The sequence below is a fragment of the Parasphingorhabdus sp. genome (genome assembly GCF_039939955.1).
Classification (GTDB): Bacteria; Pseudomonadota; Alphaproteobacteria; order Sphingomonadales; family Sphingomonadaceae; genus Parasphingorhabdus.
In genome coordinates, this window is sequence record NZ_JBDVHS010000005.1 from 574307 (window position 1) to 631262 (window position 56956).

The 56956-nt window shown below is 55.0% G+C and carries 57 protein-coding genes (2 of these 57 cut by a window edge); 31 read left to right on the forward strand and 26 right to left on the reverse strand.

Annotated elements, in window-relative coordinates:
* Positions 1–56: the start of a chorismate mutase gene (locus ABJG22_RS08035; RefSeq protein WP_348019718.1), read on the reverse strand. The gene continues 256 nt to the left of window position 1, outside the view; the window shows 56 of its 312 coding nt (coding positions 1–56); the start codon lies at positions 54–56; its stop codon lies off the left edge, out of view.
* Between the two features lie 570 nt (positions 57–626).
* On the opposite strand from ABJG22_RS08035, the gene rpsD reads away from it, so the two are divergent.
* The 6 genes from rpsD to aguB all read left to right on the forward strand — a co-directional run bounded on the left by rpsD (position 627) and on the right by aguB (position 7513).
* Entirely contained in the window at positions 627–1241 is a 615-nt protein-coding gene (gene rpsD, locus ABJG22_RS08040; RefSeq protein ID WP_348019719.1) for a 30S ribosomal protein S4, read from the forward strand.
* Between the two features lie 189 nt (positions 1242–1430).
* Positions 1431–3101 (forward strand): M28 family metallopeptidase, encoded by a 1671-nt coding sequence (locus tag ABJG22_RS08045; RefSeq protein WP_348019720.1) that lies wholly within the window; start codon positions 1431–1433, stop codon positions 3099–3101.
* 21 nt (positions 3102–3122) lie between these two features.
* A complete protein-coding gene (locus ABJG22_RS08050; RefSeq protein ID WP_348019721.1) occupies positions 3123–4103 on the forward strand; it encodes an agmatine deiminase family protein in 981 nt (326 codons plus the stop codon).
* Positions 4104–4181: 78 nt separating this feature from the next.
* Positions 4182–5699, forward strand: coding sequence for an FMN-binding glutamate synthase family protein (locus tag ABJG22_RS08055; protein WP_348019722.1), 1518 nt, complete (start codon positions 4182–4184; stop codon positions 5697–5699).
* Between the two features lie 83 nt (positions 5700–5782).
* Entirely contained in the window at positions 5783–6634 is an 852-nt protein-coding gene (locus ABJG22_RS08060) for a methyltransferase (protein WP_348019723.1), read from the forward strand.
* 18 nt (positions 6635–6652) lie between these two features.
* Positions 6653–7513 carry an N-carbamoylputrescine amidase gene (aguB, locus tag ABJG22_RS08065; protein ID WP_348019724.1) on the forward strand — a complete coding sequence of 287 codons (861 nt, stop codon included), beginning with the start codon at positions 6653–6655 and terminating at the stop codon, positions 7511–7513.
* On the opposite strand, the gene ABJG22_RS08070 is transcribed toward aguB, so the two are convergent.
* Positions 7486–8166, reverse strand: coding sequence for a uracil-DNA glycosylase (locus ABJG22_RS08070; RefSeq protein ID WP_348019725.1), 681 nt, complete (start codon positions 8164–8166; stop codon positions 7486–7488). The two genes, aguB and ABJG22_RS08070, sit on opposite strands and share 28 nt — an antisense overlap.
* 41 nt (positions 8167–8207) lie before the next feature.
* Positions 8208–8564 (reverse strand): DUF3597 domain-containing protein, encoded by a 357-nt coding sequence (locus ABJG22_RS08075; RefSeq protein ID WP_348019726.1) that lies wholly within the window; start codon positions 8562–8564, stop codon positions 8208–8210.
* A gap of 255 nt (positions 8565–8819) precedes the next feature.
* Between ABJG22_RS08075 and ABJG22_RS08080 the strand changes: the two genes are divergently transcribed.
* A complete protein-coding gene (locus ABJG22_RS08080; RefSeq protein WP_348019727.1) occupies positions 8820–9401 on the forward strand; it encodes a DUF937 domain-containing protein in 582 nt (193 codons plus the stop codon).
* 27 nt (positions 9402–9428) lie between these two features.
* Positions 9429–9809 (forward strand): hypothetical protein, encoded by a 381-nt coding sequence (locus tag ABJG22_RS08085; protein WP_348019728.1) that lies wholly within the window; start codon positions 9429–9431, stop codon positions 9807–9809.
* Between the two features lie 13 nt (positions 9810–9822).
* Here ABJG22_RS08085 and ABJG22_RS08090 read toward each other — a convergent pair whose 3' ends face one another.
* Both ABJG22_RS08090 and ABJG22_RS08095 read right to left on the reverse strand, forming a co-directional pair.
* A complete protein-coding gene (locus ABJG22_RS08090; protein WP_348019729.1) occupies positions 9823–10278 on the reverse strand; it encodes an NfeD family protein in 456 nt (151 codons plus the stop codon).
* A gap of 27 nt (positions 10279–10305) precedes the next feature.
* Positions 10306–11271, reverse strand: coding sequence for an SPFH domain-containing protein (locus ABJG22_RS08095; RefSeq protein WP_348019730.1), 966 nt, complete (start codon positions 11269–11271; stop codon positions 10306–10308).
* Positions 11272–11371: 100 nt separating this feature from the next.
* Between ABJG22_RS08095 and ABJG22_RS08100 the strand changes: the two genes are divergently transcribed.
* The 5 genes from ABJG22_RS08100 to ABJG22_RS08120 all read left to right on the forward strand — a co-directional run bounded on the left by ABJG22_RS08100 (position 11372) and on the right by ABJG22_RS08120 (position 16406).
* Positions 11372–12874 carry a M20/M25/M40 family metallo-hydrolase gene (locus ABJG22_RS08100; RefSeq protein ID WP_348019731.1) on the forward strand — a complete coding sequence of 501 codons (1503 nt, stop codon included), beginning with the start codon at positions 11372–11374 and terminating at the stop codon, positions 12872–12874.
* A gap of 50 nt (positions 12875–12924) precedes the next feature.
* Positions 12925–14403 carry an IMP dehydrogenase gene (guaB, locus tag ABJG22_RS08105; RefSeq protein ID WP_348019732.1) on the forward strand — a complete coding sequence of 493 codons (1479 nt, stop codon included), beginning with the start codon at positions 12925–12927 and terminating at the stop codon, positions 14401–14403.
* Positions 14404–14421: 18 nt separating this feature from the next.
* Positions 14422–14631, forward strand: a complete 210-nt coding sequence (locus ABJG22_RS08110; RefSeq protein WP_348019733.1) for a hypothetical protein — start codon at positions 14422–14424, stop codon at positions 14629–14631.
* The gene (locus tag ABJG22_RS08115; RefSeq protein ID WP_348019734.1) at positions 14628–15806 is read left to right on the forward strand and encodes an RsmB/NOP family class I SAM-dependent RNA methyltransferase; all 1179 of its coding nucleotides are present in this window, start codon (positions 14628–14630) and stop codon (positions 15804–15806) included. The genes ABJG22_RS08110 and ABJG22_RS08115 overlap by 4 nt, the downstream gene beginning before the upstream one ends.
* A 69-nt stretch (positions 15807–15875) precedes the next feature.
* Positions 15876–16406, forward strand: coding sequence for a tetratricopeptide repeat protein (locus ABJG22_RS08120; protein WP_348019735.1), 531 nt, complete (start codon positions 15876–15878; stop codon positions 16404–16406).
* Between the two features lie 20 nt (positions 16407–16426).
* Here the strand turns inward: ABJG22_RS08120 and ABJG22_RS08125 are convergent, their stop codons facing one another.
* From ABJG22_RS08125 to ABJG22_RS08135, 3 genes are read right to left on the reverse strand one after another with little or no spacing between them, the layout of a single operon-like run.
* Entirely contained in the window at positions 16427–17335 is a 909-nt protein-coding gene (locus ABJG22_RS08125; protein ID WP_348019736.1) for a DUF481 domain-containing protein, read from the reverse strand.
* A 24-nt stretch (positions 17336–17359) separates the two neighbouring features.
* Positions 17360–17848, reverse strand: a complete 489-nt coding sequence (locus ABJG22_RS08130) for an RNA pyrophosphohydrolase (RefSeq protein ID WP_348019737.1) — start codon at positions 17846–17848, stop codon at positions 17360–17362.
* Complete coding sequence (locus tag ABJG22_RS08135; RefSeq protein ID WP_348019738.1) at positions 17845–18789, reverse strand: alpha/beta hydrolase; 945 nt, start codon at positions 18787–18789, stop codon at positions 17845–17847. The genes ABJG22_RS08130 and ABJG22_RS08135 overlap by 4 nt, the downstream gene beginning before the upstream one ends.
* Positions 18790–18972: 183 nt before the next feature.
* On the opposite strand from ABJG22_RS08135, the gene ABJG22_RS08140 reads away from it, so the two are divergent.
* The 7 genes from ABJG22_RS08140 (at position 18973) to ABJG22_RS08170 (ending at position 27825) form a co-directional block, all read left to right on the forward strand.
* The gene (locus ABJG22_RS08140) at positions 18973–20862 is read left to right on the forward strand and encodes a 2-oxoacid:acceptor oxidoreductase subunit alpha (protein WP_348019739.1); all 1890 of its coding nucleotides are present in this window, start codon (positions 18973–18975) and stop codon (positions 20860–20862) included.
* Positions 20859–21890, forward strand: a complete 1032-nt coding sequence (locus ABJG22_RS08145) for a 2-oxoacid:ferredoxin oxidoreductase subunit beta (RefSeq protein ID WP_348019740.1) — start codon at positions 20859–20861, stop codon at positions 21888–21890. The genes ABJG22_RS08140 and ABJG22_RS08145 overlap by 4 nt, the downstream gene beginning before the upstream one ends.
* A gap of 36 nt (positions 21891–21926) precedes the next feature.
* Positions 21927–22931: a metal-dependent hydrolase gene (locus ABJG22_RS08150; protein ID WP_348019741.1), complete on the forward strand. Its 1005-nt coding sequence runs from the start codon at positions 21927–21929 to the stop codon at positions 22929–22931.
* A 13-nt stretch (positions 22932–22944) separates the two neighbouring features.
* Entirely contained in the window at positions 22945–24333 is a 1389-nt protein-coding gene (locus tag ABJG22_RS08155; protein WP_348019742.1) for a deoxyribodipyrimidine photo-lyase, read from the forward strand.
* A gap of 159 nt (positions 24334–24492) precedes the next feature.
* A complete protein-coding gene (locus ABJG22_RS08160; RefSeq protein ID WP_348019743.1) occupies positions 24493–25275 on the forward strand; it encodes an SDR family oxidoreductase in 783 nt (260 codons plus the stop codon).
* A gap of 68 nt (positions 25276–25343) precedes the next feature.
* On the forward strand, positions 25344–26591 hold the full coding sequence (locus ABJG22_RS08165; RefSeq protein ID WP_348019744.1) for a cyclopropane-fatty-acyl-phospholipid synthase family protein: 1248 nt from the start codon (positions 25344–25346) through the stop codon (positions 26589–26591).
* 19 nt (positions 26592–26610) lie between these two features.
* Positions 26611–27825 carry a serine hydrolase gene (locus ABJG22_RS08170; protein WP_348019745.1) on the forward strand — a complete coding sequence of 405 codons (1215 nt, stop codon included), beginning with the start codon at positions 26611–26613 and terminating at the stop codon, positions 27823–27825.
* Positions 27826–27831: 6 nt separating this feature from the next.
* Here the strand turns inward: ABJG22_RS08170 and ABJG22_RS08175 are convergent, their stop codons facing one another.
* Positions 27832–28533 carry an SDR family NAD(P)-dependent oxidoreductase gene (locus ABJG22_RS08175; RefSeq protein ID WP_348019746.1) on the reverse strand — a complete coding sequence of 234 codons (702 nt, stop codon included), beginning with the start codon at positions 28531–28533 and terminating at the stop codon, positions 27832–27834.
* A gap of 2 nt (positions 28534–28535) precedes the next feature.
* Entirely contained in the window at positions 28536–30059 is a 1524-nt protein-coding gene (gene purF, locus ABJG22_RS08180; RefSeq protein ID WP_348019747.1) for an amidophosphoribosyltransferase, read from the reverse strand.
* A 177-nt stretch (positions 30060–30236) separates the two neighbouring features.
* On the opposite strand from purF, the gene hisI reads away from it, so the two are divergent.
* The 5 genes from hisI to ABJG22_RS08205 all read left to right on the forward strand — a co-directional run bounded on the left by hisI (position 30237) and on the right by ABJG22_RS08205 (position 33999).
* On the forward strand, positions 30237–30608 hold the full coding sequence (gene hisI / locus ABJG22_RS08185) for a phosphoribosyl-AMP cyclohydrolase (RefSeq protein ID WP_348020331.1): 372 nt from the start codon (positions 30237–30239) through the stop codon (positions 30606–30608).
* The gene (locus tag ABJG22_RS08190) at positions 30605–31129 is read left to right on the forward strand and encodes a hypothetical protein (protein ID WP_348019748.1); all 525 of its coding nucleotides are present in this window, start codon (positions 30605–30607) and stop codon (positions 31127–31129) included. Before hisI ends, ABJG22_RS08190 begins: the two co-directional genes overlap by 4 nt.
* Before the next feature lie 37 nt (positions 31130–31166).
* Positions 31167–31604 carry a MerR family DNA-binding transcriptional regulator gene (locus ABJG22_RS08195; protein ID WP_348019749.1) on the forward strand — a complete coding sequence of 146 codons (438 nt, stop codon included), beginning with the start codon at positions 31167–31169 and terminating at the stop codon, positions 31602–31604.
* A gap of 53 nt (positions 31605–31657) precedes the next feature.
* A complete protein-coding gene (locus ABJG22_RS08200; RefSeq protein WP_348019750.1) occupies positions 31658–33457 on the forward strand; it encodes an acyl-CoA dehydrogenase C-terminal domain-containing protein in 1800 nt (599 codons plus the stop codon).
* A gap of 269 nt (positions 33458–33726) precedes the next feature.
* The gene (locus ABJG22_RS08205) at positions 33727–33999 is read left to right on the forward strand and encodes a hypothetical protein (protein ID WP_348019751.1); all 273 of its coding nucleotides are present in this window, start codon (positions 33727–33729) and stop codon (positions 33997–33999) included.
* 30 nt (positions 34000–34029) lie between these two features.
* On the opposite strand, the gene ABJG22_RS08210 is transcribed toward ABJG22_RS08205, so the two are convergent.
* From ABJG22_RS08210 to ABJG22_RS08220, 3 genes are read right to left on the reverse strand one after another with little or no spacing between them, the layout of a single operon-like run.
* The gene (locus ABJG22_RS08210) at positions 34030–34770 is read right to left on the reverse strand and encodes a dienelactone hydrolase family protein (protein ID WP_348019752.1); all 741 of its coding nucleotides are present in this window, start codon (positions 34768–34770) and stop codon (positions 34030–34032) included.
* The gene (gene cysK / locus ABJG22_RS08215; RefSeq protein ID WP_348019753.1) at positions 34767–35687 is read right to left on the reverse strand and encodes a cysteine synthase A; all 921 of its coding nucleotides are present in this window, start codon (positions 35685–35687) and stop codon (positions 34767–34769) included. Before cysK ends, ABJG22_RS08210 begins: the two co-directional genes overlap by 4 nt.
* Before the next feature lie 24 nt (positions 35688–35711).
* On the reverse strand, positions 35712–36983 hold the full coding sequence (locus ABJG22_RS08220) for an MFS transporter (protein ID WP_348019754.1): 1272 nt from the start codon (positions 36981–36983) through the stop codon (positions 35712–35714).
* Positions 36984–37172: 189 nt separating this feature from the next.
* On the opposite strand from ABJG22_RS08220, the gene ABJG22_RS08225 reads away from it, so the two are divergent.
* Entirely contained in the window at positions 37173–37889 is a 717-nt protein-coding gene (locus ABJG22_RS08225; protein ID WP_348019755.1) for a L,D-transpeptidase family protein, read from the forward strand.
* A 37-nt stretch (positions 37890–37926) separates the two neighbouring features.
* Here ABJG22_RS08225 and ABJG22_RS08230 read toward each other — a convergent pair whose 3' ends face one another.
* Positions 37927–40245, reverse strand: a complete 2319-nt coding sequence (locus ABJG22_RS08230; RefSeq protein WP_348019756.1) for a UvrD-helicase domain-containing protein — start codon at positions 40243–40245, stop codon at positions 37927–37929.
* 121 nt (positions 40246–40366) lie between these two features.
* On the opposite strand from ABJG22_RS08230, the gene ABJG22_RS08235 reads away from it, so the two are divergent.
* Positions 40367–40492 (forward strand): hypothetical protein, encoded by a 126-nt coding sequence (locus ABJG22_RS08235; protein WP_348019757.1) that lies wholly within the window; start codon positions 40367–40369, stop codon positions 40490–40492.
* Here the strand turns inward: ABJG22_RS08235 and rsmD are convergent.
* Together rsmD and ABJG22_RS08245 are read right to left on the reverse strand one after the other, a co-directional pair.
* Positions 40489–41046: a 16S rRNA (guanine(966)-N(2))-methyltransferase RsmD gene (gene rsmD / locus ABJG22_RS08240; RefSeq protein ID WP_348019758.1), complete on the reverse strand. Its 558-nt coding sequence runs from the start codon at positions 41044–41046 to the stop codon at positions 40489–40491. The genes ABJG22_RS08235 and rsmD overlap by 4 nt on opposite strands.
* 26 nt (positions 41047–41072) lie before the next feature.
* Entirely contained in the window at positions 41073–41882 is an 810-nt protein-coding gene (locus ABJG22_RS08245; RefSeq protein ID WP_348019759.1) for a pseudouridine synthase, read from the reverse strand.
* A 95-nt stretch (positions 41883–41977) separates the two neighbouring features.
* Between ABJG22_RS08245 and ABJG22_RS08250 the strand changes: the two genes are divergently transcribed.
* On the forward strand, positions 41978–42748 hold the full coding sequence (locus tag ABJG22_RS08250) for a DUF1223 domain-containing protein (protein ID WP_348019760.1): 771 nt from the start codon (positions 41978–41980) through the stop codon (positions 42746–42748).
* A 71-nt stretch (positions 42749–42819) separates the two neighbouring features.
* Complete coding sequence (locus tag ABJG22_RS08255; protein ID WP_348019761.1) at positions 42820–44154, forward strand: MFS transporter; 1335 nt, start codon at positions 42820–42822, stop codon at positions 44152–44154.
* Here ABJG22_RS08255 and ABJG22_RS08260 read toward each other — a convergent pair.
* The 9 genes from ABJG22_RS08260 to purB form a co-directional block, all read right to left on the reverse strand.
* On the reverse strand, positions 44151–45473 hold the full coding sequence (locus ABJG22_RS08260; protein ID WP_348019762.1) for a bifunctional folylpolyglutamate synthase/dihydrofolate synthase: 1323 nt from the start codon (positions 45471–45473) through the stop codon (positions 44151–44153). The genes ABJG22_RS08255 and ABJG22_RS08260 overlap by 4 nt on opposite strands.
* Before the next feature lie 13 nt (positions 45474–45486).
* Positions 45487–46341 carry an acetyl-CoA carboxylase, carboxyltransferase subunit beta gene (gene accD, locus ABJG22_RS08265; protein WP_348019763.1) on the reverse strand — a complete coding sequence of 285 codons (855 nt, stop codon included), beginning with the start codon at positions 46339–46341 and terminating at the stop codon, positions 45487–45489.
* Between the two features lie 18 nt (positions 46342–46359).
* Complete coding sequence (gene trpA, locus ABJG22_RS08270; RefSeq protein WP_348019764.1) at positions 46360–47148, reverse strand: tryptophan synthase subunit alpha; 789 nt, start codon at positions 47146–47148, stop codon at positions 46360–46362.
* A complete protein-coding gene (locus ABJG22_RS08275) occupies positions 47145–47669 on the reverse strand; it encodes a hypothetical protein (protein WP_348019765.1) in 525 nt (174 codons plus the stop codon). Before ABJG22_RS08275 ends, trpA begins: the two co-directional genes overlap by 4 nt.
* The gene (trpB, locus tag ABJG22_RS08280; protein WP_348019766.1) at positions 47666–48916 is read right to left on the reverse strand and encodes a tryptophan synthase subunit beta; all 1251 of its coding nucleotides are present in this window, start codon (positions 48914–48916) and stop codon (positions 47666–47668) included. The genes ABJG22_RS08275 and trpB overlap by 4 nt, the downstream gene beginning before the upstream one ends.
* An 87-nt stretch (positions 48917–49003) precedes the next feature.
* Positions 49004–49684, reverse strand: coding sequence for a phosphoribosylanthranilate isomerase (locus tag ABJG22_RS08285; RefSeq protein ID WP_348019767.1), 681 nt, complete (start codon positions 49682–49684; stop codon positions 49004–49006).
* 110 nt (positions 49685–49794) lie between these two features.
* Entirely contained in the window at positions 49795–50469 is a 675-nt protein-coding gene (pyrF, locus tag ABJG22_RS08290) for an orotidine-5'-phosphate decarboxylase (protein ID WP_348019768.1), read from the reverse strand.
* Positions 50466–50810 carry a LapA family protein gene (locus ABJG22_RS08295; protein ID WP_348019769.1) on the reverse strand — a complete coding sequence of 115 codons (345 nt, stop codon included), beginning with the start codon at positions 50808–50810 and terminating at the stop codon, positions 50466–50468. Before ABJG22_RS08295 ends, pyrF begins: the two co-directional genes overlap by 4 nt.
* Before the next feature lie 86 nt (positions 50811–50896).
* Positions 50897–52198 (reverse strand): adenylosuccinate lyase, encoded by a 1302-nt coding sequence (purB, locus tag ABJG22_RS08300; RefSeq protein WP_348019770.1) that lies wholly within the window; start codon positions 52196–52198, stop codon positions 50897–50899.
* Between the two features lie 113 nt (positions 52199–52311).
* Here purB and ABJG22_RS08305 point away from each other — a divergent pair, with 113 nt between their 5' ends.
* A complete protein-coding gene (locus tag ABJG22_RS08305) occupies positions 52312–53412 on the forward strand; it encodes an ATP-dependent 6-phosphofructokinase (RefSeq protein ID WP_348019771.1) in 1101 nt (366 codons plus the stop codon).
* Positions 53413–53427: 15 nt separating this feature from the next.
* Here ABJG22_RS08305 and radC read toward each other — a convergent pair whose 3' ends face one another.
* On the reverse strand, positions 53428–54132 hold the full coding sequence (radC, locus tag ABJG22_RS08310; RefSeq protein WP_348019772.1) for a DNA repair protein RadC: 705 nt from the start codon (positions 54130–54132) through the stop codon (positions 53428–53430).
* 148 nt (positions 54133–54280) lie between these two features.
* On the opposite strand from radC, the gene ABJG22_RS08315 reads away from it, so the two are divergent.
* Positions 54281–56956, forward strand: the 5' portion of a protein-coding gene (locus tag ABJG22_RS08315) for a YdbH domain-containing protein (protein WP_348019773.1). Its footprint extends 468 nt past the window's final position; only the first 2676 of its 3144 coding nucleotides appear in the window; it begins with the start codon at positions 54281–54283; its stop codon lies beyond the right edge, outside the window.

A 56956-nucleotide genomic window follows, 5' to 3' on the forward strand; every position in this document is an offset into this window, starting at 1 on the left:
TTCCGCAAATGCTTCATATCGTGAATTTGATCGATGGATTCTGTGGTTACGGTCATGGCAGCGCCGATAATTTACTATAAGGAAAATGTCGAGCAAGAAGGCTGTTTTGTGGTGGATGTTACGATGAAAGGACGATATACTGCATGTAACATTTAATTTCGTTCGGAGTAACCATGATTACACTACTTTTATCATTAGCAATGGTTGGCGATGCACCGTCAACCATAGACGAGTCGCAATCCGCGGAAGACAACAAGCGCGTGTGTCGGTCTACTCTGGCGCTGGGATCGAAAATTCCTAAACGGGTTTGCCGTACCCAGAAAGAATGGGCGCAGTTGGACGCGACAAACTCAAGCCTAAGCTCAGAGGCGATGAGAGATCGGCAAAGTTATAGTCGGGGCACTCAAAATAGTAACTAAGTTATGTATTAGCTTTTGCTTTTGCCTGAATTCTTCAAAACTTTTCATTTATCAGTCGCCTTGACAGGTTGAAAGAAATCTGTTCAAGGCCCCTTTGCAATTGGCCCCGTACCCCGGTGAAGCGGTGGCCGCGTCTAGGCATGGGTTTCCCTGTCTTGATGGTGCGCTCCGGGAAGACGTATAAACAGCAAATTAGGAGTCATTGATATGACCAAACGTACAAGTTCTAAATATAAGCTCGATCGCCGTATGGGCGAGAATATTTGGGGTCGCCCCAAATCACCCGTCAATCGTCGTGACTATGGCCCAGGCCAGCACGGTCAGCGCCGCAAGGGCAAGCTTTCCGATTTCGGTATTCAGTTGCGCGCTAAGCAGAAGCTTAAAGGCTATTATGGCGATGTGACGGAAAAACAGTTTCGCCGCGCTTATAAAGAAGCCGCTGCCATGAAGGGCGATACCAGCCAGAACCTGATCGGTTTGCTTGAGCAACGTCTCGACATGGTTGTCTATCGCGCCAAGTTCACGCCTACCATCTTCTCTGCTCGTCAGTTGGTGAGCCACGGTCACATTCGTGTGAACGGTGTTAAATGTAATGTTGCATCGCGTAAGGTTGTACCTGGTGACGTTGTTTCGCTGAGCGACAAGGCAAAAGAAATGTTGCTGGTTATCGAAGCACAGAGCTTGCCAGAGCGTGAAATTCCAGAATATGTAACGCCCGACGGCACGGACAAAGTAACCTATGTCCGCATCCCGACGTTGGATGAAGTGCCATATCCGGTGACAATGGAACCCAATCTGGTTGTCGAATTCTATTCGCGCTGATTGCTTTCAAAGAGATTTAAAAGGGGCGGCTTTCACAGCCGCCTTTTTTTTGTTCCATGTTCTTTCCGGTTTTCATGACTGGTGCGGTAAGCCCTTTTGCCAACTGCAACGCTTCTTGCCTTGCCGAAAAGCCTCTGCCATTGAACAGGCAACGTTTTTCGGAACAGAAAAATCTAGAAGGATAGGGTTATGTTGAAACGGTCACTTTTGGTACTACTCGTGCCATCGCTGGCACTGGCTGGTTGTAAAAAAATCGAGGAGGAGCCGCTGGTTCTTCCGGAGATCGCAGCACCGGAACTGTCGGTTGAAACGATGAAAGCGGTAACCGAAGAGCTTTCGTCGGATGCTTTTGAAGGGCGCGCTCCCGGAACACCCGGTGAAGAAAAGACGCTTGCGTTGCTCACCGCGAAATTTGAAGCCGCTGGCATTGAGCCCGGCAATGGCGAGAGCTGGTTTCAGGATGTTCCGCTGGTTTCCATCGAAGCACAAAATGTCTCGCCGCTCACCGTAACCGGTGGTTCCGAAGATATGAGCTTTGCTTATGGTTCCGAAATGGTGGTTACCAGCTATCAGGAGCAGCCAAAAATTGATGTGGCGGATAGTGATATGGTCTTTGTCGGCTATGGTGTGAACGCACCAGAGCGCGGCTGGAATGACTATGCCGATGTTGATGTCAAAGGTAAGACCGTCGTCATTCTAGTCAACGATCCCGATTTCGGTACCGATAACCTGGAAGGTGAATTTGGTGGCCGGGCTATGACCTACTACGGCCGCTGGACCTATAAATATGAGGAAGCGGCGCGTCAGGGCGCTGCAGCGGCCTTGATCATCCATGATACCGCTCCGGCGGCCTATGGCTGGAATGTGGTTGAATCGAGTTGGAGCGGACCGCAATTTTATGCGCAGTCAGCCAATGGCGGAGCCGACCAGACGAAAATCAACGGCTGGATCCAGAAAGACGTCGCTGCAAAGATATTTGCTGCTGCTGGACAGGATCTCGATGCGCAAATGATCGCAGCGAAGAAGAAAGGCTTCAAAGCAGTTGATCTTGGATTGAAAGCGTCTTCATCCTTTGAAAATACGATCAGTAAGATGGACAGCAAAAATGTCGTGGGTGTTCTGAAGGGCAAGACTCGCCCAGATGAATATGTCATCTATACTGCTCATTGGGACCATCTCGGACGCTGTAAACCCGCGCCTGATGGGGATGACATCTGTAACGGCGCAGTCGACAATGCTACAGGGACGGCCGCTTTGGTCGCTTTGGCAGAAGCACATGTCAAAGCTGGTGCGCCAGATCGCAGCATTGTCTTTTTGGCGGTTACGGCAGAAGAATCTGGGCTGCTGGGATCCAAATATTATGCCGACAATCCGATCTATCCACTCGGCCAGACCGTGGGTGGCGTGAATATGGATGCATTTGGTATGGCGGGGCCAGCCAAGAATGTGATCGTCGTCGGCAAAGGCAAATCGGATCTGGATCGTTATCTTGATGCTGCGTTGACCGGCGATGGCCGTGTATCGGAAGCTGAACCGACGCCGGAAAAAGGTTTCTATTATCGTTCCGATCACTTCAGTTTCGCCAAACAGGGCGTGCCGATGATCTATTTCGAAGGCGGCGAAGATCTTGTCGAAGGTGGCCGTGAAGCCGGTGAAGCGGTCGGCAAAGACTATACCGAGAACCGCTATCATGGTCCGAAAGACGAATATGATCCAAACTGGAACTGGGATGGCGTGATGGGCGACCTTAAAGTCTATTTTACCGTCGCGCGGATGCTGGCGATGACCGAAGACTGGCCGAATTGGAATGAAGGTGATGAATTCCGTGCCGCGCGCGACAAGAGCCGCGCTGGCGACTGATTGCCGACGATAGACCGCAGGATGAGATGGCCCGCAGAGTGGGAACCGCATCAGGCGGTCTGGATCGGCTTCCCCGGTGATCCTGCAGAATGGCCGGTTGGCCTGCAAGCCGCACAGCAAGAAGTGGCTGATTTTGCCAATGCGGTCGCCGACGACGGTGCAGGCGAAGCAGTTATTCTGGTATGTCGCAGTGCTGAAGACGCGGACGTTGCGCGTGCTCTGATCCCGCCGTGCATAAGCCCTATAGTTGAACCATTTGGCGACATATGGTTGCGCGATACAGCGCCCATTTTTACGACTAGCCCCAGCGGTCTTTGCGGCCAGAATTTTGGTTTCAATGGCTGGGGCGGTAAATATGCAATGGCTGGCGATCAGGATGTTGGTGAACGGCTGGCGAAGCATTTTACTTTGCCGATCAACGACCATGACTGGATATTGGAAGGTGGCGCTATCGATGGCGATGGTAGCGGCCGGTTGGTGACGACTGCGCAATGTGTTCTCAATTCTAACCGCAATGATGGCTTTACTGCTGAGCAGGCTGCAGTGCGGTTGCGCGATGCTCTGGCGGCGCAGGATATATGCTGGCTCGGAGACGGATTGATTGCCGATCACACGGATGGGCATGTGGACAATCTCGCTCGATTTGTTGCACCGGACACGGTCGCTATCCCGCGGACCGAAACGGCAGATGATCCCAATGCAGAGATTTTCGAAGATGCCGCGCGAATGGCCCAGGCATCGGGCTTGCGGGTCGTCCGGTTGCCGTCAGTTGGACGATATGAAATGGACGGAGATGTTGCGCCGGCGAGCTATATGAATTTTTACATCGGCAATAGGGTCATAGTGGTCCCGCAATATGGGGCGGCGAATGACGCGAATGCTGTCGGTGAGATTGCCGCTCTCTTCCCCAATCATAAGGCAATCGGGCTATCCAGCCGATCATTGCTCCGGGGTGGCGGAAGTTTCCACTGTATCTCGCAGCAGATTCCTGCGCTCCCGTAACCCGACGGGCAATCTGGACGAACCCTTGTCTGGGAAACGCAAGATGCTAGTCTTGCATCGCTTTGGAGGGAATAGGCCATGACTGACGAAATTCTGGGCGTGTTGAGTACGCTGACCTATATCTTCATCGTGCTGCTGGGATTGGGACTGGCCGCTGTGGTGATATTGTTCATTATCGATGTTACCCAGAAACAAGATGCCGTGCGGCGAAACTATCCAGTTATCGGACGCTTCCGCCATATCTTCTCGACGCTCGGTGAATTTTTTCGGCAATATTTTTTCGCAATGGACCGCGAAGAAATGCCGTTCAATCGGGCTGAGCGGGAATGGGTGGCAAGGGCCGGAAAAGGAACCGGCAATACGATCGCTTTTGGGTCGACCAAAAATCTCGATCCGCCTGGCACCGCTATTTTCGTCAACTGTCCGTTTCCCACGCTTGATACGGATGCCGCAGAGACAACGGGATGCGTCATCGGTGCGCATGCGAAACATCCCTATGAGGCGAAGTCTTTCTTCAATATTTCTGCGATGAGTTTCGGGGCGCTCTCGGTTCCCGCGGTGCAAGCGCTCTCTCATGGTGCCAAAATGGCAGGATGCTGGATGAACACGGGGGAGGGAGGGCTGGCCCCTTTTCATCTGGAGGGCGGTTGCGATATCGTCTTTCAGATCGGCACCGCAAAATATGGTGTTCGTAATATTGACGGCAGCCTAAGCGACGATAAATTGCGGGCTGTAGCTGCGCACGACCAGGTGAAGATGTTTGAAATCAAGCTGTCGCAAGGCGCCAAGCCCGGTAAAGGCGGGATATTACCGGCGGCGAAAGTGAACCAGATGATCGCAGAAATTCGCGGCATAACGGAAGGCGAGCCGAGTATTTCGCCTAACCGCCATCCGGAAATTAACGATGTCGAGCAACTGCTCGATTTTATCAATCATGTGCGGGACGTGACGGGCAAACCGACCGGGATAAAGGCGGTGGTTGGTGCTTATGGCTGGCTAGAGCAATTGTGCGAAGCGATTCACAGGCGCGGTATTGCGAACGCCCCTGATTTTTTCGCGCTGGACGGCGGAGATGGTGGCACGGGCGCCGCGCCGATGCCGTTGATGGATAATGTCGGACTGCAATTGAAAGAGAGTTTGCCGATGCTTTCCGATATCTTTCACAAATATGGCCTGAGGGATCGGATTAAGATCATCGCATCGGGAAAGCGGATCACGCCTTCCAGCGCAGCATGGGCAATTTGTGCCGGAGCTGATTTCGTCAGTACGGCGCGCGGTTTCATGTTCTCGCTTGGTTGTATCCAATCACTCAAGTGCAACAAGAATACGTGTCCCACCGGAATAACAACCCATAATCCACGACTGCAGCGTGGTCTTGATCCACAAGACAAGAAAGTGAAAGTCGCCAATTATTGCAGGAATATGGTTCACGAAGTGGAAGTGCTTGCTCATAGCTGCGGGGTCAATGAACCACGGCAATTGGGCCGGAAGCATGTCCGGATTGTGCAGGATACTGGAAAGTCCGTGGCCTTTGACGAATTATATCCGCGGCCGGACATCTTGCCGCAATATAGACCGTCTATGGAAAATGCCTGATAATAAATATTGAGTCTGACTGATGCTCGCGTAGATATGCAGGAAGTCAAAAATAGTCCCGGAAACCTGAGAGGAGAAAGATCATGAAGAAACTGCTGATGGCAAGTGCCGCGCTGGCAATGCTGGGAGGTGCTGTTCCTGCTGCTGCCAAACATCATGCAAAAGATGGTGCAGAGATGGTTGATACTGACCTGCAGGCGATTTTGGATCATGAAAGACGCGCAGATGATCAAGCGCGGGACGTCTATCGTCACCCTGCCGAGACGCTCAAATTCTTTGGCGTCAAACCAAATCATACCGTCGCGGAATATGCCCCTGGCGGCGGTTGGTACACGAAGATACTGGCCCCTTATCTTGCTGAAAAAGGCCAGTATATCGGAGTGAACTTTAACCCGGCGCCACTTCCTTTCCCGGAAGACCGCAAGGCCGCGATGGCCAAATGGGGTGAGGAATTTCCGGGCAAAGTGGCGGAGATGACCGGACTTCCAGCAGAGAAATTCAAAGGTCTGACGACGGGCGATGTTACCGATGAAATGGCCGGCACCGTCGACTTTGTTTTCATTCCACGGATGATGCACAATTTGATGCGTTGGAACGCTGCCGACAATGAAATCAGGGCGTTGCGTAAATTGCTGAAGGATGATGGCACGATTGGCATTGTCCAGCATCGGGCCAAAGATGATGCACCATTTAGCTATGCCAACGGTGGACGCGGGTATGTCCGGACCGCGACAATTGTGAATATTATGGAGACCTATGGGTTCGAACTGGTCAAACAGTCCGAGATTAATGCCAACCCAGCCGATACAGCCGATTATCCCAAGGGCGTATGGACATTACCGCCGCGCTTTGCCGAGGGAGATGTCGATAAGGAAAAATATGCCACAATTGGTGAATCCGACCGGATGACATTATTGTTTAAGAAGCTTCCCTAAACCGCTAACAGGGCCGTTATGACCAAATTATGCGTAGCGGCCCTGCAGCTGCCCTTGGGTGGCGATGAACAGACGAACATTGATGCAGTTGGTGGCCTGATTGCCGAGGCTGCGGAGCAGGGCGCACAGATCGTTCTGCCACCGGAATTGTTTGCCGGACCCTATTTTTGCAAGATCGAAGATGAAGCTTTGTTCGCGCTGGCTCAGCCGGTGAATGAAAGCGCTTCTGTGCTTGCTATGCAAAAGCTTGCCAAACAATTTAGCGTGGCGATCCCGGCCAGCTTTTTCGAACGGGACGGCCAGCATCATTATAACAGCATTGCGATGATCAATCCTGACGGCGAGATCATGGGGATTTATCGCAAAAGCCATATTCCCGATGGTCCCGGCTATGAAGAAAAATATTATTTTCGTCCGGGCAATTCTGGCTTCAAGGTCTGGGATATGTTCGGCACCAAAATCGGCGTCGGTATTTGTTGGGACCAATGGTATCCCGAAACTGCGCGGGCAATGGCGTTAATGGGTGCAGAGGTTCTTTTCTATCCGACCGCGATCGGTTCGGAGCCTTATGACGCGGACCTCGATACCAGCCGCATGTGGCGTCGCGCGATGCAAGGCCACGCGGTCAGCAATTGCATGCCGGTGGTCGCCAGCAACCGCATTGGCGTTGAAGCCGAGGGTAACGGCGATCAGGCTTTCTACGGCCACAGCTTCATCGCGAATGAATGGGGCGACTTGGTCACGGAATATGGCTCTCAGGAAACAGGTGTGCTGACCGCATCACTCGACCTCGCGCAGGCGCGCAAACATCGCGCCGGCATGGGTTTTTTCCGGGATCGTCGGCCGGAACTTTATGGGCGACTGGCCGAGGATAGATAGGTAGCCTGTTCGAATACTTTCTCGAACATCTCTACCGTTAATCGCCGCGTATTCACATTGTAGCGGCTACAATGATAGCTATCGATCAGGGTGCGGCCGTCGGGTAGTTGGTGTTTCGCGCCATGGACGAATTTATGGTCGGCGAGGTGGGCTTCGGATAAACGGATGATGCTGTCGTGGGCGACCTTGCCTAGCGCTACGATGATCTTCAATTCGGGCAAGCTATTGAGCGCCTTGGCGAGAAACGGACGGCAATTGTTGATCTCCGCGCCGGTTGGCTTGTTCTCCGGTGGCAGGCATTTGACGGCGTTGAGGATCATCGCCCCGTTCAGAGTGATTCCGTCGCTCGGGTCGTTGGCGAACTTCCCATTTACGAAGCCATATTTGGTCAGGGTGGCAAACAACATTTCACCCGAGGCGTCGCCGGTAAAGGGCCTGCCGGTCCGGTTCGCGCCTTCGGTGCCCGGCGCAAGGCCGACGACCGCTAGTCGCGCCTCGGGATCTCCAAAGGCCGGAACCGGCGCATTCCACCAGTCCGGATGGTCCTTGCGCAGCGATTTGCGCAGGCCCACCAGTCGCGGACAGCGGCGGCAGGCTTTAGGTGCTTCCGCATTGGGAAGCGGGGTAAAAAGAAGGGGGCTATGATCGCTCACAGCCCCCCGCCTAATTTCAAATGGACTGGTCGTCCAGATGGTTAGTCTTTCAATTCAGCCGGAACGATACCGCCAGCTGCCGCAATCTTGTTCATCACTTGCTTGTGCAGCAGGATATTGTCTTCAGCGGAACCGCTATAGTCCGCGTTGCCCAGTTCCTGTGCCAGTTCCTTACGATTGCCATAGCTGGCGTCGATCTGGACCAGTTTCATCAGGTCAACGATAGAATTGCGCCAGTTGAGTTTGTCCGACCCTGGAATATTGTCGAGCCGTGCCGCAACATCGACTTCGCTAATCGCTGCACGTTCAGCCGCAACGGGTGCTGCTGCGACTTCAGGTTCTGCTGCTTTGGCTTCTCCACCGAAAATTGCGTTCTTAATTTTTCCAAAAATGCTCATATCATGCTCCTTTTATATTTGCGGGGCGTTCCGTTCGGCTTTTGCCGGCCCATGCCCTTGAAAGAATATCTCGGTGTTCGACGCCGCAGAGTCAATTGCCGTTCTCCTTCATCCACGGTTATAGGCCGTCAATGGCATGTAAACACTCGTAAATACCATGAATAGACGGTTTTTGGGCTGAAAATATGCTAGGACGGTTGCAAGCAAAGAATCACAAATGCCGTTTCGGCAAAGCAGATAATAAGGAGAATGATTATGAATATTATGGATGTGCTACAGCAATCGGGCGGTATCGGTACAATGGCAAAAGAATTGGGAATCAATGAAGGTGTCGCGCAAGCGGGTGCCGCAGCATTGTTGCCAGCCATATTGGGTGGATTTAAGAAAACAACGCAAGCACAACCAAGCGGGTTGGATGGGCTCGGCGGATTGCTCGGTCAACTTGGCGGTGGCGGACTGCTCGACAGTGTCTTGGGTACGCAGCCAACTCCGGTTGAAAAAGGCAATGAAGTGCTCGGCCAGATTTTTGGTTCCAAAGAAGTCAGCCGGACCGTTGCAGCCGGCGCAGAACAGCAAACCGGTATTAGCAGCGATCTTCTGAAGAAAATGCTGCCCGTGGTCGCAATGATGGTGACAGGATATATGGCGAAGCAGGGCGGCGGTAGCGCTGACAGCGGAAGCGGCGGTGGCCTCGGCAGCCTGCTTGGCGGTTTGCTCGGCGGTGGTAACAAGGCGTCATCCGGCGGCTTGGGTGGCCTAGGCTCGCTTCTCGACCTGAATGGTGACGGCAATCCTCTGGATGACATCATCGGCATGGCCGGCAAATTGACGCGCTAAGCGCCCTAAAGTTAAAGGAAATAGAATATGAGCATGCTCGAAAATATTATGGATATGCTGCCTGAAAATTTCAGCGTTGATGAGATTGCGGAAAAAGTCGGCATGTCAGCGGACGAAGCCAAAAAAGGCGGTGAAGCGCTCTTTGCAAAGTTGCGGGATGGCAGCACGGACCGGATGACGGCGATCAAGGAAGCGGCGGCGGAAGCTGGCGTTGATGCTGAAAAACTCAAAGGTCTGTTGCCGGCGCTGGCAGAAAAGGCGGGGCTTGATGGTGAAGGTAGTTTGATGGACAAACTGACCGGCGAAGAAGGCTTGCTGGGCAAGGCAACCGGTTTTCTGGATCGCGATGGCGATGGTAACCCGATCAACGACATCACCAATATGGCAAAGGGTTTCTTCAAGAAATAAGCTTGAAACCCAGTTAAACGGTGTCCTCTAGTGCTTCCAGCCGGAGGACACCGCCTTCTACGGCAGCGACCTTTGCGATCGCGCCTTTCTTCATATCCGGACCTTTTGCTGGCCATTCACCATCCGCGACTTTTACGCGTCCGCTGGTGGCTGAGATCGCTTCGACAATGGTTACGGTTTCCCCGACAAGTTGTGCAGCTCGATTGTTGAGAAGCGGATTTTCGCTTTCGACATGGTGAGTCAGATACCAGCGACGTCCGCCCAGAACCGCTATGATGGTTGATAGACCAAATAGGGTGAGTTGACCCGCGCCTGTCAAATCAATGAAAAAAGACAGAATTCCTGTCACTGCTGCCGCCGCCGCGACCCAGATCAAGAAGACGCCAGGAACGAACAGCTCCGCCAGCGCCAGCAGTGCGGCCAGTCCTAGCCAGATATATTCGGGGTTGTTGATGGAAAAATCATCCATGCTTCATGCTCCGTTCTATAGTCCGTTTTAGTCGCCTTGATTGTCGAACGGACCCTTGCGCTGCGGCGGCGAGAAAACTTCGCCATTTTCACCAAGTGCTTCTTTGGCCAAAGCCCCAATGCCACCCAATGTCCCGATCAGTTGAGTCGCCTCGACCGGGAATAAAATGGTTTTTGCATTGGGCGAGGTCGCGAATTTTTCGACCGCCTTCACATAATCTTGCGCAACAAAATAGTTGATCGCCTGTGCATCGCCGCCGGAGATAGCCTGGGACACCATATCGGTTGCTTTTGCTTCGGCCTGCGCTTCCCGTTCACGGGCTTCCGCATCCCGGAAAGCTGCTTCCTTGCGGCCTTCTGCCTGCAAAATCTGCCCTTCTTTTTCACCTTCTGACCGTAGAATTTCTGATGCCCGTGCACCTTCTGCATCAAGGATGTTCGCGCGTTTTTCGCGCTCGGCCTTCATCTGCCGCGCCATTGCGTTGATGATGTCCTGCGGTGGACGGATGTCCTTCACTTCAACGCGGGTTATTTTGATGCCCCAAGGGGTTGTGGCATCATCGATCACGGTCAAAAGCCGTCCGTTGATCTCATCCCGTTTGGACAAGGTTTCATCAAGGTCCATCGAACCCATGACCGTGCGGAGGTTGGTGGTCACAAGGTTGAGGATCGCATTATAGAGATTGTTGACCTCATAGGCGGCCTTGGAGGCATCGAGTACCTGAAAGAAGACGACACCATCGGTAGAGATCATCGCATTATCTTTGGTAATGATTTCCTGGCCTGGAATATCGAGAACCTGTTCCATCATGTTGACCTTGCGGCCAACGCGATAGAGAAAGGCAGGATAAAAATTGAATCCCGGCTGAGCGGTAGCCGTGTAACGACCGAAATATTCAATCGTATATTGAAAGCCTTGCCGGACTATCTTGATGCTCGCAAAAAGATAAATGATGACGACTAACAACACTAACAGCAGTACCGAATAACCCATTTCTATTCTCCCATGCGAACGATATCATTATCATTGATTATTTGCGGGATAATGCCAAGGGAAAAGCTAATTTTCCTGTCAGCCGAAGGGACCAGTTGCCATGCGGATCATCGCCGTTCTAATTCTATCGAGCCTGGTGCTATCCGGAGCAGTGCGTGCACAGCCAATTGGCGAAGCAGATATGCTGCGACATATCGAGATATTGGCAAGTGACGCTTTTGAAGGACGAGACCCCGGGACGGCTGGTGAGAATAAGACCGTCAACTATATCGCCACGCAATGGACCGCGGCGAACCTCCAGCCGGCCGGTGATTCAGATTCCTGGTACGCGCCAGTTGCTTTGGTCGAGCGTGTGCCGGAAAGCTATCGGATAAAATTTGTCGGCGATGACAGCGGTAAAACGGTGCGGCTGCGGCGGAGTGAGATTATCTTGCGAGGCCGGGAACCGTCGTTCCAGCAAAATGCAATACCGGTTGTTTTCGCTGGCTATGCCGCGCTGGATGATGGGCAGGATGGATCGTCGGTTGCCGGTAAACTGGTTCTATTGCCCCGCACCGAGCCCAAAGGGCATAACGATTTGCCCGACTATCGAGATCGCAGGCTTCAGTTGATCGAAAACGGCGCGATTGGAGTGATCTCCATCGTTAACAATCAAAATCGCTGGAAGAGATTTCGGAGATTTTATGAGCGTGGGTCGACAATGTTGGCTGATCCCGAAAGTCACGGAGCCTTCGAAGGGTTGATCAGCTTTGATCAATTCACAAGACTGGCTGAGGTTTCCGGCTTGGATGCACAAAAGCTGCTGGCTGATCGAGCGACGAGCGCGGTGATCGAACTTGGCCTCAGCGCCGACGCCAAAGCCAAGACGCGGCTTCATTCCTATACGTCCCATAATGTTGTCGGCAAGATTGCGGGGCGCAATCCGGAAAGCGGTGCCATCCTGTTCATGGGGCATTGGGACCATTTGGGCTTTTGTCGCGCCAAAGATCCTAAAAATCCGGACAAGGACCGTATCTGCAATGGTGCGGTTGATAATGCCAGCGGCATATCGCTGTTGATTGAAGCCGCAAAGCGCTTGTCCGGTGAAGATCATGATCGGGATATTTATTTTCTCGCGACGACAGCGGAAGAAAAAGGGCTGTTGGGCGCGCGGGCTTTCCTGCATCGCCCACCCGTTGCGCTGGAGCAAATCGCTGCGGTTTTCAATGTCGACACGGTCGCTTTGTCTGATGACAAAAGGAAAATTGCGATTGTCGGTCTGGGAGAGACAGAGCTCGATAAGGATCTTGAAATCGTCGCTGCACAGGAAGGGCGCGAAATTGACCGGAGCGGCAAAGCAGATGCCTATCTCAAACGGCAGGATGGTTATGTTTTTTTGGAACGCAACATTCCGGCGTTCATGATTACCAGTGCCTTTGCTGATAATATGCGGCTCAAAGCCTTTCTCAATGGCGCCTATCATGATGTCAGTGATGAGGTGAATGACACGTTGGTGCTGACAGGAGCGGCTGCCGATGCCAATTTCCATGTCGCGTTGGGCCGTTATTTTGCATCGACCGCGACATATCGAGGAAAAGCCACTAGCGGCGCACCAGATAACTGATTACATGGACCGTCACCGAATCAGATTCATCAAATCGGAAAGTGGCGACCATGACCAGGCCAGGTAAACATAAAGAAATCCGTTTAGGGCTAACCTTTGACGACGTCTTGTTACAGCCCGCTGCGTCCGAGATTGTGCCGAGCCAGGCAAATACCAAAACCAGCCTGTCCAAATTGATTGGTCTGAACATACCGATCCTCTCCTCCGCTATGGACACGGTTACAGAGGCGGACATGGCCATCGTCATGGCGCAAATGGGCGGTATTGGCGTGTTGCACCGCAATCTCACCTTGGATCAGCAGATAGCTGCCGTGCGGCAAGTGAAGCGGTTTGAATCCGGCATGGTGGTTAATCCGATCACAATCTCGCCCGATGCAACGCTGGCAGAGGCACAGGCGACGATGGCGCAGAACCGGATATCCGGTATTCCTGTCGTCGAGAAATCCGGCAAGCTGGTTGGCATTTTGACCAACCGTGATGTGCGTTTTGCGGAAAATCCGGAGCAGCGTATTTCAGAGCTGATGACCAAAGACAATTTGGCGACCGTTCCGGCTGGCGTGAGTCAGGAGGAAGCGCGGCGTACCTTGCATCAACGGCGGATCGAAAAATTGCTCGTGGTCGATAATGACTACCACTGCGTTGGCCTGATCACCGTCAAAGATATCGAAAAAGCGGTCACCTATCCCAATGCGACCAAGGATGAGTCGGGGCGCCTGCGCGTTGCTGCGGCATCGACCGTCGGGGAAAGCGGGTTAGAGCGCACTGAGGCGTTGATCGATGCCGAGTGCGATTTGATCGTGGTCGATACCGCGCATGGCCATAGCGCGATGGTCGCGCGATCCGTCGAAGACATTAAAAAACGGTCGAACAAGACGCAGATCATTGCCGGCAATGTGGCAACCGCCGCTGCGACCCGTGCGCTGATTGATGCCGGCGCTGACGGTATCAAGGTCGGTATCGGACCGGGTTCGATCTGCACGACGCGCGTGGTTGCCGGTGTGGGTGTTCCGCAGCTTACCGCGATTATGGATTGCGCTGAAGAAGCCGAAAAATCGGGTATTCCTGTAATCGCGGATGGCGGATTGCGGACGTCGGGCGATGTCGCAAAAGCATTGGCCGCCGGTGCATCCGCGGTGATGATCGGGTCTTTGCTGGCCGGTACCGAAGAGGCCCCGGGGGAAACCTTCCTCTATCAAGGCCGCGCTTATAAAAGCTATCGCGGCATGGGGTCGGTCGGCGCAATGGCGCGCGGATCGGCAGACCGCTATTTCCAGCAAGATATTACTGACCAGTTGAAACTGGTGCCAGAGGGTATCGAAGGGCAGGTACCGTTCAAGGGGCCTGCGCGGGATGTCATCCATCAATTGGTGGGCGGTGTGAAGGCGGCAATGGGCTATACCGGCTCAGCAACATTGGAAGATTTTCGTGAGCGGGCCGAGTTTGTTCGGATCACCAATGCCGGATTGCAAGAAAGCCACGTTCACGACGTTGCGATCACCAGAGAAGCACCAAATTATCCGACCCGATAGGGCCTTGGGAGGCATCACGTGATTGAAGCCAAAATATTGTTTCTGATGTTTGTCTGGCCAGTCGGTCAGGCAGAAGACCGTCCGCGTTGGACGACTGAGGCTTTTGTGACGATTGAGAGCTGCGAAGAAGCTGCGATGATCTGGAAAGACAAGTCTGTCGCAGAATATGGATCTGAGACCCGGGTGGAATATTATTGCTTCCACGCCGACGATCGCATGAGCAAGTGACCCCTTCGGCACGGTTGCAGGCGGCAATAGAATTGCTGGATTGGATCATTGCCGCGGCGCGGGACAATGGCGGATCTGCTGACAATATTGCGAAGAAGTTTTTCAAAGAACGACGCTATGCAGGCTCCGGCGACCGGCGCGCTATTCGCGAGCATGTCTATGCCGCGATCCGGCGTTGGGGAGAACGACCTAAAAATGGTCGAGCCGCTCTGCTTGGACTAGTGGCTGAGCAGCCCGAGTTGCGTGAGTTTTTTAATGGTTCCAACTATGGTCCCGCAGAGATTGCGGCAGATGAACCGGTCGCTAGCGGTGAGCAAATCCCCGCTTGGCTGGTAGACGGTTTTGCGGGTTTGATCGATGAACCCGAACGGAACGCGCTGTTTGATCGTGCGCCGCTGCATATCCGGGTCAATGGGCAGCGTTCCACGGAGGTAGAAGTCAAAGAGACTTGGCCGGAAGCCGTTGGGCTGGCCCTGCCTCAGGGCTATGAATTGCCAGCGGGAACCCAGCTGGAGGACAAGAGGCTCTTTCGCGAAGGGGCAGTCGAAATTCAGGATCTCGGCAGTCAGGCAATTGCAATGGCGGGTGCCGCTGCTGAACCGAAACTGGTCCTTGATCTATGTGCCGGGGCAGGGGGCAAAACTCTTGCTCTATCAGCTATGCTGCCGCCGGAGAGCAAACTTATCGCCGCGGATACCGATCGCGGACGGCTTAGCCGCATAGAACCGCGCAAAAGAAGAGCCAGTGCCCGTAATATCGAAACAATCTTGCTCGCGCCGGGCAAGGAAGTGGACTCGCTGGAGCATCTGAAAGGGTGCTGTGACCTTGTGTTGGTTGACGCACCATGTAGCGGCACGGGAACGTGGCGCCGCAATCCGGAACTGCGCTGGCGGATGACACCAAAACGGCTGGCGCATACCACGGAATTGCAACAGCGTTTGATGGACCTTGGCAGCGAGATGGTGAAACCGGGCGGGCGGCTGATCTACGCTGTTTGCTCGCTTCTTGATGCAGAAGGCGGCGATCAGACCGACAAATTTCTCGATAACCACCCACAATGGCAGGAAAAATCGATTGATTTGCCGATTGGGCGCCCATATCGTAAAGGTATAATTCTTTCACCGCATCATGACGGAACGGATGGCTTCTATTTTACCTGCCTCGAAAAATTGTGATAGCATGACATGTTAAGCCAGCATGCAGATGAATCTGGCTATGGTCGCGAGAGTTTATTGGAGCTGATTATGCGTTTTTCCCCGGCTGTTGTTGCTTTGTCTTTGGTTTTTGCAACCGTTTCCAGTGCCAGCTTTGGCCAGGTTGCGGATATCGAAGTTAAACAGCGTTCGGTTGAATATATGCAATTGGGTGAAGCTGCGCAAAAGCGCGGTGAACTGGATTTAGCCGCAGATTTCTACGAAACTTCGTTGGCCGTCGATCCGCGTAATGGTTCGGCCTTCATTGCGTTGGCACAAATTGCGCGGGTTCAGAAGCTACCGGGCAAGGCGATCCGTCTCTATCGTGAAGCGCTGATATTGGATCCGAACAATCTTGATGCGCTTGCCGGGCAGGGGGAGGCGCTCATCCAGCGCGGGGCGCTCGAGAAGTCGCGGATCAACCTGTCGCGGATTGAATCTTTATGCCGGTCTCGTTGTGCGCAAACGGATCAACTGGCCTCCGCTATCAAGCTAGCGGAAAAGAAGCCGGTATTGTCCGCTGAAGCGGTTACGCCAAAACCCAAAATTGGTGATGAAAAACCGGTAGCCGAAACCCCCTGAAGCGGGCCTTTCGCAAAAAATTAGAAACCGTAGACTAGCGTTGCGCGGCTGACCGTGTCGGTTTTTATCCGTCCGATCGGTGGGTTGGTTTCATGCTCGACCGTATAGGAAAACCGTGCTGAAAGTGTACCGATTAGCTTGGCATCCAGCGCTGTGGTCGAGGCAAATGTATTGGAGTCCGAAGCGATCGTCGCGCTCGCATTTTCTGTGAGCTTTAGATTGTCCGAAATCTGCCAACCGAAATCAAGAGCAGCTAGCCCGGCGATGCTGCTATCTGAGCCGCCATTTGTGAAGTTGGTTTTTCGCCAAGCCGGGCCAGCCTTGACGTCCAGCGTCATATTATCTTCGGCGATAACCGAATAGCCGAGACCGCCCGAGAGCGTGTAGCGAGAAGAAAAACCCTGAAAGCGGTCGCGTTCATATTGTGCGAGGCCATAGGCATAGAGGCGGTCGTTAAACTTGTAATTGGGTTCGATCGAGGCCGCAAACTGTTCGCGGGTGGTGATGCCGTTGCTGCGTTGATAATCAGCGAAAGCCCGGAGCTTCAAACGCCATTTCACGGCATCTTTGGCCAGCTTAACGCCACCACTGATGCCGGTGTTGCTGCTATTGCCGGTGGACCGGAAGGCGCCCAATTCGCCTTCGCCCGTCCAGTTTGTGAAAAAACCGGCTTCTTGCTTGGCCTTTAATTCTGCTGCGGCGAGTATATTTTTCTCGGTAGTATAAGCGGTCAGCAGCGCGTCAATCTCCGCAATATCATCCGGATTGGTTGCTTTTGCCAATTTTACAACAGTTTGAATGTCTACATCATTTTTTGAGGCAATTGCAGTGTCGATCATCGCCTTGACCGGCCCAGGAAGGGCTGCTTGCGCCGGGGTCGCGACCATGAGGGCTAGAATAGATGTTCCGCCAAAAACCTTGTTCAACATATTGAAAATCCGTAGTTATGATGCCTAAATCAGCGGCTCAAACTCTTTCAAAACCGCGCGATATAAGTCCCTTTTGAAGGGAACGATCATATCTGGCAACCCGGCCGGGGCGGTCCATTTCCAATTTGTAAATTCGGCATGTTCGGTGTGAATATTGATGTTTTTATCTTCACCGGTGAACCGCATCAGGAACCAGCTTTGTCGCTGACCGCGATATTTGCCTTTCCAGACCTTGCCGAGCAATTCGTCGGGAAGATCGTATAGATGTTCTTCTTTGCTACGCCCGATGATCTCTACATGATCCGCAATGACGCCGGTTTCTTCCCAAAGTTCGCGTATCGCCGCAGCTTCGGCTTTCTCGCCTTCATCAATCCCGCCCTGTGGCATTTGCCAGGCGTCGGGATAGTTACTGTCCGCGGCGTCCAGACGCTGGCCGACAAATATTTGTCCTTCCCGGTTGGCGAGCATGATACCTGCGCAGGGGCGGTAAGGAAGTTTGCTGTAGTCGTTCATAAGTTGGCTAATAGTGTTTTCCATGCTGCAATCATCTTGTCGACATCCTGCTGCGCCGATGGCACGGCTTTACGGATATTGATGAAACCATGCACATTGCCTGGCATCTCCAAGAAGGTGGTGTTGATCCCGTGCCGGATCAAGTCAGCAGCATATTCACGGCCTTGGTCGCGAAGCGGATCGAGGCCCGCGGTCACCAATACCGTTGGTGGTGATTGGGCTAGATCGCCAAGATAGGGTGATACATGGATATCATCATCTTTTGGCGCATAATGGCTGTTGAAATAATCCATGCTCTCTTTGGTGAGCAGAAAACCTTCGGCAAATTCCTCCATGGATCCGCCTTCCGCATCCATGCGCGACGCCGGATACATTGGGAATTGTGCGATCACCGGAACGGAAGCGGGCTCTGCTGCCAGCACTTGGCCGACGACCAAGGTTAGATTGCCGCCCGCGCTATCGCCGCAAGGGATCAGGCCGCTAATGTTTAGCTTGAGCTTTTCCTGGTTGTCGGCAACCCAGCGCGTCGCGGCAAGGCTGTCCTCTGGCGCGGCAGGGAAGGGCGCTTCTGGGGCTAGTCGATAATCAACCGCTATGACCGGGAGATCCATCTCGCGCGAGATATAGGTGCAGAAACTATGGTGCGATTCGAGATCGCCGATCACAAAGCCGCCGCCATGGTAGAAGATGATGACGGGGGTTTCCGCGCTGCGCTCTGCCTGACTGTCATAGAGGCGCAGCGGGATGTCGCCTGCGGGGCCGGGGCAGGTTAAATCTTCGATGCGCGGTATATCAACGGCGTCTGCTTCCAGCATCGCTGCCATAGCATTATACATTTCCCGGGCCATTGCCGGTTCAACCTCTGACATTTGTGGCTGTTCCGACTGTGCCAGCATTGTCAAAATCATCTGAACATCGGGGCGTACATATGCGTCAGTCATCTCTCATCTCCTACCGTTTAACTGATCGATTAGATCAGGCCGCGCGCACTAGGCAAGCGCTAATCGGGAGGCGGTGCCCAAACAAATGCTTTATCCCTATTAGTTTTTGTGGTTTGAAGCGGGTTGCATTGCTGCTCTAGAGCGGGTTGCGTAATAATAAGCAAAGGCACGGAAAACCAAATTATGGCCACCGCAGTAAAGCAGGAAGAATCGAATAGCGCCCATTCCGACGGCGCCGAAAATGTCGTTGTCCGTTTCGCAGGAGATAGCGGAGACGGGATGCAGTTGACCGGAGGGCAGTTCACTCTGTCGACGGCGTTGGCAGGCAGTGATCTGGCGACTTTCCCTGATTTCCCTGCTGAAATTCGCGCTCCGCAAGGCACGCTTTTCGGTGTTTCCGCTTTCCAGATTAACTTCGGTAGCCGGGCTATTGAAACGGCTGGCGATGAACCAGACGTGCTTATCGCGATGAATCCCGCGGCTTTGAAAACCAATGTCGATGCGTTGCGCGATGGTGGTTTGATCATCGCTGACGCTGGCGAATTCGGAAAACGGAACCTCGATAAAGCGAAATATGAAAACAACCCGTTGGAAGACGGGTCTTTGGCAAAATGGCAATTGCTCAAGCTGGATATTTCTGCGCTGACCCTTGAAGCGGTGAAGCCGTTCGGGTTGGGCAATAAGGAGGCTCTGCGCTGCAAGAATATGTGGACTTTGGGCCTCGCGCTCTGGATGTTCGAACGCGACCGGCAGCCGATTGTTGATTGGTTGAAAAGCAAGTTCGCAAAACTGCCGGACGTGGCGGATGCGAATATCGCGGCGCTGAACGCGGGTCATGCTTATGGCGAAACGGCGGAGCTGTCTGGGGACGGTCTTGGCAGCGGCCATTTGAGCACCCGCAAAGTTGGCGCTGCTCCGGCGGCGGCAGGCGAATATCGTACAGTGACGGGCGCAGAAGCCCTGTCGCTTGGTTTGGTTGCTGGCGCGCAATTGGCAGACCTGCCGATGTTCTTTGGCGGCTATCCGATCACACCGGCTTCGGCGATTCTGCACCATCTGTCGCGCTTGAAAGAATTTGGCGTAACAACATTCCAGGCGGAAGACGAAATTGCGGCCATCGCGGCAGCCATTGGTGCAAGCTATGCCGGTAAATTGGGGATTACGTCATCATCGGGGCCCGGCATTGCGCTGAAAGGCGAAGCGATGGGCCTTGCGATCATGACCGAGCTTCCCTTGGTGATTGTGAATTCACAGCGCGGCGGCCCGTCTACGGGACTCCCAACCAAGACAGAACAATCCGATCTGTACCAAGCCGTCTATGGCCGGAACGGCGATGCGCCGATGCCGGTCATTTCTGCGCGTTCGCCCAGCGATGCCTTTGAATGTGCGATAGAAGCGGTGCGGATTGCGGTGCAATATATGACACCCGTGATGCTGCTCACCGATGGCTATATTGCCAATGCGGCTGAGCCTTGGAAAATTCCTGACGTTGATGGTCTGGAGCCGTTCCCGACGAGTTTCCTCGAAACCATGCCCGAAGGCGGCCTGAAACCCTATAGTCGCGACGAGAAGCTGGCGCGGCCATGGATCAAGCCCGGTACGCCAGAGTTGATGCATCGCATTGGTGGTATCGAAAAAGGCATTGATACCGGTCATATTGATTATGGCGCGGCCAATCACCAGAAGATGACCGAAATTCGCCGTGACAAAGTCTTGGGTGTTGCGGACAGCATCCCCGATCAGGACGTCGCGCTCGGCAATGCAAGCGGTAAGCTGGCTGTTGTTGGCTGGGGCTCGACCTTTGGACCGATCCATCAGGCGGTTCGCCGGGCCGTGGCAGCGGGCAAGGATGTTGCCCATATCCACATCAGGAATATCTGGCCGATGCCGAAAAACCTTGGTGAACTGGTGAGAAGCTATGACCGGGTGATCGTACCGGAAATGAACACCGGACAGCTGAAAACGGTTTTGCGGGATCAATATCTGGTCGATGCGAAACCGGTGAACAAGGTTTCCGGCCAGCCGTTTACCATCGCCGAAATTGAGACGGCGATTGAGGAGAATCTGTCATGAACGAGATGACCAAAATCACGACCACGCTGAAAGACTGGGAAACCGATCAGGAAGTACGTTGGTGTCCCGGTTGTGGCGATTATGCCATATTAAAGGCCGTACAGCGGACGATGCCTGCCTTGGGTGCTGATCCGTCCAATACGGTTTTTGTAAGCGGTATTGGCTGCTCCTCGCGCTTTCCTTATTATATGGAGACCTATGGATTCCACACGATCCATGGTCGTGCGCCTGCGGTTGCGACCGGTGTGAAGCTGGCCAATCCGGAGCTGGATGTCTGGATTATCACCGGTGATGGCGATGCGCTCTCCATTGGCGGTAATCACACCATGCACTTGTTGCGCCGCAATCTTGATTGCCAGGTGATGCTGTTTAACAACGAGATTTATGGCCTGACCAAGGGGCAATATTCGCCCACCAGTCGCGAAGGTACACAAAGTCCCTCGACGCCTTATGGTTCGGTAGATCGTCCGGCATCGCCTTGTGCTTTTGCGCTGGGTGCTGGTGCACGCTTTGTTGCGCGCGGGATTGATATTCACAAAGGCTTGCCGGATGTTCTCAAGGCGGCCCATGCACACAAGGGTACATCCTTCATCGAGATTTTCCAGAATTGCATCGTCTATAACAAGGATGTGTTTGATGAATTTGCGGCCAAGAAAACCGCAGCCGACACGCAATTGCATCTGGTTGATGGCGAACCCATGCTGTTCGGCAAGGGCACCAAGGGTATCACACTCAACCGCAAGACGCTGCAGCTGGAAGTGGTCGACGTGGTCGATGGCGACTGGGAAGCGGCTGATGTGATTGTCCATGACGTCACCAACCGTTCGGTAGCCCATATGCTGATTGAAATGCAGTTCGGCGAATTCCCCATGGCATTGGGCGTGCTCTATGATGATCCGCGTCCGACCTTCGAAGCGGCTGTTGTCGAACAGAATGCCTCTGCAGCAGCTGGCAAAAAGCCGGACCTGCAGGGATTGCTGAGCAAGGGGCAGACTTGGACAGTGACAGAGGATGGGCCGGAACTTTAGATGATTGTTCCTTGGTGTCTCCGTGCGAGATAAAATTTGGATAATCTGACCCATAGCTTGGCCGGTGCCGTTCTCGGCCAGATGGGGCTGAAGAAGAAAACCGGTCTGGGTATGGCGACGTTGATTATCGCCGCCAATATTCCGGATATTGATGCAGTAGCGACCTTGCTGGACGGGGTTCAACATCTGGCGATCCGGCGCGGGATTACCCATGGTCCGATCGCGATGCTGGTGCTGCCGCTGTTGCTGACGGCGATCATGATATGGTTTGATCGCTGGCAGACAAAGCGCGGCAAGCGGCCAGCGGATCGCTTGCCGATCCACAAGGGCTGGCTGCTGGCGCTGGCCTATATCGGCTGTCTCAGCCATCCGGCGCTGGACTGGCTCAATAGCTACGGTATCCGTCTGCTGGAGCCCTTTTCGTCGCAATGGTTTTATGGCGACAGCATCTTCATCATCGATATCTGGATGTGGATTGCCCTGATAGCGGGCGTCTGGATTTCGCGGCGGCGCGAGAAGAGCGGGGCTGCCAACTGGCAGCGACCTGCGTGGCTCAGCTTCGCCGCGATCTGTGCCTATATTTTTGCCAATGGTCTGATCACCGGAAAAGCCGAGGCGGATGTTGTCGCTGGGGTTGAGCAGCGTACCGGGCAAACTCCCGAACAGGTTGTAGCCAATCCAATGCCGGTGATGTTCTGGCGTCGTGATATGATTTGGGAGATGGCGGGCAAGAACGGCAGAGAATATGGCGAGGCCGGGTTTAACCTATTGGCCCCGGAGCCCTTAAACTGGAAAGATGAGCTCGTAAAAAATGATGCGCCGCTTTCTTTGGTCGAGCAGGTCGAAGATACGAATGCGGATGCACGGGCCTTCATGGTCTGGGCACGCATGCCGATATTGCAGTTGGAAAAGGATGGTTCTGCGGATGGCGGTTTCGCGCTGAATATCGCTGATATGCGGTTTCGTGATCCGCTGGTTCAGGATCGTTTCTCGGTTCGTGCCCATGTCAATCAGGACAGGTTGGCTGAACCGGAAAAATAGTTAGACGGGTGAAATGACTAAACCCAAAATCATCTGGTTTCGCCGCGATCTGCGCCTTTTTGATCAAGCTGCCGTCGCCGCAGCTGCCAATGATCCGATCATTCCGGTCTATATTCTCGATGATGAAACGCCCAAACACCGCCTGATGGGCGGGGCTTCGCGCTGGTGGTTGCACCGGTCATTGGAAGAGTTGGAAGCATGTTTGCAGAATCGTGGGTCCCGGTTGATCCTGCGTCAGGGGCGGGTTTCAGAGCATTTGGCTGAAATTGTCAAATCTACCAGCGCGGACGAAATACACGCGCTGCATCACTACGAACCATGGTGGCGCAATGCGGAGCGGGCGTTGAAGAAATCGTTGGGTGATCAGGCGCAGCTGGTCCTGCATGATGGCAATTATCTACTGCCACCGGGTAGGGTGACCACCGGGTCCGGTTCACCCTATAAAATCTACACGCCTTTCTGGAAGGCTTTGCGCGAGCATATGCCGCCACCGCCGCCTATTCCGGCGCCGGACAGTCTCGATACGCCTGATAGCTGGCCAGACAGCGATGCGCTGGACGACTGGAGCCTGTTGCCGACTAAGCCGGACTGGGCTGCGGGCTTCGGGGACCACTGGCAACCCGGTTCAGCGGGCGCAGAGGCCAATCTTGAGGATTTCGCTGACAAAGCGATAGAATATGGTGAGGGCCGCAATCTCCCTTCGGAAGAACTGGTATCCCGCTTGTCGCCCCATCTGCACTTTGGCGAGATCAGCCCGGCGACGATCTGGAACCGGCTGGCGGGGCAGGGTGCCAAGGTCGAGACCTATCTCAAGGAACTGGTCTGGCGTGACTATGCGCAAAATGTCATCGACCAGTTTCCCCAATATGGCGGCGAGAGCTATCGCGAGAAAATGCGGGCGCTGCCGTGGCGGGATATGAAAGATGACACCGTTAAAGCGGACTTCAAAGCCTGGTGCGAGGGCAAGACCGGCTATCCAATCGTCGATGCGGGAATGCGCGAACTTTGGGCCACCGGCTGGATGCACAATCGGGTACGGATGATCGCCGCGAGTTTCCTGATCAAACATCTTCTGATCGACTGGCGCGAGGGCGAACAATGGTTCTGGGATACGCTGGTGGATGCCGACTACGCTTCCAATAGCGTCAATTGGCAATGGGTTTCCGGCACCGGCGTCGACAGCAATATGTTCGTCCGGATCATGGCACCGCTCAGCCAGTCGGAGAAATTCAACGCTGGCGACTATATCCGTTCATGGGTGCCGGAACTGGCGGATATTGATGATCCCTATATTCACGATCCGGAAGAAAGCGGAGTGCGGCCCCACAACTATCCGCCAAAAATCATCGCGCATAAAGAAGCGCGGGAACGTGCTTTGGATGCCTATGCAAAAGTGAAATGAGCGGGAGCATTGAAAGTCCGGCCGTAATTGGCTAATCAAGGGACAGATCAGAAGGATAACAGGTCGATGAACAAATAGGTCGCCCCATTGGGCAATATCAAAATTACTGCATTCAGTCCGCCGGGCTGGATATTTTGACACCTATTTTCAGGATCTTTTATGCATAGACTATCAGAAAAATTTTGCGTTATCACCGGTGCTGCTCGCGGCATTGGTAAGGCTATTGCCAAGGCTTTTGTTGATGAGGGGGCGACGGTGGTTCTAACCGACTGCGATCCCGAAACGCTGCAGGCTTCCGGCGAAGAATTGCATTGCGACACATTGCTGCTGGACGTGGAGCAGGAAGCGGACTGGGAGCGGCTCGCTGCCTTGCATCCGGCGGTCGATGTCGTCGTCAATAACGCGGGGATTACCGGCTTTGAAAAAGGCATTGCTCCCCATGACCCGGAAAATGCCTCGCTAGAGGACTGGCGGGCGGTGCACCGGGTCAATCTTGATGGAACATTTCTCGGTTGCCGCTATGCGATCAAGGCAATGAAGGGAAAGGGCAGCGGTTCTATCATCAATATCTCGTCGCGCTCCGGGCTGGTCGGTATTCCGGGCGCTGCTGCCTATGCTTCTTCGAAAGCCGCCATTCGCAATCATAGCAAGTCGGTCGCGCTCTATTGCGCGCAACAGGGCTGGGATATTCGCTGTAACTCGATTCATCCGGCGGCCATCATGACCCCGATGTGGGAACCGATGCTGGGCGAAGGTGCAGCGAGGGAAGCGTCCGAAAAAGCACTGGTGCGGGACACGCCATTGCAACGCTTTGGCAAGGATAGCGAAGTTGCGGCTATTGCCGTGCTGCTGGCATCCGATGAGGCAGGCTATATCACGGGGTCGGAACTGAACATCGATGGCGGCATTCTGGCTGGTTCTGCCGCCGCGCCGGGGTCCTAGATCGGGCCTTGACGCTGCCGGATAGTTCTACATTGCCAAGCGGTTAGTGCTGGTCCATATTTATGGATATGAATGCCGAAGCTCCCAAGCGCGGGCAACATTTGCTTGATGCACGCAAACGATTTGCCAGCGGCGGCGGCTTGCTTGCGCGGTTGTTCGCGCCTGGTTTCCATCATATTCTCGACCGGATCGATGCCGGACTGGACCAGGGCACGCTCGAGGTCAAACTGCCCGATGGTTCGACCCGGATATTGGGTGGCCGCGGCGAAGGGCCGATGGCAGACGTCACATTATGCCGCTGGAATGCGTTGCTGCGCCTGATCAACGGCGGTTCCGTGGGTTGGTATCGGGCATGGGAATTGGGCGAGTGGACCAGCGCTGATCTAGTGCCGCTATTTGATTTGTTCGTTCGCAATCGTGCGGGATTGAAAAATACCGCCCGCGCGTCTGGGTTTTTCAATTGGGTTGCCAAGCGGCGGCATAAGAAACGGGACAATGATAAACGGCGGGCGCGTCAGAATATTCAATATCACTATGATCTCGGCAATGATTTCTACAAGCTCTGGCTGGACGATAGCATGAGCTATTCGAGCGCGATTTTTTCCGAGGCGACCGAAAGTCTGGAGCAGGCGCAGCGTAACAAAATCGATGCCATTGCTGGGCGGCTATCGACGAAATCAGGTGATAAGGTCTTGGAGATTGGTTGCGGCTGGGGAACGCTTTCTGGCAGCTTGGCCCGCGACCATGGTCTGAATGTGACCGGTATCTCTCTTTCGGACGAGCAGACAGCGTGGGCGCGGGAACATCATCCCGAAGCGCAGTTTCTTATTCAGGATTACCGGGATGTCGACGGGCAATATGATGCCATTGCCAGCGTCGAAATGGTGGAAGCGGTCGGCCAGCAATATTGGCCGGACTTTCTCGATTGTATCGCCCGCAATCTAAAACCCGGTGGCCGCGCGGCGCTCCAATATATCAGCATTGCCGACGATATTTTCGAACAATATGCCGCGAGTGCCGATTTCATCCAGACCTATATTTTCCCAGGGGGCATGCTGCTCTCGGAAAGCCGCTTTCGGGCATTGGCCGAGGCGCGTGGTCTGCAATGGAGCGATCAGACAAGCTTTGGACTCGACTATGCAGAAACTTTAAAAAGATGGCGAAAACGCTTTGATAATATTATAGAAAATGGAATATTGCCTGCCGGATTTGATGATAGGTTTGTCCGGTTGTGGCATTTCTATTTGGCTTATTGTGAAGGTGGTTTTCGTGGCGGCGGGATTGATGTCGCTCAAGTGACACTGATAAAAATATGATAAAAGGGAGAACGGAACAATGAGAAGTTTTGGAAAATTGGCGATGCTAGGAGTGGCTTGCATCAGCCTGACGGCCTGCGAACAAGTGCAGAAAGTCGCGGCTGATGTCGCTGGCTTGCCGACTGACGAAAATATCTTGTTCTGGACCCAGGATCAACGCGACAAAGCATTCCGTAATATGGAGATACTGACCACGACGCGGGTGATCGAGGCGGGTGATACCATTCGGGAATTGGACGCAGGGAAACCGCTTCCGGCTATTTTGCCTGTTGCTGATAGCGACGCCGGATTGTCGATCGACGACTATATGGCGGATCAACATCTCGCAGGACTGGTGGTCTTGCAGGATGGCAAGGTCCGGCTCGAGGAATATCGTATGGACTTTGGTCAGGACGACCGCTGGACCAGCTTCTCAGTCGCCAAGTCTTTGGTCTCAACGCTGGTCGGGGCCGCTATCAAGGATGGCTTTATCAAGTCGCTGAGCGATCCGCTGACGGCCTATATCCCTGAACTGGAAGGCAGCGGCTATGACGGCGTGACGGTGGAACAATTGCTGACAATGACCTCGGGCGTGAAGTGGAACGAGGATTATGAGGATGAGAATAGCGATGTTGCCCAGTTCAACATGACCAAATCGAAAGACGGTGTTGATCCAGTCATTCTGTATATGAAGACTCTGGTCAACGAAGCCGAACCCGGTACGCGTTGGCAATATAATACCGGCGAGACCAATTTGATCGGCGTGCTGGTGGCCAAGGCGACCGGTAAGTCGCTGTCCGAATATCTCTCGGAAAAAGTCTGGCAGCCTTATGGCATGGCCAAGGACGCAGTCTGGATATTGAATGATGGTGACAAGGAAATCGGCGGTTGCTGCATCTCAGCCACCACCCGAGATTTCGCGCTTTTCGGCCAGTTTGCAATGAATGGCGGTATGATCGGCGACAATGCAGTCGTTCCGGATGGCTGGTATGAAAAAGCCGGCACGAAACAGGCTGATATCGGCTTGGATGGTCATGGCTATGGCTATCAATGGTGGACCTATGATGATGGCAGCTATGCCGCGCAGGGTATTTTCGGTCAGGGGATCTTCATTGATCCGAAGCGCAAGCTGGTCATTGCTGGCAATGGCAACTGGCCCAGAGCAACACCGGATGACAAGAAGGTTAGTCGCAACGCTTTTTACCGGGCGGTGCAGGCTTATATCGATAGCGAAGCAGCGCCTGCTGCTGAATGATCGGGGCTAGCTGATTGCGATCCGTTCGCCGGTTTCAAAATCGCTGGCCAATATTTCGACCAGCCGGTCTGCAACAACCGAAGGGGTTTTGAGACTGGCTGGATCTTCGCCCGGATAGGCGCTAGCCCGCATTTCGGTGCGGGTCTTGCCGGGGTCGATGATCGCTGTCCGAATCTTGCCCAAATTGCGCATTTCTTCGCCATAGCTGAGCACAAGTGTCTCGAGCGCGGCCTTTGATGCACCATATGCGCCCCAAAATGGCCGGGCCTTGCGACCGACGCTGCTCGTTACCGCGAGCAGTCGTGCGTCATCGCTCTTGCGCAACATCGGATCAAATCCGGCGATTAGCGCTTGCTGCGCAATCAGGTTAAGAGTCAGGGTCTTGTTGAATTCCTGACCATCAATAGCAGGAACGGGGCCTAATGTACCCAACATGGCGGCGTTGAGGACCAGAATATCCAGACCATCCCAGCGGCCGGAAATTGCAGTCGCCAGCCGTCCGATACTGTCACCATCGGTCAGATCAAGCGGTGCGATGGTTGCGCTGCCGCCGGCCTGATGAATTTGCTCTTCCAGCTTTTCCAGATCATCCGCGCTGCGTGCGGTGATGACGACATGAGCGCCTTCTTTTGCCAAGGCGAGGGCGGTTGCTGCACCGATACCGCGGCTGGCACCCGTAACGAGCGCCAATTGTCCTTCAAATTTCATGATCAGTTCGCCGTTTGTTTGATGCGCGACATATCACCCGATGGCTCAATCTCTAGGTTCGAAATAGAGGAATCCAGTCGTTCGTTGAGCATGCTGAGCTGGTCCGGTTCTTCCGCACCGTCACGGTCGGTAAGGGCGGTCGGATAGGCGCCGGTAAAGCAGGCATCGCAATATTGCGGTTGGATATCATGCCGGGTGTCTTCACCCACGGCGCGGTAGAGACCGTCGATGGAAATGAAGGCGAGGCTGTCGGCCTGAATGAATTCCCGCATTTCTTCAATGGATTTGAGCGCAGCGAGCAGCTTCTCCCGCGTCGGTGTGTTCACGCCATAAAAGCAGCTGTGCATTGTTGGTGGGCTAGCGATCCGCATATGGACTTCGGCCGCACCGGCTTCGCGCATCATCTGCACGATTTTCAGACTGGTGGTGCCGCGTACGATAGAATCGTCAACCAATACGATTTTCTTGCCATTGACCAGCGGGCGGTTGGCATTGTGCTTCAGCTTGACGCCGAGATGGCGGACGCCATCACCGGGTTGAATGAAGGTACGGCCGACATAATGTGACCGGATGATGCCCAGTTCAAACGGGGTGCCTGACTGTTCCGCAAAACCAAGGGCTGCGGGCGTGCCGCTGTCCGGAACCGGTATGACATAATCCGCCTCGACAGGGCTTTCGATCGCCAGCTGGGCACCGATTTCCTTGCGAACGCTATAGATGGAATTGCCGTCGACAATCGAATCCGGGCGCGAGAAATAGACATGTTCGAAAATGCAGGGCCGGGCTTGCGCATCGGGGAAGGGGCGATGGGACCGCAGCTCACCATTGGCGACCACGATCAGTTCGCCGGGTTCGACGCTGCGCACATATTCCGCGCCGACCAGATCCAGTGCAACGGTTTCCGACGCAAAGACATAGGCTTCACCAATCCGGCCCATGACCAGCGGGCGAATGCCCAATGGGTCGCGGCAGGCGATCATGCCTTCGGCGGTCATGCAGATGAGTGAATAGGCGCCTTCGACCTGTTTGAGCGCGTCGATAAATTTGTCGAGCAACGTCCGGTATTTTGACGTGGCAACCAGATGGATGATAACCTCGGTATCGCTGGTCGACTGGAAAATCGAGCCATGGCGGACCAGTTCGTCCCGCAGATCCAAAGCATTGGAGATATTGCCATTATGGGCAATAGCAAAACCGCCAGAAGCGAGGTCGGCTTCGAGCGGCTGAATATTGCGTAAAGTGCCAGCACCGGTGGTGGAATAGCGGACATGGCCACACGCCGAATCGCCGCGCAGACGATGGATGACTTCTTCGCTGTCGAAATTGCCGGCGACGGGCCCCAGCGCGCGATGGCTATAGAATTCCTTGCCGTTGCGGCAGGTGATCCCGGCGGCTTCCTGTCCGCGATGTTGCAGGGCATGCAGGCCGAGCGCAACCATGGCGGCTGCGTCATCCATTCCAGCAATTCCAAAAACGCCGCATTCTTCCCGCAGCTTATCGTCGTCAAACGGGTGGGTTGTCAGCATATCGCACCTGGCCTGTAAATGATCCGACGGAGTTTGACTGGCATATAGGTTTGAAACGAGGACTTGTCTTCCCCCAAATGTCATAAAATTATCATATTGGTTAAAGGAACGAGAAAGTTGGAGAAAATCCCGCCATTAGCCGTTGCACACGGGTACATTGGCTCCTATTTTATGGCTATGACAGATAGCGAAAATGATCCCGAAACCGGAAGCCTCCTCCGACCCAAATATGATTCGAACGGCCTGATCACTGCGGTCGTCACTGATGATTCGTCCGGGGACCTGCTGATGCTCGCTCATATGAATGCCGAAGCGTTGCAATTGACGCAGGATAGCGGCGTGGCGCATTTCTTCTCGCGCAGTCGCCAATGTCTTTGGAAAAAGGGCGAAACATCGGGCAATATCATGTCGGTGACCGAGATGCGCATTGATTGCGATCAGGATGCGCTGTGGATCAAGGCGGTGCCAGCGGGTCCGGCCTGCCACACCGGGCGATTGAGCTGTTTCTATCGTAAAATTGCTGACGGCAAGCTGGAGCGGATTGCTTGAAACGCGGCGCTCTGCTGCTTTTGTCCCTATTGCTGGCGGGCTGTGATCAGGGGCCGGCTGATTCCGAAAAAACCGAGGCCGAAGTCTCTCCTTTGGAACAGGCGGCCATTGATGCCGGTGTTATTCCCGATGCTGGGAAGGTGACGCTGTCGGGTGCTTTTGAACGCCGAAGTAATCTCGGGACAGACCGTTTCTGCGCCGTGGGCAATGATGAAAACGGCTATCAAGTCGGGATGATCGCGGTGTTTGGACCGGACAGTAAGTGCGAGGCACTAGGCGAAGCGGAACGCGACGGAGAAAATGTTCACATCACTCTGACCAGTGAAGAGAAATGCAGCTTCACGGCGCGTTTTGATGGGGTTGAATTGGAAATGCCCGGTGAACTGCCAGAAGCCTGCGCGAGCTATTGTAGCGCGCGCGCGGGTTGGGAAGGCGTCAGCTTCTATCTCATCGGAGAGGGGGACGCGGTGGCCCGCTCTACCCGTGGCCGCGATTTCGAAAATCTGTGCCCCGGCTCTTAGCATTGACGTTTACGTTAGCGTAAGCTATACGGACGGCATGTCGCAATCGCCAAACCACGCCGAAATTGACACGCCCGACCTGCAAAACCGGGAAACTTATACAATATCCGATTTGTCGGGAGAATTTGGTGTTACCGCTCGGGCGCTGCGATTCTATGAAGATGAGGGGCTTATAGCTCCACACCGCAAGGGTCTGGCGCGCATTTATACCAAGCGCGACCGAGCGCGTCTGGCGTGGATTATGCGCGCGAAAAATGTCGGTTTCAGCCTGACTGAAATCCGCGACATGATCGATCTGTACGACCTTGGCGATGGCCGGAAGACGCAGATGCAGGTCACGGTCGAAAAATGTCAGGAAAAAATCGATACGCTGAAGAAACAGCGGGCCGATATCGACAGTTCGATTAAAGAGCTGACCGGCTTTATCAAGACTGTGCAGGACGCCATGGCGGACGCAAAAGCGCAGCATCAATAGAGGATAATGCCGGCGACCACCGGCAACCCCATTTGACCAGAAAGTAGAAAATCATGCCTAGTTATACCGCGCCTATTGGCGAAGTCCGTTTCATCCTCAACGAAGTTCTGAACATGGAGCAATATGCCAATGTTCCGGGCTTTGAAAATGCAACGCCTGAAATGGTCGATGCCATTCTGACCGAGGCGGGAAAATTTAGTAGCGAAGTACTGCACCCGCTTAACCAGTCGGGCGATGAAGAAGGCTGTACGCGGCACGAAGATGGCAGCGTTACGACGCCTAAAGGTTTTAAAGAAGCCTATCAGCAACTGACCGATGGCGGTTGGACAACCCTGTCCGGACCGGAAGAATTTGGCGGCCAAGGATTGCCACGTGTCATTGGCAATGCGGTCATGGAATTCATGGTCTCGGCCAATCAGGCGCTGGAAATGTACACCGGCCTGACACAAGGTGCCATTGCATCGATCCTGACAGAGGGTAGCGAAGAGCAGAAGCAGGTTTACGCGACCAATATGATTTCCGGCAAATGGACCGGCACGATGAACCTGACCGAAGCGCATTGCGGGACAGATTTGGGTCTCATCCGCACTAAGGCAGAGCCGATCTCCGGTGGCTATGCGATCACTGGTCAAAAGATTTTCATCTCCGCGGGTGAGCATGACATGGCGGAGAATATCATCCACCTTGTTCTCGCCAAGACCCCGGGGGCACCAGATAGCTCCAAAGGCATCTCGCTCTTCATCGTACCAAAATTCCTGGTCAACGAAGACGGGTCTTTGGACGAACGCAATGGCGTAAGCTGTGGCTCGATCGAAGAAAAAATGGGCATCCACGGCAATGCAACCTGCGTGATGAACTATGACGGGGCGACCGGCTATATGGTCGGCGAAGAGAATAAAGGCCTGCGCGCGATGTTCATCATGATGAACGCAGCGCGACTGGGCGTTGGTCTGCAAGGCCTGGCTCAGGGTGAAATCGCTTATCAAAACGCGGTTGTCTATGCTGGCGATCGTCGTCAGGGCAGGGCGCTAACGGGTGCTCAGGATCCGGAAGAAAAGGCGGATACATTATTCGCTCACCCGGACGTGCGCCGGATGCTGATGGATGGCAAAGCCTTTACCGAATCCATGCGCAGTCTGGTGCTATGGGGCGCGTTGCAGGTCGATCTGGCGGATAAGGCTGAAACCGAGGAAGAGCGCCAATTGGCCGATGACCTCGTCAGTCTGCTCACACCGGTGATCAAGGGTTACGGAACCTATATGGGCTATCAGATTGCTACGGAATCGCAGCAAGTATACGGCGGCCATGGCTATATTACCGAATGGGGCATGGAACAATTTGTCCGCGATGCGCGGATTGCGATGATCTATGAAGGCACCAACGGCATTCAGGCAATGGATCTGGTCGGCCGCAAGCTTGGTTATAAAGGCGGCCGTGCGGTGCAGGCATTGTTCAAAGTGATTTCTGACGAAATTGCGGAAGCCAAGGGCAATGACAAGCTATCCGGTTTCGCGGAGGCGCTTGAAAAAGCCAATGGCGAGCTTCAGAAAGCAACAATGTGGTTCATGCAGCATGGCATGACAAACCCGAACAACGCCGGGGCAGGCGCTTATCATTATATGCATATCATGGGCATTGTCTCGCTTGGTCTCATGTGGCTGCGGATGAGCAAAGCGGCTCAGGCAGCTCTCGACGCGGGTACAGACAATCCGAAATATTACGAAGCGAAGCTGGTGACGGCTCAATATTTCGCAGAGCGCTTCATGCCAGATGCGGGATCGCTACGGCGCAAAATCGAAGGTGGCAGTGACTCGATCATGGCGCTCGACCCAGAGATGTTTGCCGTCGCTTAAAATGACGGGAATAGGTGGGGGCATTGTTGCTCTACCTGCTAGCATATCGAAACAATTTCGCCGGTCATCCTGTCATGGGGTGGCCGGCGTTTTTTTCAGGTCGCAGCAGAAAATTGGTCACGATGAACTGTGTCTGGGAGGCGGTAGATGTCAGAATTTGGCTGTTTAGCGGCTTTCTAGCCCATATGGTCGACTGCGGCTGGACCCAAGATGCCGGGCGGCGCATTACGCCTGTGACAGGGGAATCATATGCATAAGGAGTATATGCAATGCGTTCCAATAAGAGTCTAAACCCCGTGGTTAGAATGACGCCCTATCTGATCACTGTCGGACTGGGATTGTCGGTGGCAGCCAATGCTGCGTCGCCGGAATCCGCGGAGGAAGCACCGTCCGAAATTCCGGCTCCGACCATCGACAGCGATGGTGATGGCGTGATGGATGCCTGGGATCGCAGCGGTGATGGCCAGCCTGATGCTTGGGATAGCGATGGTGACGGTCAACCCGATCTGATCGATGACAATGGTGACGGTCTACCGGACTGAATGCACTGAGCGGCCAAAGAAACACCGGGCCTAATATTGGTCCGGTGTTTTTTTATTCTCAAATATCTCGTCAAACATGCTGAGCATGGCAGCCTTGCTCTGTCGGTCCGCCGATGCATTATATTGGACTGCATCCATTGCCCGCAAATTGCTGCCGGGGTCGGTGAACCCGTGCACGACGCCAGTGTAGGTATGCATGTGGCAATCCGCGCCCGCAATATCCATTTCTTCGAGAAAGGCGCGAACCTGCTTCGGCGGGACCAAAGGATCAGCCCGGCCATGGCAAACCAATATGCGCGATTTTATGGTTCCGCGCTTCGCCGGTAAAGGTGTTGCGAGTAGACCATGGAAGCTGACGACGAGCGCGATATCCTCGCCGCCACGGGCCATTTCCAGAACGATCTCGCCGCCCATGCAATATCCGATTGCGCCAATCCGGTCGTTGCTCAATTTGGACCGCGTCCGCAATTCTGCAAGCGCGCAGCGGAACCGATCACGATAATATTCGGCATCCGATCGCAATTGGTCCGCAAGCCTGCGCGCTTCGTGCATATTCTCGACAAAGCCTTGCCCATATATGTCGCAGACCATTGCACTATAGCCCAAGGAGGCCAGCCATCTCGCGCGATCGAACATGATCTGGTTCGGGCCAGCAATGGTCGGCACGATCAAAATGGCGGCCCGCGGATAACGGCTGGGTTGCGCCATATAACCGGACAATTCTACATCACCATGTTGATAGGTGAACTGCTGGACCTCGATCGAGCTCATTCTTCAGGCAAAAACTCTGGGACCGATAGATAGCGTTCCCCGGTATCATAGTTGAAGCCGAGCACTTTCGCGCCGCCGCCCAGTTCCGGCAGTTTTTGCGCGATGGCGGCCAAAGTCGCGCCGGAGGAGATGCCAACCAGCATGCCTTCTTCCTTCGCGGCTCTCAGCGCCATGGCTTTCGCGTCGGCCGGATCAACCTGGATCGCTCCGTCGATACTCTGGGTGTGCAGATTGCCCGGGATGAAGCCAGCGCCAATGCCCTGGATCGGGTGCGGGCCCGGTTGACCGCCGCTGATCACCGGTGAAGCGGTCGGTTCGACAGCATAGACTTTCAAATGGCTCCAATGTTCTTTCAGAACCTCGGCAACCCCTGTGATATGGCCGCCGGTGCCAACGCCGGTGATGATCGCGTCCAGCGGATCATCTTTGAAATCGTTGAGGATTTCGAGCGCCGTCGTGCGTTTATGCACTTCAAAATTGGCGGGGTTCTCGAATTGTTGCGGCATCCAGGCGCCGGGGGTCTGTTCGACCAATTCCTGTGCCCGTTCGATTGCGCCCTTCATGCCTTTTTCTTTCGGGCTGAGATCAAAGGTCGCGCCATAGGCTAGCATCAGACGGCGGCGTTCGAGGGACATGGATTCCGGCATCACCAGAACCAGCGTATAGCCTTTGACCGCGGCGACCATGGCCAGTCCGACACCGGTATTGCCCGATGTGGGTTCGATAATCGTCCCACCGGGTTTGAGCGCGCCGGATTTCTCGGCATCTTCAATCATCGCCAGACCAATGCGGTCCTTGATCGATCCACCAGGGTTGGAACGTTCGGACTTGATCCATACATTGGCATCGCCGAACAGCCGCTGCATCTTGATATGCGGCGTATTTCCAATGGTTTCGAGAATGTTATTTGCAATCATTATCCTGCACTCCTGGTTATTTTCTTATTTCTTCGCCGGTTCGTCTTTGAGATCTTCCGGCGGATCAAAAGTCTTGGCAGCGCCCAATTGCGGGAATAGGCGCGACCATAGTCCGGTCACCACTATAGCACCGGCTCCGCCCGCGACAATGGCGGCGATTGGGCCGAATAATACGGCGAGGCCTCCAGAGAGCGCATCGCCCAGTTCGTTCGACGCGCTGATCGTCATTTGACTGACGGCATTCACCCGGCCGCGCTTTGCATCGGGCGTGTGCAGCTGGATCAGCGAGCTGCGGACATAGACCCCGAACATGTCGGCAGCGCCGCAAATTCCAAGGCAGGCCATGGACAGATAAAGATTGGTGCTCAGCCCGAATCCAATCGTACCCAATCCGAATACCGCCATCGCAATCAGCATATTGTTGCCGACATTCTTGCTAAGCGGCGCAAAAGAGAAAATGATCGCGACAATCACCGCGCCGACGGCCGGAGAGGCGGCGAGCAGCGACAGGCCTATCTCGCCCGCGTGCAATATATCTTTTGCAAAGACCGGGATCATTGCCGTCGCACCCGCGAGGAACATGACGAGAAGATCAAGAGTGATCGCCCCGAGCACCAGCTTATTGGTCCAGACATAGGCCATGCCATCGCCAACCTGTTGCAGCGGTCCTTTGCTTCTGTCTGTTTCCGGGCGGGGAACGGGGCCAATCAGAAAAATTGCCAGCATCGCCAGTGCATATAGGATTGCGCAGACCAGATAGGGCAGGGCTGCGTCTATCTTGTAGAGCGGACCGGCCATGCCAGGCCCTGCAATGACGCCGACTTGCCAAGCGATGGTGGAGAGCGCAATGGCGCGTGGAATTGATGCTTTCGGGACCAGATTGGGCGCGAGCGAAGTCACCGCCGGTCCTAGAAAAGCGCGGCATATTCCAAGCAAAACGGCAATGACATAGATGGTCCAGAGCGTGATACCGCCACTGGCTGTCAGCACCGCCAATGCAAGCGCGATCAGCGCCTGTACGCCCAATACGATCCGCGCAATCCAGCGGCGGTCCATATGGTCGGCAACCCATCCAACCAGCGGTGTCAGAATGAACAGCGGTACGAATTGGAGCAGTCCGAGCAGTCCCAAGATTCCGGCGGACGCGCCAATGCCCATATCTTCGCGCGCTAGATTATACGCCTGCCAGCCCAGAATCAGCATCATCGCATAAAGTGCGAACATCGATGCCAGTCGCGAGAACCAAAGGTAGCGATAGTTGGCGATCGTAAAGGGATGTGGTGCAGAACTGGTCACAATAGATGTGCTAGCGATTGAAGGAAGGCCCTGCAATCACTTGGTTTTCTTCCTGCCCTGCTTTTGACCGTTAACGTTGCCTTTTAACATTCGCGCTGTCGACGTACCGCTGCGGGACTGGTGAAAATTTGGCTATTTTTCGTCACAATTCCGTGGTAAATATTATCCTAACGTAACGGAGCCTAAACGATGGTCGAAAAAATTGCATATCGGTTGAGCGCCTCAATTTTGCTGCTCGCAGCGCTAGTGATTGTCGCGATGCTGGTGATGGGCCTGACTCGTCCGGCTGACGACTCCGTCGAATCATCGCCTGTTCTGTCGGCTATGACGGTTCCGGAACAGCCCGCTGCCGAAGCGGTGGAAGCGGACCCGGTTCCGGCAGAATCGACCGAAGCAGACTCAAATCTATCGGATAATGCCGATATTGCTGCCAAATTGCCTGTTGATGACAAGTTCACGGTTAAGCGTATCCTGCAGATTGATGAGCCATTTGTTCATGGCTATTTTAAATGGGATGATGAAGGCGTTCCAGATGGCGAACTGGTTGTGACTGTCGATCTCGCCGCTGAGAGTATTTCGGTTTTTCGTGATGGCTATGAAATTGGCGCGGCGGTGATCACTTTTGGTGATGCCGAAAAACCGACCCCAACCGGCGTTTTCCCAATTACCCAGAAGAGCAAGGACCATGTTTCCAACATCTATCATTCGCCCATGCCCTATATGCTGCGTTTGACCAATGATGGCGTTGCGATCCATGCCACTGATGTCAAATGGGGCTGGGGAACGCGGGGCTGCATTGGCGTACCATTGGAATTTGCCCGGCTATTGTTTGAACAGGTCAAGCTTGGTGATCGCGTCATTGTTACCGATGGCAAGATGATGGGTGTCGGCGACGCGATTTTGTAAGTGAGGGCGCGGCTAGCGATGCCGAGCTAAATCTCGCTCAAGCCACTTCGACAAAACTATCCAACACCCTTTTGTCGCCCGACTTCTCAAAGGCGATTTCCAGCTTATTGCCTTCCTTCACCTTCACTTCGCCATAGCCGAATTTGGTGTGGAAGACGCGCATGCCAACGGTCACATCGTCGCGGCCCTTATTGCCTAGCGATACTGCGCTGCGGCGCGCTTCTTTGAGCTTCTTGGGAGTTTTGTCAAAGCCAGCGGCGGCTGCACGCTGCCAGCCAGGGCCGCGCTTGCCGGCTCTGGTTGCATTGGCCGAGCCAAGATGAGCAAAGGGATCACTATTCTCGCTCCAATTGGCCCGCCACAGACTTTCGCCGCCGCTCATGCTGCTTTCATGTTCGACATGGTCTTCGGGCAATTCTTCGATGAACCGTGACGGGATGGAGCTGGTCCATTGGCCATAGATCCGCCGGTTGGCGGCGTGGAAGATCGTGCATTTTTGCCGGGCCCGGGTGATCGCGACATAGGCGAGGCGGCGTTCTTCCTCCAGGCTGGCATTGCCGCCTTCGTCCAGGCTGCGCTGCGACGGGAATACGCCTTCTTCCCAGCCGGCACAGAATATATGATTATATTCCAGTCCCTTTGCGCCGTGCATGGTCATGATCGTGACCTTCGCCTCGTCGTCGCGTGCGTCATTGTCCATGACGAGGGAAACATGTTCCAGAAAGGCACCCAGCGTTTCATATTCTTCCATCGCCCGGGCGAGTTCCGTCAGGTTTTCCAGGCGACCCGCAGCTTCGGTGGAGCGATCGGCCTGCAACATTGTCGTATAGCCGCATTCGTCCAAGACGACCCGGGTCAGTTCGGCATGATCGGTGTCGGCCGCCATGTCCCGCCAGCGTCCGAAATTGCGCATCAATTCGAGCAATGTATTGCGCGCCCGCGGTGGGAGTTCGTCGGTGTCGCAGATGCTGAGCGCCGCCGCCGCCATTGATATGCCCTGTCCGCGGGCGAGGCGGTGGACCTTTTCAATGGTCTTGTCGCCAAGGCCGCGCTTCGGCGTATTCACAATCCGTTCAAAGGCTAGATCATCGGCGGGCTGCTCGATTACCCGCAAATAAGCCAAAGCATCGCGGATTTCGGCGCGCTCGTAAAAGCGAAAGCCGCCGATGATTTTATAGGGCATGCCAATCGAGATGAAGCGATCTTCAAACTCGCGGGTCTGAAATTGCGCGCGCACCAATATGGCGACATCATTTAGAGACACTTGCTTGATCTGTTGCAACGCTTCGATTTCATCACCGGTACGCCGCGCTTCTTCCGGGCCATCCCAGACGCCAATCACTTGCACTTTGTCGCCTTCGGTTTCCTCGGTCCACAAGGTTTTGCCAAGGCGGCCGCTATTGTGATTGATCAAACCGGATGCGGCGGCAAGAATATGCGGGGTAGAGCGGTAATTCTGCTCCAGCTTGACCACTTTCGCTTCCGGAAAATCCTTTTCGAAACGCAGGATATTGGCGACTTCTGCTCCGCGCCAGCTGTAGATGGATTGATCATCGTCACCGACGCAGCAGATATTTTGGTGGCTTTGTGCGAGCAGCCGTAACCACAGATATTGCGAGCTGTTGGTATCTTGATATTCGTCGACCAGAATATATTTGAACCGCTCCTGATAGCGTTTCAAAATCTCCCGATTGGTCTTCAGCAGATTGAGAATATGGAGCAGCAAGTCACCAAAGTCACAGGCGTTAAGCACCTTTAGCCGGGCCTGATAGGCTGCGTAAAACTCTTGCCCGCGCCCGTTGGCGTAGCGTTCATTCTCATTGGCATCGAGATCCTGTGGGTTGAGGCCTCGATTTTTCCACTGATCGATCAGTCCGGCCAGCATCCGTGGTGGCCAGCGTTTTTCGTCAACTTCCGCTGCCTGAATGAGCTGCTTGAGAAGCCTCAGCTGGTCATCGGTATCCAAAATCGTGAAATTGCTTTGCAGGCCGACCAGCTCGGCGTGTTGCCGCAGCATTTTGGCGCCGATGCTGTGAAAGGTACCGAGCCAAGGCATGCCTTCAAAGCTTTCGCCAACAATCGAGGCAATGCGCTCTTTCATCTCGCGGGCGGCCTTGTTGGTGAAGGTCACGGCCAAAACTTCGCTTGGCCACGCTTTGCGCGAAAAAACAATATGCGCCAGACGGCGGGTGAGGGCGGCGGTCTTGCCGGTTCCTGCCCCGGCGAGCACCAACACAGGCCCTTCGGTGGTCAGCACGGCTTCGCGCTGCGGCGCGTTCAGGCCACGGACATAGGGCGGGTCGCTCTCTTGCGGATTGTTGACAGGATCGGTCACGGGTGAACAGTTAGGGAACATCGACGCAGGCGGCAAGGACCAATATCACTTTTGACATGACCTAAAGGGCAGGTTGAATTTTATGTTGCGATGCACCATTTATTCATCAAATGGCGATATGAAATCGCAAATGGAGTTAAGAATGAGCAAAAGACTGATGAGCAGCGCGATTGCAGCGATTGTGATGATGGCAAGTGCGACCGCCTATTCCATCGTTTACCAGAATGGCAACGAAACCGCGTCCATGATGGTAATGATGGGCGGCTAGCTATCCGATTCTGATACCGGGGCGGGGCGCAGCAGATGAATGCGCGCTTTACCGCTATCTCGCACACAATCGAGATCAAATTTCTTCACTTCCACTTTTTCATGACGCGCTGTTTCCAAAGCGATCCAGCTAAATGGCGCAAACCAGCCATGCCGGCCTAGCTTGTCTAGCGCCACGGCGCCAGCACCCGAATCATAAGGCGGGTCCATCAGGATCAGATCATAGGGTTTGCGGGCCTGTCCCAGGTGCAGGACGGAACCAATCCGGACATCCGCCTTGGCTCCCAGCGTTTCGATATTCTTCTCCAGCGCCTTGATCGCGTCTCGGTCTTGCTCGACAAAAGTACAATGGGCGGCACCGCGAGATAGGGCTTCCAAACCCAGGGCTCCGGAACCTGAAAACAGATCGAGTATCTGCAAACCCTCAAAATCACCCAGCCGGCTGGTCAGCATTGAGAATAGCCGTTCGCGTGTGCGGTCAGCGGTCGGGCGGGTCGTCTCTCCCTTGGGCGCGACGATTTTTCTACCCCGCCAGTTTCCTGCAATGATGCGCATCTTACGTTACCCGTCCCGAGCCTGTTCTATTTCAGCGATTTGCGAAACTGGACGAGATCATGCTGGCGCACGACTTCGATTTCGCCTTTTTCCAGATCACCGAGGACGAAAGGGCCGTAGCGGGTCCGGATCAGACGGGATACTTCCAGGCCGAAATGTTCCAAAACCCGGCGAACTTCCCGGTTCTTGCCTTCGGTAAGGGTCACTTCAATCCATTGGTTGCGGCCGGTGCGTCGCTCTAGATTGGCGGTGATAGGTCCATAATGCATGCCTTCTATGGTGATCCCGCGATAAAGCTCCTCCAGCTGGTTCTGGGTGATCTCGCCAAATGTTCGTGCGCGATAGGAGCGCTCAATGCCATTTTTCGGCAATTCCATCTCTCGTTTGAACTCGCCATCGGTGGTCATCAGCAGAAGCCCCTCGGTGTTCATATCGAGGCGGCCAATTGGCATGATCCGCTCCATCTCCGGCAGAACATCGTAAATGGTCTTCTTACCCGAAAAGTCGCGTTCCGCCGTTAAACAGCCATTGGGCTTGTGAAAGCGGTACAGCTTTGCGGGTGAGGGTTCTGCCACGGGTTTGCCGTCCACGGTGATGCCGGTTAGATTTTTCAGCAGCAGAGAAGGATGCTCGACGAGATCGCCGTTAAGTTCAATCCGTCCGGCCTCGATCATGCGTTCGATTTCACGCCGGGATGCAACGCCGGCACGGGCCAGAAGTTTGGCGATGCGTTGGCCCTCGCGCACGGCGCCGGGCTGCGCTGCGGGACCTGCCGCTGGCTTCGCTCCGGGCGTCGGTTTTGCGCGATATATCTTGGTTGGTTTTTCTTCGGTCATGGCCGAGACGCATGGCCGAAAAATGCTCTGTCCGCAATCTGTAACCTCTGGTTCGGTTGTGACGAATGCCTAATATTGCCCTTGTGGAGCAGGAAATGAGTAAGTTTATCATATGTGCGTTGATTGGCGGATCGGCTTTTGCCGGTTTTGTAGGCGCGCAGCTGGCCCCTCCCTCTGCCACCAGCTCTATTCAGGTGGCAAATTCTTTCGATGACATCGCAAGCTCTAATCCGGTTGTCATCGAGCTGTTCACCAGTCAGGGATGTTCGTCCTGTCCCCCTGCAGATATGCTGGCCACCCGGCTTGCAAAAGACGACTCCCTGCTGGTGATCACGCGGCCCGTGACATATTGGGACCGGCTTGGCTGGAAAGACACGCTGGCCCGGGAAGAAAACACCCGGCTGCAACGGGCCTATGCTACCAAAGGCAATGCAGGTGCGGGCGTGTACACGCCGCAAATCGTCGTCAGTGGCGGCGGCGGAGCGGTCGGATCGCGTGAGCATGACATTCGTTCGCTGGTTCGGCGCGCCGACCGGTCGGGTCCCCTGATCACCGCTACCACCAACGACAGCGGGCAGATGATGGTTACAATCGGTGGCAAGTCCGATTTTATGGCGGGCGTTTCGCTGATCGCGCTCAGTTCCTCCGAAACTGTTAGCATTGGCCGCGGCGAAAATGGCGGGAGAACCTTGCATTATGTCAACGTGGTGAAGGCCGAACATCGGCTCGGCAGCTGGCGCGGCAAGCCGGAGCAATTTTCCATTCCGCCGGAATATCTGAAGATCAGTGGCGCCGACAAATATGCGATCCTGGTGCAGCGCCCCGGTGCAGGGCCGATTGTCGCGGCAAAGTTGCTTGATATCTGAGCCACCGCAAAATCAAGCTGGCATTCAGGTGAATAGGCGTTAAAGTTTTCCCAAATATGGGAGAATTTGGTTTGAGTGAGCAAGCAGCAGCATTGGGATGGCGTGGATTTCTGCCTGCCGGGGTGCGTCCGTATAGCGAGGCAGCTCCGTTGGCCGCGCTATTCTTGGGAGTGTCTTCAGCCCTCCCGCTCACGATGATTGCGGCGACATTGACGACACGGCTGGCACAGGCCGGTATTGAAAAATCCACGGTCACAGCCTTCGCGCTGACCTTTCTCGCCTATAATTTCAAATGGCTTTGGGCGCCGGTTATCGATGTAGTGAAACTGCCGCTGATCGGCCGCATTGGACAGAGATTGTCCTGGCTGATCGTGACTGCGGCTCTAGCCATGGCAGCAATCATCTATCTCGGCTCTCTTGATCCGGCAAAAGACATAGCAGCAGTTGCGGTTGCGGCGATCATGGTTGGGGTTGCGGGGGCTACTTTTGACGTTGTGATCGATGCCTATCGTATCGAATTGCTTGAGCCTGAGCAGCTGGGCGTCGGTTCCGGCATGTCGCAATATGGTTGGCGTATTGGTGCAGCAACAGCGGGCGCTGTCGCGCTGGTGGTAGCAGCGCGCACCAACTGGTCGATTGCCTATTATGTCTGTTCGCTCTTTGCGTTATTTGCCGTCATCGTCGGTCTGATCATGCGCGAACCGAGCCGCCGACAGGATCCCATGGCTTTGAAAGGCCCGATTGCGGCTGCGAAGGCCTATGTCAGCCCCCTGATTGAGTTTTTCAGCCGGTCGGGCGCGTTGATTGTTTTGCTGTTTGTTCTGGTCCACAAAATCGGAGACACGTTGGCGAACCTGACCTTCCGTTTGTTGTTCGAAGACCTTGGCTTCACCAATGACGAAATAGCCTTTTACGATGTTAGCTTGGGTTTCTTCGCCTTTCTGATCGGTATTTTCATCGGCGGGATCGTCTATTCGCGATTGGGAATGAAAAAAGCCGTGATGCTGAGCTTGGTCCTGATGGCTATCAGCAACCTGTCTTTTGCGGCACTGGCAGCCGTAGGTCACAGCAATTGGGGCATGGCAGGTGCCATTGGCTTTGAGAATTTTGCTAGCGGCGTCGGCGGCGTTGCGGTTGTCGCTTATCTGTCAGCGCTATGCAATCTACAGTTCACAGGTACGCAATTTGCCCTGCTATCCGCAGCGGCGAGCATATTGGGGCGTTTCCTGACGGGGACGACCGCTGGCTCGTTGATCGAAGGCATGGGCTATGTGAACTTTTACCTGCTGACCACTTTGGCGGCCTTCCCCGGCGTGATCATGTTCTGGCTGATGATCCGTTCCGGACTGGTTGATCGCTCGCTAGGCACCGCGGGATCGAAACACGCCGACGAAAAGCCGGATTAATCCGGAACCTGCTCATTTGCCTGCAGCACGTTGCCCGCCAGATAGAGCGAGCCTGCGATCAATACCGTCTGGCCCGCGCCCGGCGACAGGGCTTTTAGCGCTGCGCTGACGTTATCTGCTTCCGTCACGGGTGTATCGACCTTCGGATAGTCGCCTAGGCCATGGGATTCATGGCCGGGTACCGGAATGACGGTCACGCTCGCCAATTTCTCGTTCAGGGGCGCGATCAAGGCAGCGGGATCTTTGTTGGACAGCATCCCGATGACCAGATCAATCGATCCCGCTTCATGGTCGGCAAATTGCTTTGCTAAGGCAAGCCCCGCGCTGACATTATGACCGCCATCGATCCAGATATCTGCATCGGGTGGCAGGAGGCGGGTTAACGGTCCGGCGATCAGCAATTGCATCCGCCCGGGCCAATGCGCCCAGCCCATTGCGGCTTTCAGCGCGGAATCGGAGATAGCAATTGCATCTTGATGGCGCAGCATCGCGATGGCGAGCGCGGCATTGTCCGCCTGATGCGCGCCAGCAAGGGCGGGCAGGGGCAGGCTAAGCTTTCCGACTTGGTCTTTGTAATGCAGCTGACCATCGTAGACCGTCGCGTCCCATTCCTCGCCACGTGGAAAATGCTGCGCCCCCATGTCTGCAGCATGATCGGCGATCACGTGCAGCATATCCGCAGCATATTTTTGCGTCAGCAGAGGAGCATTTTTCTTAGCAATGCCTGATTTTTCCCATGCGATACGAACCATGGGGTCGTTGGGTGCGCCTTCTTCGGGACTGAGCAGAAAACCCTCGTGATCGATGCCGAGCGCGGCGATGCCGGTCGCGGCGGGATTGGTGATCACATTGGTCGCATCCAGCCTGCCGCCCAGACCGACTTCCAATATGCAGGCATCTGCGGGTGTTTCGGAGAAGGCTAGAAAAGCGGCAGCGGTTGTTGCCTCGAAGAAGCTGGGGGTGATATCCTCGCTGATGTCTAGAACCCGGGCGAGCAGCTCGGCGAGATATTCATCCTCGATCAACTGGCCCGCCAGTCGGATCCGTTCGTTGAACCGCACTAGATGGGGGCTGGTATAAACATGGGCCTTGAGGCCCTCCGCTTCGATCGCAGCGCGCAGGAAGGCACAGGTCGATCCTTTGCCATTGGTCCCGGCGACGTGAAAAATCGGCGGTAGTTTATTCTGTGGATTATCAAGACGCGCCAGCAGTTCGCTTATTCTCTCTAGCCCCAGCACATCGCGGCCCGGCGAGAGCATTTCCAGCCGGTTCAGCTGTGTCTGGACTGCCGGATGATCCGACTGCGCGCCGTCTGCCATCGTCGTGCCGCGTTTAGGCGGCCTCTTTCCATGCCATGAGATAGCCCATGACCTGCGCCAGTTTTTCGCGCAATTCTTTGCGATGCACAACCATGTCGACCATGCCGTGCTCAAGCAGATATTCTGCGGTCTGGAAGCCCTCGGGCAGTTTCTCACGGATGGTATTCTCGATCACCCGCTGTCCGGCAAAGCCGATCATCGCACCGGGTTCAGAGATATGCACGTCACCGAGCATCGCATAGCTAGCGGTTACGCCGCCGGTGGTTGGATCGGTCAGAACGACGATGAACGGGATACCCGCTTCGCGCAGCATCGAGATAGCCACCGTGGTCTTGGGCATCTGCATCAGCGACAATATGCCTTCCTGCATCCGTGCGCCGCCGGCGGCGGTGAAGATGATATAGGGGCATTGGTCTTTCAGGGCGCGCTTGGCGCCATCAACAAAGGCCTGACCCACGGCCAGCCCCATTGAGCCGCCCATGAAAGCAAAATCTTGCACGCCGACCACGCAGGGAACCTTTTCGATCGTGCCTTGCACGTTGATCAGGGCATCCTGTTCGCCGGTTTTGTTCCGGGCGTCCTTCAGCCGGTCGGTATATTTTTTCTGATCTTTGAACTTCAGCGGATCTTCCTGGACAGGTGCCCAGGGAATTAGCTTCCAGCTGTCCGGATCCATGATCTGATCGAAACGGGTCATCGGTCCAATGCGGCCATGATGCTCGCATTTTGGGCAGATGTGCATGTTTTCCTCATATTCCTTGAGGAAGACCATGGCATCGCATTTCTTGCATTTGTGCCAGAGATTGTCGGGGGTTTCGCGCTTTGTGATTGATGCGATCTTGTTGCGGACATTGCTTAGCCAAGACATTTTTTAGCTCCCAGAAATCTAGCGTGCCGAGGCAATAGCATCGGAAAGTGATTGAACATAGTCCCGTACATGGGGCGCAGCGTCTTTGCCATATTTTCCGACGATTTCAACGATGGCAGAACCAACAACAACCCCATCGGCGACGCGCGCGATTTCGGCAGCCTGTTCGGGCGTACGCACGCCAAAGCCAACCGCGACGGGCAGGTCGGTGCCCGCTTTCAATCGGCTGACCGCTTCTTCGATGCTGGCCTGTGCGGCCTGTTGCTGGCCGGTGATACCGGCGACGGAGACATAATAGAGGAAACCGCTCGCGTTGTTCAGAATTTGCGGCAGTCGTTCTGCGTCAGTTGTCGGGGTTGCGAGCCGGATAACCGCAACATCCTTGGCGCGCAGAGCGTCACCAAGGCTTTCGTCTTCCTCGACCGGAATATCGACGCAGATCACCGCATCAACACCGGCGTCAACGCTGGCATTGGCAAACCATTCGGAGCCTCTGATCGTCATCGGATTGGCATAGCCCATCAGCACCAGCGGTGTATCCGGGTGTCGCTGACGAAACTCTTTGGCCATGTTGAAGATGTCTGCGGTCGTAGTGCCCGCAGCCAGGCTACGGATATCCGCTTCCTGAATCGAGGGGCCATCGGCCATCGGATCGGTGAACGGCATGCCGAGTTCGATGATATCCGCGCCACCTGCGACAAGCGCATCAAGAATGGCACCGGTATCGGCAGGGGTCGGATCGCCAGCGGTGACGAAGGTGACGAGGGCCGCGCGGTCGGCGGGGAAAGATTGTGAGAGACGGGTCATGATTTGACTTCCAAATTGCTCGAAATTGTTGCGATCAGTTTCGCGATACACAAAATCACAATCAGCGCTGAGAATATTAGTCCAGGTAATTTAAGAAGGGGAGACGTTACATAACAAGACTGCGATATTATCGAAAACACCCCTCCACAGGGCTGTATTTCCGTAAATTGTCCACTAACGCGCATGGCATGCAGGGTCAGTAGTGCAACCGCGCAGATCCCAAAAACACGATAGTTATTCATAAATGCGAGTATGCGATTGCTTGGTTTGCGTTTCTGGAAAAACTCCAACCCATGCCAAAAGAATAGGGCTGTTCCGACCATGAAAGTGGGAAGCAATGATTCACCTAACACGCCTATGCAACCAACGTTTTCACCTTGCCCATATTGAACGCAACGCGGGTCCCAGATGTAAGATACGTTGAATTGAACTATAGCGAACAGGAAAAGCATCATCATGCTGATCAGCCACTTTCGAAGTTTTTGCGCGTGTAGTTGTGATAGTTCGTCAAACGTCGTCAAATCTCCGTCCCCAACGCCTCGGCCACAGTGAAAATATCTTTGTCCCCACGCCCACAAAGATTCGCCAAAATGATCTTGTCGCGATCCATCTTCACCGCTTCGCGCACCACTGCGGCAATCGCGTGGCTTGGTTCCAATGCGGGAATGATGCCTTCGGTGCGGCAGAGCAGCTGGAAGGCGTCGAGCGCTTCGCTGTCGGTGGCGCTGTCATAGTCGACGCGGCCGGATTCCTTCAGCCAGCTATGTTCGGGGCCGATGCCGGGATAGTCGAGGCCGGCGCTGATAGAATGAGCTTCGGTGATCTGGCCGTCTTCGTCCTGCAGCAAATAGGTTTTGTTGCCGTGGAGGATGCCGGGACCGCCGCCTGCAAGGCTCGCCGCATGTTCCTTGTCCAGACCATGGCCAGCCGCCTCGATGCCGAGCATCTTGACGTCTGGATCATCAAGAAAGGGATGGAACAGGCCGATGGCGTTGCTGCCGCCGCCAATGGCTGCGACCAGCATATCGGGCAGGCGTCCGGTGCGTTCGAGCATCTGGGCGCGGGCTTCCTTGCCGATCACACTTTGGAAATCGCGGACCAGCTCGGGATAGGGATGGGGACCGGCGGCGGTGCCGATGATGTAGAATGTGTCGTGCACATTGGCGACCCAGTCGCGCAGTGCCTCGTTCATCGCGTCTTTCAGCGTCGCCGCGCCGCTGGTCACCGAAACGACTTCCGCACCAAGCAGTTTCATCCGGAAGAGATTGGGTTTCTGACGCGCGACATCGGTGGCGCCCATGAAAATCGTGCAGGGCAGGCCAAAGCGCGCGCAGACGGTGGCGGTGGCCACACCATGCTGACCGGCTCCGGTTTCCGCGATGATCCGCGTCTTGCCCATGCGCATGGCGAGCAGGATTTGCCCGATGCAATTGTTGATTTTGTGCGCGCCGGTGTGGTTCAGCTCGTCCCGCTTGAACCAGATTTGCGCGCCCCGTTTCTCTCCATTTGGGCCTTCCGGCGCATCCTTGCGGACTTCCTCGGTCAGGCTTTCGGCATAATAGAGCGGGGAAGGGCGACCGACATAATTTTGCAGCAGATCGTTAAACTCTTCCTCGAACGCCGGATCGGCCTGCGCCGCGCGATAATGTTTTTCCAGATCGAGGATCAGCGGCATTAACGTTTCGGCGACATAACGCCCGCCAAATTCGCCAAAATGACCGCGGTCATCGGGCATGTTGCGAAAACTGTTGGGCGTTGTTTGGTTCATTGTGCGATCATATCCGTTCGTGCTGAGCTTGTCGAAGCAGGAACCCTTGCGGCAATCACCCTTGGACAGGTTCAGGGCGAACGGGTCTTACTTGGACGCGTCATAGTCCCGCACCGCTTGGCAAAAGGCGGCGATTCTGTCCACCTGTTTGACGCCGGGCGCGGATTCCACGCCGGAGGACACGTCGACCAGCGGAGCTTGTGTGGCCTGCAGGGCGCCGGTCACATTGTCGGGATCAAGGCCGCCTGCGAGGCCCCAGTCGATCTGGTGATCATGGTCCGCCAGCAGGGACCAATCAAAAGAGGTGCCGGTTCCGCCGGGTAGGGCTTTGGCGGGTGCGTCAAAAAGCAACCGGTCCGCAGCGCCGACATAGCGGCTGGACTTGGCCAGCGTCGGCTTGTCTTTTACGCCCAGCGCCTTCCAGATTTCCAAACCACTATTGTCCGAGACCAGTTTTAGCCAGTCCGGCGTTTCGCTGCCATGGAACTGGATGACATCCGGCTTGACCACGCTGATGGCCTTGCCGGTTGTTTGGGGATCGGCGTTGACCAGCAGTAGCGCGACCTTGATCCGTTGTGCGGCATAAGTGCGAAGCGCAGCCGCCTGTTCCAGCGACACATGGCGCGGGCTTTTTTCAAAATGGACGAGCCCGATATAGTCAGCACCACTGTCTATGGCGGCATCAATGGAGGCTTCGGTCGAGAGACCGCAGATTTTGATTTTTGTTTTCATGGGCAAGCTATTAGCGCGCAAAATATCGTTCGTCATGCTGAACTTGTTTCAGCATCCATTTCTCTTCTCAAGCCATGCCGAGCGAGGAAGAGTGGACCCCGAAACAGGTTCAGGGTGAAGGACGATGGTGCGCTATCGTTGAAGAATTAAAGCGTTGCTTCAATCGCCCGCGCTGCCTCGCCGGGATTTTCGGCTCCGGTGATCGGACGACCAATCACCAGCACGCTGGCGCCATTGTCGCGCGCTTGCCGGGGCGTAACCGCCCGCTTCTGGTCGCCCATCGCACCGCCTTTGGGGCGCAGCCCGGGAACGACGAAAAAGCCGTTTTTCCAGACATTGTGTGCGGCTGCGACTTCATTGCCGGAACAGACGATACCATCCAGCCCGGCTTGCTGGGCCAAACCGGCTAGCCGTTCGACCTGATCATGCGGTGTGCCGTTATAGCCGATTTGGGCCATATCGCGCTCGTCGAGCGAGGTCAGCAAAGTGACGCCGACCACCTTTGTATGTTCATTGGCTGCGGCCTTGGCATCTTCCATCATCGCGCGGCCGCCCGAAGCGTGAATCGTGACAATGGCGGGTTCCAGTACATTGATCGCCTGCATTGCCTTGGCAACGGTATTGGGAATGTCATGCAGCTTGAGATCGAGGAAGATCGGCAGGCCGAGCTTATGGATTTCGTGCACGCCGTGATGGCCATGGGCGCAGAAGAATTCGAGGCCGAGTTTCAGGCCGCCGACATGGCCTTTTACCGATTGCGCAATCGTGATGGCCCGGTCGAGATCGGGCGTGTCGATTGCGACGAAAATCGGGTTGCTCATAGTCCCGATGCTTTTTCGTCGGGGACCGATGAAATGGCCGGCTTGGGCTCTGCTGCCGGTGTCGGGGCAGGACTAGCGACCGGCGCCGGAGCAGGGGCAGGGGCTGGTCGTGCTGCAGTCTCCAGCGTCTTGATCCGGCGAGAGAGCCGCCACTTGGAGCCTCTCAACAACAGCCATGTCGGGAGAAAACCGAGCAGGAAGGCGCCAACAACGAAGGTCGAGACCCGGGCCTCAACCACCGCTGCACCGAGATCCAGCGATGACCGTGCTTCATTGGACCACCAGAAAATGAATGTTGCGACCAGCAGAAGAACCCAGAACAGGATTTTGATAAATTGCATGCTTCACCTTTTCCGTCGTGTTGCGGCCATCCTAGTCCTAAAAGGGGCAGGTGGCCAGATGCTATGCGGTGGTTCCGAAAACCGGCTTATTCGCCAAAGACTCTTGCGAAAATCGTGTCGACATGTTTGAAGTGATAATCGAGGTTGAACCGTTCTTCGAGTTCTTCGTGCGACAGTTTGGCGGTGACATCGGGATCGGCCTTGAGCAGGTCCAGCAATGCGATTTCGCCGTCTGATTCCCAGACTTTCATCGCGTTGCGCTGGACGATGCGATAGCTGTCTTCGCGGCTGATGCCGGCTTGTGTCAGCGCCAGCAATACGCGCTGTGAGTGGACCAGACCGCCCATGCGATCGAGGTTTTTCTGCATCCGCTCGGGATAGATCAGCAGCTTTTCAATAACACCGGTCAACCGTCCGAGGGCAAAGTCCAAGGTGATTGTCGCGTCGGGGCCGACCATCCGCTCGACCGAACTGTGCGAAATATCCCGTTCGTGCCACAGCGCGACATTTTCCATCGCCGGGAGGGCATAGCTGCGAACCATGCGGGCGAGGCCGGTCAGGTTCTCAGTCAGGATCGGGTTGCGTTTGTGCGGCATCGCGCTGCTGCCCTTCTGGCCCGGTGAGAAATATTCTTCGGCTTCGAGCACTTCTGTCCGCTGCAGGTGGCGGACTTCGACCGCAAGTCGTTCTACCGAAGAAGCAATCACGCCCAATGTTGCAAAATATTGCGCATGACGGTCACGCGGAATGACCTGGGTCGAGACAGGCTCGACTTCTAGGCCCAGCTTCTCGGCCACATGCTCTTCAACCTTCGGGTCGATATTGGCAAAGGTACCGACCGCGCCGGAAATTGCACAGGTGGCAATTTCCTTGCGGGCTGCAACCAGTCGCTCGCGGTTGCGTTCAAATTCGGCATAGGCTTGCGCCAGTTTCAGACCGAAGGTGACGGGTTCGCCGTGGATACCGTGGCTACGGCCGATGGTCGGTGTGAACTTATGCTCATAGGCCCGCTTTTTGATGGCGGCTAGCAAGGCGTCGATATCTGCAAGCAATATGTCCGAAGCCCGCGCCAGCTGTACGGCAAGGCAGGTATCCAGAACATCGCTGGAGGTCATGCCCTGATGCATGAAGCGGGCTTCTTCGCCGACATTTTCTGCGACATTGGTCAAAAAGGCGATGACATCATGTTTCACTTCGCGTTCGATCTCGTCGATCCGCGCAACGTCAAACTTGCCCTTGGCCCAGATGGCCTCCGCTGCTTCTTTCGGTACCACACCCAGTTCGGCGAGCGCATCGGTGGCATGTGCTTCGATTTCGAACCAGATCTGAAATTTCGATTCAGGTTCCCAGATGGCAACCATGTCGGGACGGGAATAACGCGGGATCATTTTTGTTCCTTGGATAAAGAGACGCTTTGCGGCAATGTTGTGCCGTGATTTGCGGTCCCGCTAGCACCATCGAAATGAGTCGGCAATGCAGCGGCGGAAACAGGGAGAATAAAATGCGATTGGCAGTGCTTACCGGCGGCGGCGATGTGCCGGGTCTCAATCCCTGCATCCAGTCGATTGCGACTTCGGCATGGCAGCGGGGCTGGGATGTGATCGGCCTGCGCCGGGGCTGGGAGGGCGTGCTGGATGTTGACCTGAGCGATCCCTGGTCATTGGAAAATTGCGCGATGGTTCTCGACAAGGACCGGGTGCGCGGCATTGATCGGCAGGGGGGCACAATATTGCACAGCTCTCGCTGTGACCCGCGTGTGACCGATCAAGGCGACCAGACGCAAAAGGTTTTGGACGTACTCGATGCGTTAAAAGTTGATGCGCTGATTACCATGGGGGGAGATGGCACGCTGCGTTTCTCCGCCTATCTGTCGAGTTTGGGACGCAATGTCATTTCGGTTCCCAAAACGATGGACAATGATGTTCACGGTACGGATTATTGCATCGGTTTCTCTACTGCGGTGACCCGCTCGGTTCAGGCGATCAACTCGCTACGCACCACAGCGGCGAGTCATGAACGGATTGCGGTGATCGAACTATTCGGCCGGCGATCTGGTGAAACAGCGTTGCTTTCCGGTTTTCTGTCGCAGGCAGACCGGACCGTGATCGCCGAAGTGCCCGCCGATATGGACGTGCTGTTGCCGCTGCTGCTCAAGGATAAGGAAGCCAATCCCGAATCCTATGCGATATGTCTGGTGTCGGAAGGCGCGAAGCTGTCTGGCGCGACGGACTTTGCCGACGAAATCAACAAATCCAATACGAATCGCAATCGTCTCAATATCGGTACCCAATTGGCGCGTGAAATCGAGGCGCGCAGCGATGAGCGGACGATCGTGCAGGAACTGGCCTATCTGATGCGGGCAGGGGAGCCGGACGCGATGGACCGAATGGTCGGCTTTGCCTTCGGCGCGCTGGCGGTGCAGCTGATCGAACAGGACCGGATGGCCAATATGGTCTGTCTGTCGGATGGCAATTACGGGGCGGTGTCGATCGGAACCTTGCTGGAAGACACCAAGAATGTGAATGTGTCGGGGCTCTATGATGCCAATCAATATCGGGCAAATCTGATGCAGGTCGAAGACATGCCGATGTTTCTATATTGAACGCCATTGGGTTTGTTAGATTAGACCTTGAGATCGCAGGGAATGATGACCGTCCTTGCCGATGATGATATGATCATGGACGGTGATGCCGAGCGTTCGGGCCGCGTCGCAAATATCTTTTGTAATTGCGATATCCTGTCGGCTGGGAGCGCTGTCTCCGCTGGGATGGTTGTGGACCAGGATGATCGAGGCTGTTCCCAATGCCAGCGCGCGACGGATGATCTCGCGGGTATAGATAGCCGCTTGATCAATTGATCCTTCGCTCACCAGTTCATCGCGGATAAGCCGGTTCTTGCTGTCGAGATGCAGCACTCGGACCCGTTCGTGGACCAGATGCGCCATATCCGCCCGTAAATAGTCGAGCAGCGCCTGCCAGCTGGAGAGTATGGGCTGTTCTCGCACTGGTTGGGAAATTAAACGCAATGCTGATATCTGGACGATTTTCAAGGCGGATACGCTGGTTTCTCCCATGCCCGCGACATTCTTCAGTGCATCCGTGTCCGCAACGAGGAGCCGAGAAAAACCTCCAAAGTCATCGATGAGCTGCTTTGCCAGTGGTTTTGTGTCGCGGCGCGGAATGGCAAGCGCGAGCAGATATTCTACCAGTTCATGATCACTGAGGCTGGCACCCTGACCGATCAATATACGTCGGCGAAGGCGGCGGCGGTGTCCGCTGCTATCTGATGTCGAGGTTGCTGAATTTTCACGCTCTCCGGCCATTTTGCTTCTATATACCGAACAAACCAAGAACAAAGTTGATAACGGAAAAACAGGCCGAATATGTCCAATTGCCGATCCAGCGCAAAAACTGGTCCGTTGGGGCACTTGTACATTGCAACTTCAGGAAGACTTCTGCATCTCAGCGACGATGGATGAAGAAGCCGCCCAGGACCCGATAGGACGCCGTTCCCGGTTTCGGCTGCTGGGCTGGATAACATTTGCGTTGGTCTTGCTTGGCCTGCTTAGCTTGTGGATCAGCCGCGCGATTTTGGCCGACAATATCATTCAATCCCAACTTGATCAGATGGATGTCACGGCCAGCTATGAGATTGAGGATATTGGGCTTCGCAAGCAGGCCATTCGTAATGTGATCATTGGTGATCCGGAGCGGCCGGATATGACTGCGGACTTGGTGGAAGTCGGGAGCTCCCTGACCACCGGCGGTGTCGGTATCAACTGGGTCCGGGCGAGCGGAGTGAAGCTGTTCGGGCGACTGGAGAATGGCAGGCTTAGCTTTGGGGATATAGACAAGTTCACGGACCCGGAAGATGACAGCCCGCTTGCGTTGCCGGAAATGTGGCTGGGCTTGGCCGACGCGAAATTGCGTATCGACAGCGAATATGGTGCCGTTGGGCTTGCGCTGACCGGTGAAGGCCAGTTGCAAGACGGCTTCAATGGCGAGATTGCTGCCATCAGCCGGAATCTGAAGCTTGGTGACTGTACGCTAGAGAGACCGACCTTTTTTGGCGAGATCGCTATTCGCGACAAGAAGCCGCGTCTCGAGGGACCGTTGCGGCTCCCGAATTTGGCATGTGGCAGTCTTGATCTGTCAGCGGAAGATTTTGCTGCGCAAGTTGCGGTTGATCTCGGTGAGAATTTGGCGAGCTGGTCCGGCAATATCGGTCTTATCGGTGGGCCGCTTCGCTACGCCAGCTATGCCAGTCAAGAAATCAAGGCATCCTTGGATTTGTCTGGCGATTTTGAGCAGAGCAGCGGTGACGTAGATTTAGCTGCGAGCGGCCTGCAATCTCCTTATGGGCGGGCGGATATCTCGCGGACTAAGGGCCAGTTTGCCCTGGGCTATGGCAGCGCGCAGCTGACAGCGAATTTTGTGGGGCAGCCGGAAATCCGCGGGATCCATGTGGCGCAAGATCTTTTGCGGCAAGCAGGCAATCTGTCTGCATCGGTTACAGTGACGCCCGTCAGTCCTCTTGTAGACAAGCTTGCGCGAGCCACGCAACAGGCTGGCAGCAATCTGGATATATCGAGCGATGTGCATTTCTCGAAAAGTGCCGACCGGACCACGCTTGAACTCAAGGCGCTGGAGGCGCGCTCGCGTTCCGGGGCTTTGCTCAATCTGAGTGATCCATTGCTACTGGCTTTTACCGACCAGAACATCAGGATTATGTCAGACGGACAGCTGCAATTGGCTGGCGGCGGTTTTCCCAGCGCAAGATTGTTTGTGGATGATGGCAGCCTGTCTCGTGGTTTTTCCGGCCGACTTGAAATCGCTACTTATGAAGCTGGTTCGGCGCGGCTGAAAATGCCGGCATTAAACTTTGTACCCGCGCGTCTAGGTAGCACCGACATAGACGGCCGGATCATCTTGACCGGACCGTTCGCGGATGGTCAGATTACTGGCCTGCAGGTGCCGATTAGCGGAAATATTCAGAGAAATGGCAATTTCTCCCTGTTCCGCCGGTGTATCAACCTTCAATTTGCAAGCCTGCGCACGACGTCATTGCAAGCAGGGCCAAGCAGCACGCCGATATGCCCGCAAGGCGGTGCTATGGTGACCGGCGATCAAGCCGGGGTCCGAGTTGCGATCAATGCACCTTCGCTCAAGTTCAACGGCGATGTCGGCGGCACGCCGTTGTCCATTTCAAGCAGTCTGCTCGGATTTTCCTTGGCAAATGGCTTGACGGCGGAAAATGTTGGTGTCCAGCTGGGGGATCCGGACAGTATGACAAGCCTGAATATGGCTACGTTAAGCGCTGCTTTTGGAGGTGCCATGTCCGGCACGATAGAAGGCGCTTCTGGGCAAGTCGCCAATGTACCGCTGTTGATGGAAAATATCGATGGGAACTGGCGATATGAAAATGGTGAGTTTTTAGCGGATGCTAGCCTCCGGGTTCGGGATGAGGAACCGGTCGAGCGTTTCAAACCGTTGATAAGCGACGATATCGCGCTGCGTTTTGATGGCAATCGCCTCACAGCGACAGGATGGCTCCGAGAGCCGGATAGCCAGATCGCCGTCGCCGCGATCGATATCCACCATATTTTGGATAGTAGCGAGGGAAGGGCGCTGATTGATGTTCAGTCGTTGATGTTCAACGATCAATTGCAACCCGAACAACTAACCCCGCTAACGCTCGGTGTGGTCGCCAATGTACAGGGCGAGATATCCGGTGCCGGGCGGATCGATTGGGATTCTTCGGATGACGGCATCAAAAGTACGGGTAGTTTCCGTACCAATGGCCTGAATCTGGCGGCGGCTTTCGGTCCGGTAACTGGCCTGTCGGGAGAAATTAGCTTTTCCGACCCGCTCGGTTTGGAAACCGGTCCGGGTCAGATTGTGAGCCTGTCCGAAGTTAACCCTGGTGTTGCGGTCTTTAACGGGCAAATTCGGTACCGGCTGCTTGCCGATTATAAATTGCAGGTCGAGGCAGGGGAATGGCCGTTTGCGGGCGGGAAACTATATTTAGAACCCACCATTTTGGATTTGAGCGAGGAAGCCGAAAGGCGGCTGCAATTCACCGTCGAAGGGATTGATGCAGCCCAGTTTCTCACCCAGTTTGATTTCGAAAATCTGACGGCGACCGGC

Coding starts and splice junctions, on each gene's coding strand:
- ABJG22_RS08135 (WP_348019738.1), bottom strand. CDS start 18,789: ATGACTGACGCATATGTACGCCCCGATGTTCAGATGATTTTGACAATG.
- ABJG22_RS08295 (WP_348019769.1), bottom strand. CDS start 50,810: ATGCAATTTATCAAAATCCTGTTCTGGGTTCTTCTGCTGGTCGCAACA.
- ABJG22_RS08195 (WP_348019749.1), top strand. CDS start 31,167: ATGTCGCAATCGCCAAACCACGCCGAAATTGACACGCCCGACCTGCAA.
- trpB (WP_348019766.1), bottom strand. CDS start 48,916: ATGAACCAAACAACGCCCAACAGTTTTCGCAACATGCCCGATGACCGC.
- ABJG22_RS08060 (WP_348019723.1), top strand. CDS start 5,783: ATGAAGAAACTGCTGATGGCAAGTGCCGCGCTGGCAATGCTGGGAGGT.
- ABJG22_RS08095 (WP_348019730.1), bottom strand. CDS start 11,271: ATGGGTTATTCGGTACTGCTGTTAGTGTTGTTAGTCGTCATCATTTAT.
- ABJG22_RS08235 (WP_348019757.1), top strand. CDS start 40,367: ATGAGCAAAAGACTGATGAGCAGCGCGATTGCAGCGATTGTGATGATG.
- ABJG22_RS08200 (WP_348019750.1), top strand. CDS start 31,658: ATGCCTAGTTATACCGCGCCTATTGGCGAAGTCCGTTTCATCCTCAAC.
- ABJG22_RS08225 (WP_348019755.1), top strand. CDS start 37,173: ATGGTCGAAAAAATTGCATATCGGTTGAGCGCCTCAATTTTGCTGCTC.
- ABJG22_RS08160 (WP_348019743.1), top strand. CDS start 24,493: ATGCATAGACTATCAGAAAAATTTTGCGTTATCACCGGTGCTGCTCGC.
- ABJG22_RS08085 (WP_348019728.1), top strand. CDS start 9,429: ATGAGCATGCTCGAAAATATTATGGATATGCTGCCTGAAAATTTCAGC.
- hisI (WP_348020331.1), top strand. CDS start 30,237: ATGACAGATAGCGAAAATGATCCCGAAACCGGAAGCCTCCTCCGACCC.
- ABJG22_RS08050 (WP_348019721.1), top strand. CDS start 3,123: ATGAGATGGCCCGCAGAGTGGGAACCGCATCAGGCGGTCTGGATCGGC.
- ABJG22_RS08165 (WP_348019744.1), top strand. CDS start 25,344: ATGAATGCCGAAGCTCCCAAGCGCGGGCAACATTTGCTTGATGCACGC.
- ABJG22_RS08080 (WP_348019727.1), top strand. CDS start 8,820: ATGAATATTATGGATGTGCTACAGCAATCGGGCGGTATCGGTACAATG.
- ABJG22_RS08285 (WP_348019767.1), bottom strand. CDS start 49,684: ATGACGAACGATATTTTGCGCGCTAATAGCTTGCCCATGAAAACAAAA.
- ABJG22_RS08155 (WP_348019742.1), top strand. CDS start 22,945: ATGACTAAACCCAAAATCATCTGGTTTCGCCGCGATCTGCGCCTTTTT.
- ABJG22_RS08175 (WP_348019746.1), bottom strand. CDS start 28,533: ATGAAATTTGAAGGACAATTGGCGCTCGTTACGGGTGCCAGCCGCGGT.
- guaB (WP_348019732.1), top strand. CDS start 12,925: ATGACCAGGCCAGGTAAACATAAAGAAATCCGTTTAGGGCTAACCTTT.
- ABJG22_RS08170 (WP_348019745.1), top strand. CDS start 26,611: ATGAGAAGTTTTGGAAAATTGGCGATGCTAGGAGTGGCTTGCATCAGC.
- trpA (WP_348019764.1), bottom strand. CDS start 47,148: ATGACCCGTCTCTCACAATCTTTCCCCGCCGACCGCGCGGCCCTCGTC.
- purB (WP_348019770.1), bottom strand. CDS start 52,198: ATGATCCCGCGTTATTCCCGTCCCGACATGGTTGCCATCTGGGAACCT.
- rpsD (WP_348019719.1), top strand. CDS start 627: ATGACCAAACGTACAAGTTCTAAATATAAGCTCGATCGCCGTATGGGC.
- ABJG22_RS08075 (WP_348019726.1), bottom strand. CDS start 8,564: ATGAGCATTTTTGGAAAAATTAAGAACGCAATTTTCGGTGGAGAAGCC.
- ABJG22_RS08305 (WP_348019771.1), top strand. CDS start 52,312: ATGCGATTGGCAGTGCTTACCGGCGGCGGCGATGTGCCGGGTCTCAAT.
- ABJG22_RS08250 (WP_348019760.1), top strand. CDS start 41,978: ATGAGTAAGTTTATCATATGTGCGTTGATTGGCGGATCGGCTTTTGCC.
- ABJG22_RS08125 (WP_348019736.1), bottom strand. CDS start 17,335: ATGTTGAACAAGGTTTTTGGCGGAACATCTATTCTAGCCCTCATGGTC.
- pyrF (WP_348019768.1), bottom strand. CDS start 50,469: ATGAGCAACCCGATTTTCGTCGCAATCGACACGCCCGATCTCGACCGG.
- ABJG22_RS08140 (WP_348019739.1), top strand. CDS start 18,973: ATGGCCACCGCAGTAAAGCAGGAAGAATCGAATAGCGCCCATTCCGAC.
- aguB (WP_348019724.1), top strand. CDS start 6,653: ATGACCAAATTATGCGTAGCGGCCCTGCAGCTGCCCTTGGGTGGCGAT.
- rsmD (WP_348019758.1), bottom strand. CDS start 41,046: ATGCGCATCATTGCAGGAAACTGGCGGGGTAGAAAAATCGTCGCGCCC.
- ABJG22_RS08145 (WP_348019740.1), top strand. CDS start 20,859: ATGAACGAGATGACCAAAATCACGACCACGCTGAAAGACTGGGAAACC.
- ABJG22_RS08260 (WP_348019762.1), bottom strand. CDS start 45,473: ATGGCAGACGGCGCGCAGTCGGATCATCCGGCAGTCCAGACACAGCTG.
- radC (WP_348019772.1), bottom strand. CDS start 54,132: ATGGCCGGAGAGCGTGAAAATTCAGCAACCTCGACATCAGATAGCAGC.
- ABJG22_RS08090 (WP_348019729.1), bottom strand. CDS start 10,278: ATGGATGATTTTTCCATCAACAACCCCGAATATATCTGGCTAGGACTG.
- ABJG22_RS08230 (WP_348019756.1), bottom strand. CDS start 40,245: ATGTTCCCTAACTGTTCACCCGTGACCGATCCTGTCAACAATCCGCAA.
- ABJG22_RS08120 (WP_348019735.1), top strand. CDS start 15,876: ATGCGTTTTTCCCCGGCTGTTGTTGCTTTGTCTTTGGTTTTTGCAACC.
- ABJG22_RS08210 (WP_348019752.1), bottom strand. CDS start 34,770: ATGAGCTCGATCGAGGTCCAGCAGTTCACCTATCAACATGGTGATGTA.
- cysK (WP_348019753.1), bottom strand. CDS start 35,687: ATGATTGCAAATAACATTCTCGAAACCATTGGAAATACGCCGCATATC.
- ABJG22_RS08205 (WP_348019751.1), top strand. CDS start 33,727: ATGCGTTCCAATAAGAGTCTAAACCCCGTGGTTAGAATGACGCCCTAT.
- accD (WP_348019763.1), bottom strand. CDS start 46,341: ATGTCTTGGCTAAGCAATGTCCGCAACAAGATCGCATCAATCACAAAG.
- purF (WP_348019747.1), bottom strand. CDS start 30,059: ATGCTGACAACCCACCCGTTTGACGACGATAAGCTGCGGGAAGAATGC.
- ABJG22_RS08055 (WP_348019722.1), top strand. CDS start 4,182: ATGACTGACGAAATTCTGGGCGTGTTGAGTACGCTGACCTATATCTTC.
- ABJG22_RS08045 (WP_348019720.1), top strand. CDS start 1,431: ATGTTGAAACGGTCACTTTTGGTACTACTCGTGCCATCGCTGGCACTG.
- ABJG22_RS08100 (WP_348019731.1), top strand. CDS start 11,372: ATGCGGATCATCGCCGTTCTAATTCTATCGAGCCTGGTGCTATCCGGA.
- ABJG22_RS08130 (WP_348019737.1), bottom strand. CDS start 17,848: ATGAACGACTACAGCAAACTTCCTTACCGCCCCTGCGCAGGTATCATG.
- ABJG22_RS08245 (WP_348019759.1), bottom strand. CDS start 41,882: ATGACCGAAGAAAAACCAACCAAGATATATCGCGCAAAACCGACGCCC.